Annotated in this window: 49 protein-coding genes and 1 other RNA gene (1 of these 50 running past the window's edge); 16 read left to right on the top strand and 34 right to left on the bottom strand. The window is 51.0% G+C overall.

Annotation, left to right across the window (positions count from 1 at the left end):
• The 6 genes from AC4BAN_RS00250 to AC4BAN_RS00225 all read left to right on the top strand — a co-directional run.
• Positions 1-756, top strand: partial view of a GAF domain-containing protein gene (locus tag AC4BAN_RS00250; protein WP_490562348.1) — the final stretch only. Its footprint begins 804 nt before the window's first position; 756 of the gene's 1,560 nt are visible here — the last part of the coding sequence; the start codon falls outside the window, past its left edge; its stop codon occupies positions 754-756.
• Positions 757-799: 43 nt separating this feature from the next.
• Positions 800-4,960, top strand: a complete 4,161-nt coding sequence (locus AC4BAN_RS00245; RefSeq protein ID WP_490562347.1) for a chemotaxis protein CheB — start codon at positions 800-802, stop codon at positions 4,958-4,960.
• A gap of 147 nt (positions 4,961-5,107) precedes the next feature.
• An RNA gene (gene ffs / locus AC4BAN_RS00240) (signal recognition particle sRNA small type) lies at positions 5,108-5,207 on the top strand.
• 97 nt (positions 5,208-5,304) lie between these two features.
• Positions 5,305-5,961, top strand: coding sequence for a fructose-6-phosphate aldolase (fsa, locus tag AC4BAN_RS00235; RefSeq protein WP_490562346.1), 657 nt, complete (start codon positions 5,305-5,307; stop codon positions 5,959-5,961).
• A 93-nt stretch (positions 5,962-6,054) separates the two neighbouring features.
• On the top strand, positions 6,055-6,258 hold the full coding sequence (locus AC4BAN_RS00230) for a fructose-6-phosphate aldolase (RefSeq protein WP_490562345.1): 204 nt from the start codon (positions 6,055-6,057) through the stop codon (positions 6,256-6,258).
• Between the two features lie 6 nt (positions 6,259-6,264).
• Complete coding sequence (locus AC4BAN_RS00225) at positions 6,265-6,975, top strand: cell division ATP-binding protein FtsE (RefSeq protein ID WP_490562344.1); 711 nt, start codon at positions 6,265-6,267, stop codon at positions 6,973-6,975.
• A gap of 22 nt (positions 6,976-6,997) precedes the next feature.
• Here the strand turns inward: AC4BAN_RS00225 and AC4BAN_RS00220 are convergent, their stop codons facing one another.
• A complete protein-coding gene (locus AC4BAN_RS00220) occupies positions 6,998-7,660 on the bottom strand; it encodes a hypothetical protein (protein WP_490562343.1) in 663 nt (220 codons plus the stop codon).
• 158 nt (positions 7,661-7,818) lie between these two features.
• On the opposite strand from AC4BAN_RS00220, the gene AC4BAN_RS00215 reads away from it, so the two are divergent.
• Complete coding sequence (locus AC4BAN_RS00215; RefSeq protein WP_490562342.1) at positions 7,819-8,955, top strand: DegT/DnrJ/EryC1/StrS family aminotransferase; 1,137 nt, start codon at positions 7,819-7,821, stop codon at positions 8,953-8,955.
• The gene (locus AC4BAN_RS00210) at positions 8,948-10,006 is read left to right on the top strand and encodes a Gfo/Idh/MocA family protein (RefSeq protein WP_490562341.1); all 1,059 of its coding nucleotides are present in this window, start codon (positions 8,948-8,950) and stop codon (positions 10,004-10,006) included. The genes AC4BAN_RS00215 and AC4BAN_RS00210 overlap by 8 nt, the downstream gene beginning before the upstream one ends.
• Here AC4BAN_RS00210 and AC4BAN_RS00205 read toward each other — a convergent pair.
• The 8 genes from AC4BAN_RS00205 to pseB form a co-directional block, all read right to left on the bottom strand.
• The gene (locus AC4BAN_RS00205) at positions 10,001-11,488 is read right to left on the bottom strand and encodes a lipopolysaccharide biosynthesis protein (RefSeq protein WP_490562340.1); all 1,488 of its coding nucleotides are present in this window, start codon (positions 11,486-11,488) and stop codon (positions 10,001-10,003) included. The two genes, AC4BAN_RS00210 and AC4BAN_RS00205, sit on opposite strands and share 6 nt — an antisense overlap.
• A 97-nt stretch (positions 11,489-11,585) precedes the next feature.
• Positions 11,586-12,974 carry a polysaccharide deacetylase family protein gene (locus AC4BAN_RS00200; protein WP_490562339.1) on the bottom strand — a complete coding sequence of 463 codons (1,389 nt, stop codon included), beginning with the start codon at positions 12,972-12,974 and terminating at the stop codon, positions 11,586-11,588.
• Between the two features lie 266 nt (positions 12,975-13,240).
• The gene (locus tag AC4BAN_RS00195; protein WP_490562338.1) at positions 13,241-14,521 is read right to left on the bottom strand and encodes a hypothetical protein; all 1,281 of its coding nucleotides are present in this window, start codon (positions 14,519-14,521) and stop codon (positions 13,241-13,243) included.
• 3 nt (positions 14,522-14,524) lie between these two features.
• Positions 14,525-15,568: a pseudaminic acid synthase gene (pseI, locus tag AC4BAN_RS00190; protein ID WP_490562337.1), complete on the bottom strand. Its 1,044-nt coding sequence runs from the start codon at positions 15,566-15,568 to the stop codon at positions 14,525-14,527.
• Between the two features lie 18 nt (positions 15,569-15,586).
• A complete protein-coding gene (gene pseG, locus AC4BAN_RS00185) occupies positions 15,587-17,092 on the bottom strand; it encodes a UDP-2,4-diacetamido-2,4,6-trideoxy-beta-L-altropyranose hydrolase (protein WP_490562336.1) in 1,506 nt (501 codons plus the stop codon).
• Positions 17,085-17,777: a pseudaminic acid cytidylyltransferase gene (gene pseF, locus AC4BAN_RS00180; RefSeq protein ID WP_490562335.1), complete on the bottom strand. Its 693-nt coding sequence runs from the start codon at positions 17,775-17,777 to the stop codon at positions 17,085-17,087. Before pseF ends, pseG begins: the two co-directional genes overlap by 8 nt.
• Positions 17,774-18,979 (bottom strand): UDP-4-amino-4,6-dideoxy-N-acetyl-beta-L-altrosamine transaminase, encoded by a 1,206-nt coding sequence (pseC, locus tag AC4BAN_RS00175; protein WP_490562334.1) that lies wholly within the window; start codon positions 18,977-18,979, stop codon positions 17,774-17,776. The genes pseF and pseC overlap by 4 nt, the downstream gene beginning before the upstream one ends.
• Positions 18,980-19,033: 54 nt before the next feature.
• Complete coding sequence (pseB, locus tag AC4BAN_RS00170; RefSeq protein WP_490562333.1) at positions 19,034-20,053, bottom strand: UDP-N-acetylglucosamine 4,6-dehydratase (inverting); 1,020 nt, start codon at positions 20,051-20,053, stop codon at positions 19,034-19,036.
• A 340-nt stretch (positions 20,054-20,393) separates the two neighbouring features.
• Here pseB and AC4BAN_RS00165 point away from each other — a divergent pair, with 340 nt between their 5' ends.
• Positions 20,394-21,500 carry a glycosyltransferase gene (locus AC4BAN_RS00165; protein ID WP_490562332.1) on the top strand — a complete coding sequence of 369 codons (1,107 nt, stop codon included), beginning with the start codon at positions 20,394-20,396 and terminating at the stop codon, positions 21,498-21,500.
• A gap of 8 nt (positions 21,501-21,508) precedes the next feature.
• On the opposite strand, the gene AC4BAN_RS00160 is transcribed toward AC4BAN_RS00165, so the two are convergent.
• Complete coding sequence (locus tag AC4BAN_RS00160; RefSeq protein WP_490562331.1) at positions 21,509-22,852, bottom strand: glycosyltransferase family 4 protein; 1,344 nt, start codon at positions 22,850-22,852, stop codon at positions 21,509-21,511.
• 208 nt (positions 22,853-23,060) lie between these two features.
• Between AC4BAN_RS00160 and ffh the strand changes: the two genes are divergently transcribed.
• The gene (ffh, locus tag AC4BAN_RS00155) at positions 23,061-24,395 is read left to right on the top strand and encodes a signal recognition particle protein (protein ID WP_490562330.1); all 1,335 of its coding nucleotides are present in this window, start codon (positions 23,061-23,063) and stop codon (positions 24,393-24,395) included.
• Positions 24,396-24,475: 80 nt separating this feature from the next.
• Here the strand turns inward: ffh and AC4BAN_RS00150 are convergent, their stop codons facing one another.
• From AC4BAN_RS00150 to AC4BAN_RS00130, 5 genes are all read right to left on the bottom strand, one after another.
• Positions 24,476-26,803 (bottom strand): response regulator, encoded by a 2,328-nt coding sequence (locus tag AC4BAN_RS00150; RefSeq protein WP_490562329.1) that lies wholly within the window; start codon positions 26,801-26,803, stop codon positions 24,476-24,478.
• Between the two features lie 81 nt (positions 26,804-26,884).
• A complete protein-coding gene (locus AC4BAN_RS00145; protein ID WP_490562328.1) occupies positions 26,885-27,298 on the bottom strand; it encodes a response regulator in 414 nt (137 codons plus the stop codon).
• 13 nt (positions 27,299-27,311) lie between these two features.
• Positions 27,312-28,019 (bottom strand): sensor histidine kinase, encoded by a 708-nt coding sequence (locus AC4BAN_RS00140; RefSeq protein ID WP_490562327.1) that lies wholly within the window; start codon positions 28,017-28,019, stop codon positions 27,312-27,314.
• 10 nt (positions 28,020-28,029) lie between these two features.
• A complete protein-coding gene (locus AC4BAN_RS00135) occupies positions 28,030-29,547 on the bottom strand; it encodes a sensor histidine kinase (protein WP_490562326.1) in 1,518 nt (505 codons plus the stop codon).
• Between the two features lie 114 nt (positions 29,548-29,661).
• Positions 29,662-30,132, bottom strand: a complete 471-nt coding sequence (locus AC4BAN_RS00130; RefSeq protein WP_490562325.1) for a nucleoside deaminase — start codon at positions 30,130-30,132, stop codon at positions 29,662-29,664.
• 363 nt (positions 30,133-30,495) lie between these two features.
• Between AC4BAN_RS00130 and AC4BAN_RS00125 the strand changes: the two genes are divergently transcribed.
• On the top strand, positions 30,496-31,104 hold the full coding sequence (locus tag AC4BAN_RS00125; RefSeq protein ID WP_490562324.1) for a hypothetical protein: 609 nt from the start codon (positions 30,496-30,498) through the stop codon (positions 31,102-31,104).
• Positions 31,105-31,120: 16 nt separating this feature from the next.
• On the opposite strand, the gene AC4BAN_RS00120 is transcribed toward AC4BAN_RS00125, so the two are convergent.
• From AC4BAN_RS00120 to egtB, 5 genes are all read right to left on the bottom strand, one after another.
• Positions 31,121-31,717: a hypothetical protein gene (locus tag AC4BAN_RS00120; RefSeq protein ID WP_490562323.1), complete on the bottom strand. Its 597-nt coding sequence runs from the start codon at positions 31,715-31,717 to the stop codon at positions 31,121-31,123.
• Between the two features lie 91 nt (positions 31,718-31,808).
• The gene (locus AC4BAN_RS00115; protein ID WP_490562322.1) at positions 31,809-32,723 is read right to left on the bottom strand and encodes a polysaccharide deacetylase family protein; all 915 of its coding nucleotides are present in this window, start codon (positions 32,721-32,723) and stop codon (positions 31,809-31,811) included.
• Positions 32,724-32,818: 95 nt separating this feature from the next.
• The gene (locus tag AC4BAN_RS00110) at positions 32,819-33,976 is read right to left on the bottom strand and encodes a pyridoxal phosphate-dependent aminotransferase (RefSeq protein ID WP_490562321.1); all 1,158 of its coding nucleotides are present in this window, start codon (positions 33,974-33,976) and stop codon (positions 32,819-32,821) included.
• Positions 33,977-34,078: 102 nt separating this feature from the next.
• Positions 34,079-35,086, bottom strand: a complete 1,008-nt coding sequence (gene egtD / locus AC4BAN_RS00105; RefSeq protein WP_490562320.1) for an L-histidine N(alpha)-methyltransferase — start codon at positions 35,084-35,086, stop codon at positions 34,079-34,081.
• A 4-nt stretch (positions 35,087-35,090) separates the two neighbouring features.
• On the bottom strand, positions 35,091-36,362 hold the full coding sequence (gene egtB, locus AC4BAN_RS00100; RefSeq protein WP_490562319.1) for an ergothioneine biosynthesis protein EgtB: 1,272 nt from the start codon (positions 36,360-36,362) through the stop codon (positions 35,091-35,093).
• 226 nt (positions 36,363-36,588) lie between these two features.
• On the opposite strand from egtB, the gene AC4BAN_RS00095 reads away from it, so the two are divergent.
• Both AC4BAN_RS00095 and AC4BAN_RS00090 read left to right on the top strand, forming a co-directional pair.
• Complete coding sequence (locus AC4BAN_RS00095; RefSeq protein ID WP_490562318.1) at positions 36,589-37,677, top strand: o-succinylbenzoate synthase; 1,089 nt, start codon at positions 36,589-36,591, stop codon at positions 37,675-37,677.
• Positions 37,678-37,729: 52 nt separating this feature from the next.
• On the top strand, positions 37,730-38,035 hold the full coding sequence (locus tag AC4BAN_RS00090; protein WP_490562317.1) for a ferritin family protein: 306 nt from the start codon (positions 37,730-37,732) through the stop codon (positions 38,033-38,035).
• On the opposite strand, the gene AC4BAN_RS00085 is transcribed toward AC4BAN_RS00090, so the two are convergent.
• The 3 genes from AC4BAN_RS00085 to AC4BAN_RS00075 form a co-directional block, all read right to left on the bottom strand.
• Positions 38,032-38,493 (bottom strand): DoxX family protein, encoded by a 462-nt coding sequence (locus tag AC4BAN_RS00085; RefSeq protein ID WP_490562316.1) that lies wholly within the window; start codon positions 38,491-38,493, stop codon positions 38,032-38,034. The two genes, AC4BAN_RS00090 and AC4BAN_RS00085, sit on opposite strands and share 4 nt — an antisense overlap.
• A gap of 71 nt (positions 38,494-38,564) precedes the next feature.
• Complete coding sequence (locus tag AC4BAN_RS00080) at positions 38,565-40,844, bottom strand: TonB-dependent receptor (RefSeq protein WP_490562315.1); 2,280 nt, start codon at positions 40,842-40,844, stop codon at positions 38,565-38,567.
• A 143-nt stretch (positions 40,845-40,987) separates the two neighbouring features.
• Positions 40,988-41,683: an SIR2 family NAD-dependent protein deacylase gene (locus AC4BAN_RS00075; RefSeq protein ID WP_490562314.1), complete on the bottom strand. Its 696-nt coding sequence runs from the start codon at positions 41,681-41,683 to the stop codon at positions 40,988-40,990.
• 214 nt (positions 41,684-41,897) lie between these two features.
• Between AC4BAN_RS00075 and AC4BAN_RS00070 the strand changes: the two genes are divergently transcribed.
• Positions 41,898-43,109 carry a pyridoxal phosphate-dependent aminotransferase gene (locus AC4BAN_RS00070; RefSeq protein WP_490562313.1) on the top strand — a complete coding sequence of 404 codons (1,212 nt, stop codon included), beginning with the start codon at positions 41,898-41,900 and terminating at the stop codon, positions 43,107-43,109.
• Positions 43,110-43,279: 170 nt separating this feature from the next.
• Here AC4BAN_RS00070 and AC4BAN_RS00065 read toward each other — a convergent pair whose 3' ends face one another.
• The 4 genes from AC4BAN_RS00065 to AC4BAN_RS00050 all read right to left on the bottom strand — a co-directional run bounded on the left by AC4BAN_RS00065 (position 43,280) and on the right by AC4BAN_RS00050 (position 49,159).
• Positions 43,280-45,109, bottom strand: coding sequence for a M2 family metallopeptidase (locus AC4BAN_RS00065; RefSeq protein WP_490562312.1), 1,830 nt, complete (start codon positions 45,107-45,109; stop codon positions 43,280-43,282).
• Positions 45,110-45,221: 112 nt separating this feature from the next.
• Positions 45,222-46,556, bottom strand: coding sequence for a DNA recombination protein RmuC (locus AC4BAN_RS00060; RefSeq protein WP_490562311.1), 1,335 nt, complete (start codon positions 46,554-46,556; stop codon positions 45,222-45,224).
• Positions 46,557-46,852: 296 nt separating this feature from the next.
• Positions 46,853-47,692: a histidine phosphatase family protein gene (locus AC4BAN_RS00055; RefSeq protein WP_490562310.1), complete on the bottom strand. Its 840-nt coding sequence runs from the start codon at positions 47,690-47,692 to the stop codon at positions 46,853-46,855.
• 84 nt (positions 47,693-47,776) lie between these two features.
• Entirely contained in the window at positions 47,777-49,159 is a 1,383-nt protein-coding gene (locus AC4BAN_RS00050) for a DEAD/DEAH box helicase (RefSeq protein ID WP_490562309.1), read from the bottom strand.
• 63 nt (positions 49,160-49,222) lie between these two features.
• Between AC4BAN_RS00050 and AC4BAN_RS00045 the strand changes: the two genes are divergently transcribed.
• Complete coding sequence (locus AC4BAN_RS00045; protein WP_490562308.1) at positions 49,223-50,353, top strand: AI-2E family transporter; 1,131 nt, start codon at positions 49,223-49,225, stop codon at positions 50,351-50,353.
• 58 nt (positions 50,354-50,411) lie between these two features.
• Here AC4BAN_RS00045 and AC4BAN_RS00040 read toward each other — a convergent pair whose 3' ends face one another.
• Positions 50,412-50,876 carry a hypothetical protein gene (locus tag AC4BAN_RS00040; RefSeq protein ID WP_490562307.1) on the bottom strand — a complete coding sequence of 155 codons (465 nt, stop codon included), beginning with the start codon at positions 50,874-50,876 and terminating at the stop codon, positions 50,412-50,414.
• Between the two features lie 98 nt (positions 50,877-50,974).
• A complete protein-coding gene (locus AC4BAN_RS00035; protein ID WP_490562306.1) occupies positions 50,975-53,749 on the bottom strand; it encodes an outer membrane beta-barrel protein in 2,775 nt (924 codons plus the stop codon).
• Between AC4BAN_RS00035 and AC4BAN_RS00030 the strand changes: the two genes are divergently transcribed.
• On the top strand, positions 53,748-53,948 hold the full coding sequence (locus AC4BAN_RS00030) for a hypothetical protein (RefSeq protein WP_490562305.1): 201 nt from the start codon (positions 53,748-53,750) through the stop codon (positions 53,946-53,948). The genes AC4BAN_RS00035 and AC4BAN_RS00030 overlap by 2 nt on opposite strands.
• Positions 53,949-54,283: 335 nt before the next feature.
• Here AC4BAN_RS00030 and AC4BAN_RS00025 read toward each other — a convergent pair whose 3' ends face one another.
• From AC4BAN_RS00025 to AC4BAN_RS00005, 5 genes are all read right to left on the bottom strand, one after another.
• Positions 54,284-54,775 carry a helix-turn-helix domain-containing protein gene (locus AC4BAN_RS00025; RefSeq protein ID WP_490562304.1) on the bottom strand — a complete coding sequence of 164 codons (492 nt, stop codon included), beginning with the start codon at positions 54,773-54,775 and terminating at the stop codon, positions 54,284-54,286.
• 41 nt (positions 54,776-54,816) lie between these two features.
• Complete coding sequence (locus AC4BAN_RS00020) at positions 54,817-55,143, bottom strand: hypothetical protein (RefSeq protein WP_490562303.1); 327 nt, start codon at positions 55,141-55,143, stop codon at positions 54,817-54,819.
• Between the two features lie 129 nt (positions 55,144-55,272).
• A complete protein-coding gene (locus AC4BAN_RS00015) occupies positions 55,273-56,121 on the bottom strand; it encodes a hypothetical protein (protein WP_490562302.1) in 849 nt (282 codons plus the stop codon).
• A gap of 28 nt (positions 56,122-56,149) precedes the next feature.
• Complete coding sequence (locus tag AC4BAN_RS00010; RefSeq protein WP_490562301.1) at positions 56,150-56,638, bottom strand: hypothetical protein; 489 nt, start codon at positions 56,636-56,638, stop codon at positions 56,150-56,152.
• Positions 56,638-57,411 carry a hypothetical protein gene (locus AC4BAN_RS00005; RefSeq protein WP_490562300.1) on the bottom strand — a complete coding sequence of 258 codons (774 nt, stop codon included), beginning with the start codon at positions 57,409-57,411 and terminating at the stop codon, positions 56,638-56,640. Before AC4BAN_RS00005 ends, AC4BAN_RS00010 begins: the two co-directional genes overlap by 1 nt.
• Between the last annotated feature and the right edge of the window lie 260 nt (positions 57,412-57,671).

Below are 57,671 nucleotides of genomic sequence, written 5' to 3'. Positions count from 1 at the left end.
TACCTGGCTAATATGCAGGTGATGGCCTCCATGTCTTATCCGCTTATTGTCGGGAACAAGCTTTGGGGCCTTATCTCCTTTCATCACCGCACGGCACGATTCCCAAGCTATGAACTGCGCTCCGCCCTGGAACTGCTGACAAGTATACTGTCTGTGCAGGTGGCTGGTAAAGAAACAGAAAAATCTATTCTACTGCGTTCAGACCTTAAGGATTTACATGCACGGCTCCTGGAGCAACTATACACCAATTCGAATGCACTGGAGGGGCTGCTTTCTGGAAACACCACCCTGCAAGACCTGTTGGCATTGTCGGGCACGGCCCTGGTTTTTGAAGGAAGCCTGACTACCAGCGGCGAAACCCCTGGCAAGCAGGAATTAAAGGAGCTGATTGCCTGGCTCAGACGCAAAAAAGTGGAAAAGGTGTATGCCACCGATAACCTGCCGGGAGAGTTTGCCCAGAGCAAAGATTACAAGCATGCAGCCAGTGGCCTGATAGTTTTACCGATCAATGCCGAGCAAGGGGAGTACTTGCTCGGTTTTAGGAAAGAGGTTGCCCATACCTTAAACTGGGGCGGTAACCCGAACCAGGCGATTCAAATGGAGCAGGACGGAAAAACATACCACCCTCGTAATTCTTTTGCCGTGTACAAGGAGCAGGTGCAGTTTACCTCGGCGCCCTGGCTGGCAGAAGAAATGGAAGCTGCTGAAGGCATACGAAGCGCCATACTTGAAAAGATTATTAAAGAAAGATATTAATAGCAAGGCTGCTACGGCACTGTCGCCTTGCATACGATAAAGTATGAATACCTCATCTACCCTGCATTCAGAAACACCTGTCGTCACAGACCATTACCTGGTGGGGATTGGTGCGTCGGCTGGTGGTCTGGAGGCCATCCACGAGTTATTCGATCACTTTCCGGACAACTCCAGTTTCTCGTTTGTGATCATACAGCACCTGTCGCCCGACCATAAGAGCCTGATGGCGGAACTGCTCTCGAAGCACACCGGCATGCAGGTGCAAGAGGCCGAGGATAAAATGCTGACCCGGCCCAATTGTGTGTATGTATTGCCCAGCGGCAAACAGCTTACCCTGCAGCACGGGCGTCTGCACCTGGCCGAAAAGGAGCGTAACCGGGAACCGAACTTTGCCATCGATGTTTTCTTTGAGTCGATGGCCAAAGACCTGGGCAAATACGCAATCGGCGTGGTGCTCTCGGGTACCGGAACAGACGGCACGCGGGGCATAAAAGCCATTAAAGCGGCGGGTGGCATGGTGATGGTGCAGAATCCTGAAAACGCCAAGTTCGACGGCATGCCCAGGAGCGCCATCCAAACGGGCGTGGTTGATTTTGTGCTCTCTCCGAGGTTAATGCCCAACGAGATAATAGCCTTTACCAGCCAGGTGCCCCTGTTACAACCCTTGTCAGATGATAAGGAGGAGGGTGACGAGGCTGTTGTGAAGCAGATTTTAGAATTGATCCGCAACCAAACCCATACTGACTTTAATCATTACAAAAGGGCAACTATCAGGCGGCGAATAAGCAAGCGCATGCAATTCCTGCAAGTCGAAACTTTAACGGATTACCTGACACTGCTGACAGATACGCCCTCCGAAATAATTCTTCTTTGCCAGGAGTTTTACATCAACGTTACCCAGTTTTTTAGGGATCAGGAGGCTTTCGCCACCCTTGAAGAAGACGTGATACCGAAGATCGTTGCCAGTAAACCGGATGGGGAAACCATAAAAGTATGGGTGGCGGCCTGCAGCACCGGGGAGGAAGTTTACTCCCTGGCCATCCTTTTTGTAGAGGCTTTCGAAAAAATGGGCCGGGAGCCTGCCCTCAAGCTGTTTGCCACAGACATTGATCAGGAGGCGATCACGAAAGCATCGAAAGGCATTTACCCGCTTTCAATCAGTAAGGATGTTTCAGCGGAGCGGCTGCAGCGTTTCTTCTTGCTTAAGAACGAGCAATACCTGATCAGCGAAGAAATCCGGAAAATGGTGGTGTTCGCACAGCACGACCTCCAAAAGGACCCGCCTTTCAGCCGCATCGACCTGATTACCTGCCGCAACATGCTCATTTACCTGAACACCGAGCTGCAGAACAAGGTGATGGCTATTTTCCCGTATGCCCTTAACCTGCACGGCTACCTGGTATTGGGGCCCAGCGAGCACATCGGCGATTTAAAGTCGTATTTTAACGAAGAGAACCGGAAGTGGAAGATCTACCGGAAGATAAAGGAGAGCACCGGTGTCCGCCATACCTATGGCATCACGGATTATACGCCGGTGCTTAACCAGAGAAGCAAGCGGGAATCGTCGCAGGTGTCGCACCTGGCCCGCTACAACGACGCGTTTATGGATGCCGTGGCCAGCGACTTTAAAGTTTCCGGTCTGTACGTGGACGAGAGTTTCCAGCTACTGCATGGCATTGGCGATATTAACCGGATCCTGAGCTTCCCTGATCTCAGGCTGCACTTTAACCTCCTGAAAATGGTGCCCGAGGAGTTAGCTGTAGCCCTGAGCGTGGGCGTACGGAAAGCCCTGAAGCAGAACCGCCAGGTGGTGGTGAAGCAGGTGGCGGTGAAAATCAAAAACAAGAGCCAGTTGCTGCACGTCTCCATCAAGCCGTTGGAGACAGAGAAAAGCCTGCCTCAGGTTATCCTGATCCTCATACAGGAAATGGGCCAACGCTCTCCGCTGCCAAAGTTAGCCGACCACGAAACCATCTCTGATCCGGATTATTACCAACAGCTTGCGGCTTTGGAGGTAGACCTGAACGAAGCCCGGGAGAGTCTACGGCTTACTGTGCAGGACTTAAGCACAGCCAACGAAGAGCTGCAGAGCTCTAACGAGGAACTTATGTCGAGCAACGAGGAACTGCAAAGCTCAAACGAGGAGATGCAATCGTTGAACGAGGAGCTGCATACCGTTAACTCGGAACACCAGCTAAAGATAAAGGAACTACAGGAGCTGAACGAGGACCTGGACAACTATATCCGTAGTTCCAATATCGGGCAGCTTTTCATCGATCATTTCCTGGATATCCGAAAGTTCACCCCGAATGTAAAAGAGCTCGTCAACATAATAGACAGCGACGTAGGCAGGCCCATTGCACACCTTTCCTACAACCTCAAGAATAAGAGCCTGCTCGAAGATATCCAGCGGGTAAACAACACGTCCGTAGAAGTGGAGGTAGAAGTAGAAACCAATGAGGGGAAATTTTACCTGGTGCGTATCATCCCGTATTTGAAGCAAAACGGGAACAAGGATGGCGTTGTGCTAAGTTTTGTGGATATATCCGCTTTAAAGGCTCTAACCAATGTGGTGCAGGGGGTGCTGGACAGTTCGCTTAGCAGCATCATGGCTTTTAAAGCAATTCGGGAGGCTGATGGTAAGATAAAAGACTTTTCATGGAACCTGTTGAATACCAAGGCCGAGGAGTTTATGGGCAAAACATCAGGGCAGTTGCAGCACAGCACCGTTTTGGGCGAGATGCCTTTTGTCAAGAAAAACGGACTCTTTAAGAAGTTCGCCGCTGTGGTGGAAACCCACCAGCCCTTGTATGTGGAGCAGTACCTGGAAGTCAACCAGAAAAAGGCATGGTACGAGATTGCGGCCGTGAAGATGGGCGATGGGCTAACGGTTACCATGGCCGACGTAACGGAGAAGAAAGTAGCAGAGGAAAAGATACTGGCAGCCTATGAGGAGCTGAAACAGGCAGAAGAAAAACTGATCGGGCTTAACAACGAGCTGGAGGCAAGGGTGACGGAGCGAACTACCGCACTTGCTGAAAGCGAAGAACGTTTCCGGCTGGTGTCTATGGCCACCAACGATGTGATCTGGGACTGGAACCTGGTAACCAATGAACTGTGGTGGAGCGATAACATAGAGGCTTTGCTGGGTTATGAAAAGCTGGAAATGCCATCGGGCTTCGGGAGCTGGACCGAACTCATACACCCCGATGACCGGGAGGCCACCGTTGCCAGCATCAACAAAGCTATCAACTATGGTCAGGAACAGTGGGCCGGGGAATGCCGGGTAAAAAAAGCAGACGGCTCATACGCCCATGTTGCTAACCGGGCCTATATCATGCACAATGAGTATCAAATACCCTACCGGGTGCTTGGGTCCTTTATTGACCTGACCGACCTGAAAACGACGCAGGAAAAGCTACAGAACACAAACGTGCACCTGCGCCGCGTGAACGCTGACCTGGACACTTTCGTTTACACGGCCTCCCATGACCTGAAAGCCCCCATTGCGAACATAGAAGGTTTGCTGCTACTGCTGGAAGACCAGATCCTGGCCATGGGCGAGGTGCCGGGCGAACCGACGCAACCCGTATTTGAGATGCTGAAAGATGCTATCAGCCGCTTTAAGAATGTAATCAAAGACCTGACGGACATTGCCAGGGTGCAGCGCGATGTGAACTATACCTCAGAGACAGTTGACCTGCAGGAAGTACTGGATAAAGTACAGGCTAGCATGCAGGACCAGCTTACAAAGGAACGGGCGAAAATAAACGTGGACTTTGCAGAAGCTGCGTATGTAAAGTTCTCTAAAAAGAACCTGTACAGTATTCTCTACAACCTGCTGACTAACGCTGTAAAATACAGATCACCGGAACGGGACCCCTGTATCAGCCTCAAGACGACGCGCACAGCAGATCATGTCATACTGACGGTCAAAGACAATGGGCTCGGTCTCAGTAAAGACAACCTATCTAAGGTATTTACCCTCTTCAAACGCTTCCACTCGCATGTAGATGGCACAGGCATGGGACTTTACATTGTAAAGCGGCAGATGAATAATGTGGGGGGTGATGTGCAGGTTGAAAGCGAGGAGAATAAGGGTTGCACCTTCACTTTAAACTTCCCCTTGAAGGAGGACGATGAAGACAAAACGCAGCTGCAGGAAGCAGGAGGCGAAGAGAACATGGAAAAAGCAGGGCACTAGGCACTTTTGCTATTTTTAAGCCACCAGCGATAACCCTAAACCCCTGACCTTGAACAAGCCGGTGTACAAACAGTTACAAGTTGTAACTAACAGCCCAATTTTATGCGCGCATTTGTTTGCAGCGGAATATTATTTGTGTACTTTTGTAACGGCAAATCGGCACGGCCAGCTCCTGCTGAACTCCCCCAGGACCGGAAGGTAGCAAGGGTAGGCGGTTGAGCGGCGCGATGTTCGGTTTGCCACTTTTTTCCCTCCGGGCTTTCACCCTTTTCTTATTTCTCCCTCATTCTTTCCCGTTTACAGATTAATGCATTAAATTTGTAGAGAACCTACAACCCAGCATTATGAAATTCTTTATCGATACAGCTAACCTGCAGGAAATTCAGGAAGCACACGACCTTGGTGTTTTGGATGGCGTTACCACAAACCCGTCTCTGATGGCAAAGGAAGGTATCACCGGCCACGATAACATTATTGCACACTACAAGAAGATCTGTGAGATTGTGGATGGCGATATCAGTGCCGAGGTAATTGCCACGGATTATGATGGCATGGTGCGTGAGGGAGAGTTCCTGGCCGAACTACACCCTAACATCGTGGTAAAGATCCCGATGATCCGGGATGGCATCAAGGCCATACGCTATTTCAGCGAGAAAGGCATCAAAACCAACTGTACCCTGGTGTTCTCCGCTGGCCAGGCTTTATTGGCTGCCAAAGCCGGCGCAACCTACGTTTCTCCGTTTGTGGGCCGTTTAGATGATGTTTCTACGGATGGTTTGCAGTTGATTGAGCAAATCGTTCATATATATGGCAACTACGGCTATCAGACACAGGTATTAGCCGCTTCGGTGCGCCACGTTATGCACCTGGTGCAGTGCGCAGAGATCGGGGCAGACGTGGTAACCTGTCCCCTGAAAGTGATCACCGGTCTTCTCAAGCATCCGCTTACCGATAGCGGGCTGGAGCAGTTCCTGGCTGATCACGCCAAAGGCAATAACTAGACTAAAATGGTGAGCAGCGTATGCTGAAATAAAATAGGGTTAATCTCCTCCTTTATTTCAGCATCGCTACTTTAGCATGCAAGATTTTAGGCTATGTATATCATTAAAGTAAAAGGCAAGGCAAAAATTCCGGATTACATCCAGCTCCGCGACGTGAATTTTGTGCTCATCGCCTATTTTAGAGCCGACCGGCCACTTAAGAACCTGGACCGTTACGGTTTAGACGGCAAGGAAGAGGCATTGGCCTCCCTGATAGAATCTCTTGAGTTCGGCAAGCTACAGAAACTTGAGATTTAAGCCCCTATGAATTTTTCCTCTTCTCCTGTGGTGTCCCTGCGCGAAGTCGCGGTTTACCAGGATGTGAACACGATCCTGAGCAACGTGAATTTCGATATCGAAAAAGGTGAGTTTGTTTACCTGGTAGGGCGCACCGGAAGCGGTAAAAGCTCGCTGCTGAAAATGCTGTACGCCGACCTGCCCTTGTTGTCGGGTACGGCCGCGGTAGCGGATTTTAAGTTAACCAGCCTCCCCCGCAAACAGGTGCCTTATCTGCGCCGCAAGATCGGCATCATTTTCCAGGATTTTCAACTGCTCTTTGATCGCTCTGTGGCTGAAAACCTGACATTTGTACTGAAGGCCACCGGTTGGAAGGATAAGTCAAAGATCAGGCAACGCATCTCGGAAGTGTTGATGCGGGTTGGCCTGGACGCCGCCGCCGGTAAATTGCCCCACCAGCTTTCTGGCGGTGAGCAGCAGCGCATTGTAATTGCACGAGCCCTGTTAAATGAGCCCGTGATCCTGTTTGCCGATGAGCCTACAGGCAACCTCGATCCGATGGTGGCCGACGGCATCATGAAGCTTTTCGAGGAGATCAACAACAGCGGAACCGCTATCCTGATGGCAACGCACAATTATGAGATCATAAACCGTTACCCGAAGCGGGTTCTGAAGTGTGAGCAAGGCAAGGTGCTGGATTCGCGGGTGGAGCAGTTCTCGCTAACCAATGGGTTCTAGCTAAGCCTATCTTTTAGAAGTTCTAGGCTACGCTATGCTGCGCGCGTAGGGATTTGTACCGTTGGGTGGCTTTTTCTATGGCATTTTTTGCGGAGGCGCTGAGTTCAGCCTCCAGCGTTCTTTTACGGTTGTTCAGGGCAATCCACCAACCCTCCACAAGCTCCCAGTCTCTTCCTTCTAACGCCGCAGCCTTAGTTTCCAGGTTTTGAACAAAGCGCTCGTATGTTGCAGGCAGGTCGCTGGCGGTTATGCTGCTCAGGTCGTCGCTGCTGATCTTGAGGCCCAGGAGCTCTCTGCGCAGTTTGTAACGCCGGCTTATGTCCTGGTATTTGGTCTTCTGCTTTTCGTAAGCCCGGTTATAGCGATCCTCCAACTTCTGAAAATCCTGCTGTTCCGCTTCGTTGTAAAGATCAATGTTCTGAACAACTTTGCGTTTGCGTTCGTCATACTGCTGCATCATCTCCGCCGACTCTTTTTCCCACATAGAGTTGTCTTCCTCGGCCTGGTGCATGGCGCGGAGTTCCACCTCCGAAAAATTCCTGTCAGCTTCTTGCTCCGTCTGTGTCACAAAGTCGCTGTATTCCTGGTAATTCTTATCTCTTTCCTGTTTTTCCTGCTGGTCGGAGCAGGAAACAGTTATACTTAGAAGCAGGAATGCAAGGAGGGCGCGAACAGAAATAACCATATGATATATTAGCTTTATTATTTTGCTAGTAACGCAGCCAGTGTACAAGGGTTACAAACCGGACGAACTGAACCCGTAAGCTACTTAATGTACAGTTTTGCTTGCCGGATAAATAAATGCTTTCATTATATTTGTTTGGTTTAAAGAAATGTACTTCCGTGGAAGATATTAAAATGGTGGATCTGAAGGCGCAGTATGGCATGTTAAAGCCTGAGTTGGATGCCGCCTTCAGTGCCGTAATGGAAAGCATGGAGTTCATTAACGGGCCCCAGGTGTCAGCTTTTGCCAGAAGTCTGGAGAGCTACCTGCAGGTGCAGCATGTTATACCCTGCGCCAACGGTACCGACGCCTTGCAAATAGCCCTGATGGCCCTGCGGTTACCTGCTGGTGCCGAAGTGATTGTGCCCTCCTTCAACTATGTTTCCGGGGCGGAGGTAGTAGCCCTTTTAGGTCTTAAACCTGTTTTTGCGGATGTACTGCCCACCACCTTTGCCCTCGACCCATCTTCAGTAGCACACCTGATCAACCCAAACACGGCAGCTATCATACCGGTGCACCTTTTCGGCCAATGTGCGCCCATGCAGCAACTCATGGCTTTGGCGAATGCGCATCAGCTCTGGGTGATTGAGGATAATGCCCAGGCACTGGGCGCTGTATATACCTACCCCGACGGGAAGCAGGCTAAGGGTGGCACCATTGGCCATATCGGGACGACTTCTTTCTTCCCCTCTAAACCGCTGGGGGGCATGGGGGATGGGGGCGCCGTATTTACCAACGACAGCAGCCTGGCCGCCAGCATTCAGAAAATAGCGAACCACGGACAATCAGAGAAGTATAAGTTCTCTACCATCGGCATAAACTCAAGGTTGGATACCTTACAGGCCGCTTTACTCGATGTAAAGATCAAGTATATTGAGGCATACAATGCGGCCAGGCAAGAGGTAGCGCGCGTTTACGACCAAACTTTCGCTGGTTCTCTGCATGTGCAAGCGCCTGTAAGGGCACCTTACAGCTCGCATGTGTATCATCAGTATACGCTTAAAGTTAGCCCAAAACAGCGCGACCCTTTGCAGCAATACCTCCGCGATAACCATATTCCAAGTATGGTGTATTACCCTACCCCGCTTCACCAGCAGGAAGCCTATGCCCAGTGCAACACCCAGGAGGAGGACCTTTCCGTGTCAGAGCTTTTAGCTGAAAGCGTGCTGTCGCTGCCCATGCACTCGGAGTTAAAGCAAGAGCAATTAGCCTATATTGGGGAGCATGTTTTAGCGTTTTTCGAGCAGTATGGTTAAAGCATACACAGGTAAGATCAGGTTCGCGATAGTTGGTTACGGGCAAATAGGCAAGCGCCATGCGCAGCTGCTGTGGCAAAACAAGGAAGCGGAGTTAGTTGCCTTAATCGACAACAGACCAGATTTTTTAACGGAATCGCCCGTATTTACCGATGTCCCCCGGTTTAAGGCGCTGGAAGATTTTCTTAATTCGTCGGTGCAGGCCGATGTGCTCTGTGTCTGTACCCCCAATTACCTGCACCACCCGCACGCGATCATGGGGCTGCAACACAACCTGCACGTGGTTTGCGAAAAGCCCATGGCCCTGCAGGTAAAGGATTGTGAGGAGATGATCTCGGTGGCAGCCACGTATGGCAAACATATTTTTTGTGTGATGCAAAACAGGTACAGCCCACCGGCTTTGTGGTTGAAGGATACCGTTCAAAATGGCGCTTTAGGGAAAATATACCACGTGCAGGTAAACTGTTTCTGGAACCGCGATGAGCGCTACTATTTGCCAGGCAATTGGCGCGGGACGCTGGAAAAGGATGGCGGCACCCTGTTTACCCAGTTCAGCCATTTTGTAGATATGCTTTACTGGCTTTTCGGAGATATCAGGAAGGTGAAAGGGCAATTCAAAAACCACAACCATAGCCATTTAACAGCTTTTGAGGATAGCGGTTACCTGCAGTTCGGGTTTAAAAGCGGTGGCTTCTGCACCTTTAATTATTCCACATCGGTACACTCGCAAAACCTGGAGAGCAGCCTGACTGTGATAGCCGAGCATGGCAGTGTGAAAATTGGTGGCCAATACATGAATGCCGTCGAATACTGCGACATCCAGAATTACGTGTTGCCAGAGTTACCCACCTGCCAGCCTGCAAACAATTACGGGCACTATTCAGGCAGTGCGGCCAACCATCAGTTCGTGTTCGCAAATGTAATCAGCACGCTGCGTGAGCAGGCTACGGCCACAACCAAGGCCCACGACGGGTTAAAAGTAGTGGAAATGATTACACGCATCTACCAGTTGAAGGCTAAGAAAAAGCTTCCAACGGGCCAGTTATTATAGGTTTAAACCCGTCAAGCGCTGTACCGCCTTTCTGAGCCAATCATTCAGCTGCGGGTACACCTGCAGGCCCAGGGTAAGGCTGCCGTACAAAAGCACAATGAGCAGTGAGCGCACCGCAATATCCAAATACACGTTACCCAGGTAGGGCAGCAGGTAAGAGAGGCCCAGAGCCAGCCCGGCGATGCCGGTTATAGCAAGGGCGCCCCAGGTAAAAGGCTGGATTTGGAAAACCCAGCGCACAAAGAACAGGCGGGTCAGGTTCATGAAAACCAAGGACAGCATAGAGGCAAAGGCAGCGCCCTCGATGCCATAGCGCGGGATAAAATACCAGTTCGTCCAGACAGTCAGGCCCGCCAGCACCACATTAAAACCCAGGTCCCATCTATATTTCTCAGAGGTGGCCAGTATGGCGCCGTTCAGGCTGGTTGCCAGGTCCACGAGGCGGGCCAGGGCCAAAAACAGCACCACATACTTTCCGCTGCGGTAACTCTCCGGCATAAAATCGTACAGGTTATCAATGTTGGCCCAGATACCGATAAAGAGCAGCAGTCCCACAATCAGGTTCACCATGGTCACGTTGGTGTACAGCTGTTTCATTCCAGGTAAGTCTTTCTCTTTCCAAAAGTCCGCCACCTGCGGGAGCGCGATTTTAAGCATAGACCTGCCAGGAACCAGAATGGCGCTGGTCATAAAAAAGGCCGTGGTATAGATGCCGTTGTCCGATAAACTGTAAGATGAGATCATCACCTGGTCTACCGTTGTGATAATGGTAGTGGAGATGTTGCCCAGGAAAGTAAAGAAGCCGTAGTAAAACAGTTCCCTGATCGGGATGATGCTTAGCACGGCCAGCGAGGGCTTCACAAAAAGCTGCTTCAGCCACATGATGTAGAGCACCAGCACCAAGGCACCGAGCGAATTGATGATGATATACAGCAGCACGAATGTCTGAAAATCCATCACGTTAAACGCATACACGCTAATCAGCACCGTGGTGAGGATGCGCAGCAGGAAATCCTGCACAAACGAGGAAACGATGGTTTTGTAGAGCGAGCGCAGGTATGCGGTGAACATGTTGAAGAGCAACGCAAACAGCGAGAGGGGAATCAGGTAGTAATAGTAGTCTAGTATAAGCGGGGAGTTCTCGATGTAATAGTTTACTACCAGGGGCTTAAACAGCAAAAAGAGTGCGGTGCTCAGGATAAAGCCAAGCAAGGGAACTGAAATAAGCAGAAACAGAAAGCCATTGTGCTCCTTGTCCTTGTTTCGGAAATAAGGGAAATAGCGCACGCTCATGTTCACGAATCCCAGGGCCGAGAACTGCGCATACATCACCGAGATGGAAAGGAGCAGTCGGGTAAGGCCTACCTCAGAGGGATTCAGGAAATTCGGGAACAGGATCACCGTGTTCACATACCCGATCAAGATGCCGGCATACGAGATCACATTGTTCCAGATACCTTCCCGCTGTAGAATTTTACTCATGCGCTTTTGATGCTGCCCGCAAGTAAGCTAAAAGTTTAGAGTAAAGGATTAAAAATTTACGATATAGTGTAAATACATGGCAGCAGCAAGCCAGCGATCAAGGCTGTGCTTTATGCTTCACCAGTTCGGTTGCCTCGGAGCAAGTCATAAAGCGGGTGCCCTCCTCGTTTAGGTGGGCAAGTATCTGCTCGAGTAACTCGCGCCAACTCGGGGCGCCTTTTTGGGTCGGAAACTCGGAGAAGGCAGAGAAATTCTCGTTGTGCCACAGCAGGGTAAACAAACCGTTAAACTTCTTGATCTCATGGATCAGAGGCAAGATTGTGGCCATGGCCTCGCCAGACTCCAGGTGCATGTAACTGATGTTGTAGAGCGAAGTATCCATCAGGTGCAGCGGCAATTCCAGGCAGCTACTTGCTTTGCTTGTGTTAAAGTCGAAAGGGAAAAAAGGATGGCAGAAGGAGTTTCGAAAGCCCAGGTGTTCAGCAAAGCCCAGCGTGGAATCGTATTCCAGTTTGCTCTGCTGCAATACCTGCTCCGTTTTTTCGGGTTGGTAACAAAGGTAGTGGAAGCGGTTGCCCTTTACCGGAACAGGCAGCTTCCGGCTGTCAGCCTTTAGCTGTACCAGGTCGTTGGAGGTGCCAAAGCTGCCGTGCAGGCCCACCTCATGCTGTGTTGCGGCCACTCTCAGAATCAACTGCTGGTACGCGGTTTTGGCAAGGTCGTAGTCAGCGTTGGGGTAGCCGTTGTACCGCTGATCGCTTGGCAGAAAGAACAGCGTGAGTTTCGCCCCAAACTTCTCTGCCACCCGCATCACCTCAGGCAGGTTATTCCAGGCGTCTTTTCCAACGGCCTTTCTTACCAGTAGCGAGAGCAGTCCTTTTACATTGCCTGCCACTAACTGTTGCTTTCCCGCTGCCCGCCAGGCGCTCTGCAGGCGGTCCACGTCGCAGGTCAGGCAACTGGCAAACCCGGCTTCGCCCCAAAGGCTATGGCTCAGGTCCACCTGGTGCACCTGCTCGATCACATCGCGCAGCATGTCAAAATAATAGTTGACGACAGGTTTCATGACAAAGCCATACTTCGCCTGCATGCTGGCCTTGTATGTATAGCGCCCGAACTTATCCCGCTCCGGGCCATAATGCTCCTGCCATCCACTCAGCAAGTAAAAGGCCGATGCTATGATATCGTAGTTGATGCTGGCCGAGCCATCCGTGTGGAAGGTGACCAGTTCCTGTTCGTTGTCAGCGTCAAAGAAGAAGGGAAGGCGCTCGCCCTTCCAGGTGCGCCAAACGATCTGTTGCGGCCGGGGACGCTTCTGCTCAAAAAAGCCCCCCTCATATTTTGCGATCCGCACACGGCTTTGATGCACCACGTCCTCCCGTGTACTGTAGTGCAGGCTGAAATTTCGCGCTTTCGGATAAACCAGGTAAAAATGCTGTAGAATATAATCGAGTTGATACAAAGCTGTTTTATAAAACCGAGCCAACTTTTTGATGTTTGTTGAGAACGGCTACTTTTTAAATGATGAATGCATTAACCGGCTGGTTTGCCCCAGGGCAGACCAGCCGTCGTCATAACGCTTACTTAGGCAATTAGATTTTCCTCAGTGGTTAAAAATTTCAGTATAAAGTCATTTTCTGCACTTAGGCCGAATGATGTCAGAGTGTAATGGTAGCTTATCGAAGATGTGTTGACCCATGACCCACATTCCGTTGGTTGAAGAGAGTTTCGATACAACATGAGCTATCAAAACTATGCGAAAGATGCAAACTGCTTGATATACCCTAGTGCCAGTTCACTACTTTTTCCATCGTATTCTGTTCCGATGGTTGCATTATAATAACTGGCCCGAAGATATACATCGGGTTTGTCGAGTAGTCTTTCTCTTAGCATAGATTGTAACTTCGGATAATTGTCGGCAGCCTCCACAAGACCATGCCTGATAAACCCGTAGTAGTCTGCTAATGATTCGTGCGGATTCATGTTAAAAAAAACTGACCAGACATTTAGCAAAACAGCTTCCAGGTGTATGCCTGAGGTACCGCTGACCAATACATCTATACTTTGAAGGAACTCAAAAGAGGATTCCTGGCTACCTTTTGAGATCAGGATGTTAGCCCGCTTAGGTAGAAGTTTCTCAAAATTTCGGGTGTCGCGGGGGTGAGGTCTAAGTATAAATGTGCACGCAGGGAAATCCTGTGACAGGTTATGAAGTAGTTGCTCAACAGCATCGGTGGCATCCAGCTGATTACAGGCTATGCCAACATGGCTGATTGTTTTATGCTGATTTCGAAGTGGGGCAAAGCTGTCGGCCTTTGGCATGCCCACCAATTCCACGCGGCCAGCTATCGGGCCGCACAACTTGTACTTATCCAGGGCATCCTGTCCTTCCAATAAGTTTAGATCAAAGGATAGTGGTGGAAATATAGGGCTTACGCTGGCGTGCTGCAGGTAAATAGTCTTGATGCCCAGTTTTTTTGCTGCTAAGAGCATGGCCCGGGCATCGGCATTGTGATCGTTGGAAAATACAACAGCTTTAGGTTTATACCGCTTCAACTTCTGCAAGTAAACCTCATAAAAGCCAATGGCATCAAACAACAAGTCCGGAAAACGACGGGTGCTTTTTGGCTGATACTTTATAAACTGAAGGTATAAAGGGGCAAGCTTAAAATAATAAAGAATTTTGCGGCGCAGCGATACCCGTTCAACGGCTGCATTGTATCTGCCGATCTCTTTGCTTTGGCCAGCAACAAACAAGGCATCGGGTAAGCTTTCCTGTAGAAAGTTTAAACTATCCACGTTGTTTTGGCTGACCACATAAAGCCATACTTTCCCCTGCAGGGCCTCCGGGTTCTCAACCCTTTTAAAGAGATTCCCAAAGAGACGTATGACAGTATAACCAGCCATTTTCAGCAGCCGCATATACAGGCGGTTTGGTGATACAGCGTTTTTAGCACTTTCAGGCAGCTTGTAAAAACCTACTGAGAAATGCAGATACAGCATATCACGATAGAGGGCGTACCAGTCCTTCATGTGTTACACCAGGTCCCAGGTAAGGGGCGTTCCGGCCTTGATGTCCTGCCGGGCGGCTTTGCCCAGCAGCTGCTCGTAGTGCTTGGGCGCCAGCCCCAGTCCGGGGCGGATGACACGGATGTTCTCTTTTGTCAGCGCCTCTCCGGCCGCGATGTCCCGGGCCGCATAGACTGACCTTTTAAAGAGGCGGCTCTTCTCCTCTGCCTTCTGCACCCCGTACTGCACGCGGCCTAGCGCCTGCCAGGCCCGCCCGGACTCTGTCACCAGCGCCTGCAGCTCTGCAGGTTCCAGTGAGAAGGCGGAGTCCACGCCTCCGTCAGCCCGGAGCAGTGTGAAGTGCTTCTCCAGGACCGTCGCGCCCAGGGCCACGGCGGCCACGGCGGCACCCAGACCCATGGTGTGGTCCGAGAGACCCACCTGCACCCCGAACAGCTCGCGCATGTGGGGGATGGTCCGGAGGTTGGTGTTCTCCGGGGTGGCCGGGTAAGTGCTGGTGCACTTTAAAAGTACAAGCTCTCTGCACCCCGCCCCGCGCAGCACCTTCACAGCCTCATCGAGCTCTGAAAGTGTGGCGGCCCCCGTGCTCATGATCACCGGTTTGCCCGTGGCAGCTACCTTGCGCAGCAGCGGGTGGTCGGTGTTCTCGAAGGAGGCGATCTTGTACACCGGCGCCCCGAGCTCCTCCAAAAAATCCACCGCCGACTCATCGAAGGGGGAGGAGAAGGCGATCATGCCCCGCTCCCTGGCCCGCTCGAAGAGCGGCTGGTGCCAATCCCAGGGGGTGTAGGCTTCTTTGTAGAGGTCATGCAGCTCACGGCCCTGCCACAGCGAGCCCTCATCGGCGATGGTAAAGGCGCCTGGCAGGGTCATGGTGTCGGCCGTGTAGGTCTGCAGCTTGAGGGCGTCCGCGCCGGCGTCGGCGGCCGCGTCCACGATCTGCAGTGCCCGCTCCAGCGACTGGTTGTGGTTGCCCGACACCTCGGCGATGATGAAGGGTCTGTGCGATGGGCCGACCAGGCGGCCGGCGATGTTAATATCGTTGATCATTTTTTTTCTCTCTCTAACTTACTGTTTCTGGGGCTCCTTCAAAATAAAGCAATACGCCTTGGGATATTGTGGGTCCGGCATGCCGCGGCTGAAGCCCGCTTTCTCAAATGCCCTGACGGAGGCCTGGTTCTCTTTCTGTACCAGTCCCTCCACCAGCCTCACCTCAGGCCGGTGCCGCAATAATGCGGCCACGCCCTTTTGTAGCACCACGTGCCCCAGGCCCCGGCCCCGGAAGGCAGGGCCAATCAGGTAACTCAGGGTCGCCTTCCCGTTCTCCAGCTCGAAGCGGATATGGGCCAGGGGCACCCCGTTGGCCTCAGCAATAAACAGCTTTGCACGTTCATCTTCCAGCTTAGACTTCAGCCAGCGGGTGTGGCTCTCGAGCAGGATCGGGTTCGGGTTGAAAGATTGCTTGCGCACCTCCGGGTCGTTGGCCCAGCCGAAGAGCAGCAGCAGGTCTTCAGGGGTTACCTCGCGGACTTTAACACTACTTTTCAGCGCCAGTCCCTGGAACACCTCCCGTAGCCGCTCGTCTGACTTTCCGTCAAAGAACTGGCGCTGCAAGCCCACTGCTTGCTGATAAGAAGCGGCCAAATTCCGGCTTGGCTCTTGGGGCAGCCTGTCATACGCTTTGGCCAGGCCCGTGCTGGTCAGGAAACGATATAGCCCCGCCTGGTTCTGGGCTGTCTGCAGCACGAAGAGCAGGCCGCCCACCGCGGCGTACTCGTAGGCCACGCCACTTGCCGAAGTGATGGCCACGGCGCAGCTTCTCATGAGCCGGCACATGGCTTCTGCGTCCAGGTTCTGGTGGAGCCTGTAGGCGGGTTTGTCCCGAATCCACTCCTGTAGCGCAGGCAGGTGCCGGTAAGCGCTCCCTACCACCAGCTCCACCTTGCAAGCCTTGTCGCTGGTTTCCAGGTTCTGGGCAATCTGCAGCGTGCGGTTCTGCGGGTCGGCCCCGCCCAGGTTCAGGAAAACGCGCGTTTCCCCTGCCGGAAGCGGCCTGTGCTCCCTGGCCGCCTGCAGGAAGGGGGGGCGCAGCAGCGCATACTGCGGCCCCAGCAGCAGCCGGGTGTACGGCGCCGTCTCGTACACGTCAGCGTCCATGCCTCCGGCTTGGTTGAGCACCGCATCCGCCACGAAGGGAAACGCGTGGATGTCATCTATAAAAAGCAGGGAACAGCCTTTGCCTTTGATCTTATGCTGGTAGGCCGTGCCGAAGTGGTAGCCGTCGAGCACCACCAGCACGTCCGGGGCGATGTAGGCGTCCAGCTCATGCAGGAATCTCTCCTCGTCGGGCGTGCAGGCAGGGAGCGTGATCACGCCGTCGCAGATGCCCTTGAGCTGCTCCAGCAGCTCCGGGATGGGGGATTGGATGGCGAACACGCACTCGAAGTCATGGCGCAGCATCTGCGCCAGGGCCAGTGAGCGCACCACGTGCCCCAGCCCGATGCGGCCGTTGCCGTCGGCGCGGAAGAGGATGCGCTGCCGCTGGTCGCCCTTATGTGGAAATGTCTCAGTCAAGTCTGTGCACTAGTTTATACTTTAGCTCGGCCAGTTGCCAGTCCGTCTCGGAGTCGATGTCCTGCACCTGCAGCTCACTGCGCTCCAGGGCCCCCGACCTGTCGGCGAACAGCTTGCCGCTCTCCAGGAAACGACCTACCCGGAACCAATAGAACTGGCCGGCATCGTGATAGGCCGCCGGCAGGTCCTGAGAGCGGCTCTCCAGGTGCTCGGGCCAGTTCATGCGCACCCGGCCATCCTCCAGCTTCAGGCTGCGCCAGATGGGGTAGGAGTACCTGACCACCGGGAAAACGGAGTCCAAGTCGCCGGCCGTGAGCTTGCCATAGGCTTCTGACAGCACCGTGCCCGTCACAAAGGGGGCAGTGGGGTAGAGGCAGCAGGCACACTCAAATGTCCTGCCTTGGGCAGCATAATTTTGCAGCACCTCACGCAGCACGGCCGCCGTGGTGGCAAAATCGTCAGCGGTTCCCTGTGAACGGAAAAAGGGCACTTGCGCCCCGTAGTGCCGGGCCACCTCAGCAATTTCCACATCGTCCGTGGAGACCATCACCTCCTCGAACAGCCCAGACTGCAGGGCCGCCTCGATGGAGTAGGCAAGAATAGGCCTGCCCAGGAAGTTTTTGATGTTCTTGCGCGGGATGCGCTTGCTGCCCCCGCGGGCCGGTATGATGGCGATGCTTTTCACGCGCCCACGAACTCCTTCACCTTCCCGATCACAAACTCCTGCTCCTCCTGCGTGAGCGTGGGGTACATCGGCAGGCTCAGGCAGCCGGCGTAGTAATGCTCCGCTTCAGGAAAATCTCCTTTCCTGTAGCCCAGTCCCCGGTAGTAGGGCATCTGGTGGGCCGGGATGTAGTGCACCTGCGCAAAGATTTGGTGCTCCCGCAAAAAGTCGTAGAGCCCTTTGCGGTCCTGTACCCGGATCACGTAGAGGTGGTAGGCGTGGCCTGTCTCATCGTCCGTACCCAGCGCGGCGGGTGTTGTCTTGAGCAGCCCGATCCCTTTCATGCTCTCAAAGGCCTTGTCGTACACCCGGGCGATTCCCCTGCGGCGGGCCAGGCCGGCTTCGGCCCTGTTGAGCTGCGAGAGGCCCAGTGCGCAGAGCATGTCGGGAATGCGGTAGTTGTAGCCCAGCTCCTGCATCTCCATGTACCAGCCGCCGTGCTGCTCCTCCATTTCCTGCGGGTCGCGCGTGATGCCGTGGGTGCGCAGCCTCAGCAGCTCTTTGTAGAGCCGCTCGTCGTTGGTGGTCACCATGCCGCCCTCGCCCGTGGCGATGTGCTTGACGGGGTGGAAGGAGAAGATAGCTAGGTCGGCAAACTTGCCGTTGCCGCAGTGCTGCTTCTCGCCCTGGCTGTCAATAAAATAGCCGCCGGGGGCGTGGCAGGCATCCTCGATGATCCACAGGCCGTGCTCATCGGCCAGCTCCCGGAAAGCCTCCAGGTTCACCGGGTTGCCGGCGAAGTCCACGGGGATCAGGCCTGCGTAATAGCCCCTGGGCTTGCTCTCCAGCAGCTGTCGCACCTTGCCGATGTCCAGCAGGGCCGTTTCGGGATCAACATCGCTGAAGGCAACCTCACCGCCGCAGTAGCGCACGCAGTTGGCCGAGGCCACGAAGGTGATGGGGGTGGTGATCACCCGGCTCCCCTCGCTCACGCCCAGGGCCAGCGTGCACAGGTGCAGGGCGGCCGTGCCGTTGGCGCAGGCCACGGCGTAGCGGGCGCCCACGTAGTCGGCAAAGGCCCGCTCGAACTCGCCCACCCGCGGGCCCTGCGTCAGGAAGTCCGACTGCAAAGTTTCCACCACCGCCGCAATGTCCGACTCCGTGATGTTCTGCCTGCCGTAGGGGATGGGCTTTCGGTTACTGGTTTCTGTATGCTGGTTCACGCGTTAATATCTTTAAACCTGAATATCTTTTAACCTTTTCTTAAAGTATGCAGCTTAAACGGTAAAATTTGGGTCTACATGCTCGCGAATCTGCTCCCTTAGCTGTTTTACGGAGAGCCACTCGGTATTGGTGCCGGAGTTGTACTTGAACCCGAGTGGTGTCATTTTACCCTTGTGCGCTTTCATAAAATCCTCGGGCGTCCAGAGTGGGGTGGATGGCAGAATTACGTAGTATTTATCCAGTTCTACTGTATTCAAAGAGTCTGTCTCGGTGATCATCTCCTCATGCAGCTTCTCTCCCGGGCGGATGCCTACAATCTCCTGCTCACAGTCAGGACCGATGGCCTCGGCCACATCGGTGATCCGGTAAGAGGGTATTTTCGGAACGAAGATCTCGCCGCCCCAATGATGCTCCAGCGCATGGAAAACCAGTTCCACACCTTCCTCCAGCGAAATATTGAAACGGGTCATGTCCGGGTGCGTGATCGGAAGCACTCCCTCTGTGCGTTTTTTCAGAAAGAAGGGCACCACGGAGCCCCGCGAGCCGATCACGTTGCCATAGCGCACCACCGAGAAACGGATATCGCGCTTTCCTTTCATGTTATTCGCTGCAACAAAAAGCTTGTCAGAGCACAACTTTGTGGCACCGTACAGGTTGATGGGTGCAGCTGCTTTGTCCGTGGATAGGGCCACTACCTCTTTCACACCGCAGTCAAGGGCTGCATTGATCACGTTCTCAGCACCAAGGATATTGGTCTTAATGCATTCCATGGGGTTGTATTCAGCGGCAGGCACCTGTTTCAGGGCGGCGGCGTGCACAATAATGTCTATTCCCTCGCAGGCGCGCTTAAAGCGATCCCCATCCCGCACATCGCCTATAAAGTAGCGGATGGAGTTATACTTGCTGTGGGGGAAAAGCTGCGACATCTCAAACTGCTTGAGTTCATCGCGGGAGTAAATCACCACGCGCTTCACGTCAGGGAAACGGGCATACACCATTTCCACGAATTTTTTACCAAACGAGCCGGTGCCGCCCGTAATCAAGATAGCCTTGTTGTTCAGGTCTAATGCCATTCTGAAATTTTATCCATTTTGATGACAGGTGCATTGCTTCACCCATTCTGTTGCAATTTAGTTTTTTTCGCCACAAGATGCAGCCCGGATTGTGGAAGACTTTTTTATGGTCAAACGGAAGATACCTGCATTGGCTTCTATTTAGTATGTTTCACCAATGCTACCGAACCCGGGGTAAGAGGTCTTGTGTAAGGTAAGTTTTTATAATAAAGGAGGATAATACGTTATGGAACCATTAAAACGGCCCCTGCATACAGGCAGCAAGGATTTTAATACGTAACTTATACCCCAAACAAAGTGGCACCCTGGCAGAGACTGTTCAGGTTATAGAGGTTTTAGTGTGAAACATATTCATATCATTGCTTTTGACATTCCCTACCCGGCCAATTATGGAGGTGTGATTGATGTTTTCTACAAGCTGAAAGCCCTGCACGAGCTGGGAATCAGCATTCATCTGCATTGCTTTGAATATGGAAGGGAGCGTACCTCCGCGCTTGCAGCGCACTGTACCACCGTAACCTATTATAAAAGAGAAACGCACCCCCGGCACCTCCTGAGCCTACAACCATACATTGTAACCTCCCGCACAGGAGCGGAACTGCTTAAGAATTTGCTGCTGGACAGGCACCCGATCCTGTTCGAGGGGCTGCATACGACTTTGTTGCTGACCGACAGACGACTAAATGAGCGCCTTAAATTTGTGCGCACGCACAACATAGAGCATAATTACTACTGGAATTTATGTAAGGCGGAATCTAACCTTTTTAAAAAGGCGTTTTTTGCACTGGAGGCTGTTAAGTTAAAAAAATATGAAAAAGTGCTGCAGGCAGCAGACCATATCTTCCCCATCTCGTTAAGTGAGCGGTCCTATTTTCAGCGTTACGGCACCACCACTTACCTGCCTGCCTTTTATTCCGAGTTACGCACGCTAAACCTTCCTGCAAGAGGGCAGGGTGTTTTGTACCATGGCAACCTTTCTGTCAGCGAGAATATCAGGGCAGTACATTATTTAATAGAGCATGTGTTCAGCAAAATAGCGCTGCCCGTACTGATTGCCGGTAAAAACCCCGGGCCGGGATTATTAAAAAAAGTAGCCCTGCATCAAAACATACAGGTAATAGCTAACCCATCAGACGAGGAAATGGCTGCTTACATCGCCAATGCGCAAATAAATGTGCTGATAACTTTCCAGGCAACGGGCATTAAACTGAAGCTGATCAATGCCCTGATGCAGGGCAGGCACTGTGTCGTGAATAACAGCATGGTGGCCAATTCCGGTTTAGAACACCTGTGTCGCGTAGCCAGCACACCGGATCAAATGATCGAAGCGATCACTGAACTATACAAGGTGCCGTTTAGTGAGCAGGCTAACGAGCAAAGGCAACAAGCGCTTGGCCATTTGTACACAAACCGGGAGAGTGCCCAAAAAATTGCGCAGCTGCTGTAAGGTTTAACTCAGCTTGTCGCTTTCGCGTGTTTTGCTACCAGTTCCTTGATCACCTCCGCTAATTTGCCGGTCAGTTCCTGCCTGGAAAAACGCGAGTGGTTGATGTACGGCAGGTCGAGGCTGGGGTTGATTTTCCAGGATTTGCTGAGCTGCGTCATGTGGTCCAGCATCAGGTCGTAGGCGGTATAATGGAACAGGCGCCCGGCGCCGCACTCGTCAATGATCCGATCGGCATCGGAATGCACCGGGCCCAGGCAAATGATGGGTTTGTTTGAGGCCAGGTACTCGAAGAGTTTTCCGGGCACGTTGGCAAACAGGGCTTCCACATCAGCAATGGCCAGCAACAGCACTGTGCTCTCCATCAGGTACTTTATCGCCTCCTCGTGCGGCACATACGGCACATACTCCGTAATTCCCAAAACCCCCGCTTTCTCAATCCGCTGCTTTACACCCTCCGATACCTTACCGACAAAACGAAGTTTATACTTTATATCATTATGCACGGATAACAGGTGGGCCAGCACTTTCAGAAAAACATCTATGTTATAGCTTTCGGTGATGGTGCCGGTGTAGGTAATCAGGAACGTGTCGGAGGGAGGGTTGGAAGGCAGACGGAAATCATCCGCGTCGTACCCGTTCGGGATTACGTGGATCTTGTCAGCATCAAGGTGGAGGGGCTTGTTCAGGAACAGGCGCTTGGTGTCATCGCTGGTAACCAGTATGGCATCGGCCTGCTGCAGCACCTGCAGTTCATACCTAGCGTCGAGGCGCTTGGCCAGGGTGGTGTGGTAGAGCTGATCGTAGTAATGAATGTTGGTCCAGGGGTCGCGGAGGTCGGCTACCCAGGGCAGGTTATACTTTTTCTTCAGCTTCAGGCCGATCAGTTGTGTGGAGTGCGGCGGACTTGTGGTGAGGATGGCTTTAAACGTGTCGCCTTTCAACAGCTCGGTTGCTTTTTTAATGGCGTGTTTGTTCCAGCCCACGCGGGCATCGGGGATAAAAAGGTTGCCGCGCACAAACTTGAAGACTTTATCGAGCAGGGACTCCTTGGACTGCTGGTTGGCAAAGCCGCTATAGGGGATCTCCTTTTTACCTGATAGTTTTTTGTAATACTCAAAGGGCTCAGAGGTTGCCGTGCGGTATACAGTCAGCCCATTTGGCACTTCTTTGGAAAAGGTGGGATCGAGCAGGGCATAGGAAGCCTGCTTTTCGTCCACGGTGAGCACAGTGGGCTGTACCCCGAACTGCGGCAGGTATTTACAGAACTTGAGTCCGCGCTGCACGCCCGGCCCCCCGGAGGGTGGCCAGTAATAAGATATGTATAAGAGGTCGGTTGTATCCGTTTTTTCCAAAGTGCGCAGGTATTTCGTTCAAATCAAATATAAAGCTTTTCTTACGTTATGCAGCCAATGCTGTTTAAATGATGATGCGCGGTGAGCCTGAAATCAGTCAAGGAATTTCAGGGGGTGGACATCTGTTTGCAGGAAAGCAAAAAGCACGTATCCTATTCGTAAATCAAAAGTATATTCCTTATTTTTGTAGGTAAATCCAGAGAAAGCGATGTTTGATAATTTAAGTAACAAATTAGAACAGGCCTTTAAGACCCTTAAAGGCCAGGGAAGCATTACAGAGATCAACGTTGCGCAAACAATCAAAGAGGTACGCCGTGCCCTGGTTGATGCCGACGTTAACTATAAAGTTGCCAAAACTGTTACCGATAAGGTAAAAGAAGAGGCATTAGGCCGCGATGTGCTTCTGGCTGTTTCGCCGGGGCAGTTGATGGTGAAGATCATGCACGAAGAGCTCACCGAGCTGATGGGTGGCGAGAAGCAGGAGATAAACCTAAAGGGCGATCCGGCGATTATCCTGATCGCAGGCTTGCAGGGCTCGGGTAAAACAACCTTTACCGGTAAACTGGCGCACCATGTTAAAAAGCAGGGCCGCAACGTGTTGGTGGCTGCCTGCGACGTGTACCGGCCGGCTGCGATCAATCAGCTACAGGTGCTGGCAGAGCAGGTGGGTGTAGAGGCCTATACAGAACTGGATAACAAGAACCCGGTGCAGATTGCCCTCAATGCTATCGCCCACGCTAAAAAAACCAATAAGAAAGTAGTTATCATTGACACCGCCGGCCGCCTGGCCGTAGACGAGGCAATGATGAAGGAAATAGCCGAGATTAAGGCTGCCGTGAAGCCCACCGAGACCCTGTTCGTGGTGGATTCCATGACAGGCCAGGATGCGGTGAATACAGCCAAGACCTTTAACGAGCGCATTAACTTCGACGGCGTGGTGCTGACCAAGCTGGATGGTGACTCGCGTGGTGGCGCGGCCCTTTCTATCCGTGCGGTAGTAGAGAAGCCCATCAAGTTTATATCGACTGGCGAGAAAATGGAGGCGCTGGACCTGTTCTACCCGGATCGTATGGCGCAGCGTATCCTGGGCATGGGCGACGTGATCTCCCTGGTTGAGCGTGCGCAGCAGGCCTTCGACGAAGACGAGGCGAAGCGGATCAACAAAAAGATCCGCAAGAACCAGTTCAACTTCGACGACTTCCTGACACAGCTGGAGCAGATCAAGAAAATGGGTGACATCAAAGACCTGGTGGGCATGATCCCGGGTGTTGGCAAGGCCCTGAAGGATGTGGAGATTGACGACAATGCCTTCAAGCCAATCGAGGCGATCATAAAATCGATGACACCGGCGGAGCGCGAAAACCCCGACATGATCAGCGGCAGCCGCCGGGCCCGCATTGCCAAAGGCAGCGGTACGGACGTACAGCAGGTGAATAACCTGATGAAGCAGTTTAACGACATGCGCAAAATGATGCGCTCGATGAACAAAATGTCTGGAAAACGCGGCGGCCTGAGCAACCTGGCTAACATGATGAAGCGCTAGAACGAACAACACACAAAAATGAAAAGGGGCCATACTTTTTAAAGTATGGCCCCTTTTCATTTTTAGTAATCAAGTAGGTGCTAGAGCTGTGCTTTCTGGTAGGCTCCCTTTAACAGGGCCACGGTTTCGGTTCCTTGAAACAGGATGTGCTTTGCTAATTGCTGAAGCTGAGCCAAGTCGGGAACCTGAATGGCACACAGCATTTCCTGAATACTGGCTTGCAAAGGTTGGGCTGCTATTACAGTGATGCTATCATAAAACTCCGCCAAGTGGTGCTTTAGGTTTACGAGGTCCCCGGTTTCTGTCAGATCATATAAGCTTTTAATGGATTCAGGGATGCTTTCGATATACATAGACAGAATTTCGCCCATGAAAGCAGTGTTCGTGCCAGCCATTTGCTCCAGCGTTTTCAAGTCTACAGTGGCGGCTTCCTGCCTGTAATTACTAGTTAAAGTATAGATGGTTTGAAAGAGTGTTCCCTGTTCAAAGGGTTTCGACACATAGGCGTCTGCCCCGGCGGCGAGACATTTTGCCACTTCCTCTTCAGAAGCATGCGCTGTGAGCGCGATAATGGGTATTTGCGCGTTATCGTTACCGGATGCCCTGATCCTTTTAATGGCCTCAAACCCGTCCATCTCCGGCATTTGCATGTCCATCAGAACCAGGTCGTAAGGAACAACCTGGAATTGATTTAGTGCCTCCACACCGTTGAAAACAATATCCAAATTGAGTTGCCAGTTAGCCAGAACGGTTTTGATCAGGAGTTGGTTAATCTCGTTGTCCTCGGCTAGCAGCACATTTAAACCTTTCAGGCTGGCTGTGGGTAACGCTGGCGTAGCAGACAGAGTTTCTTTGGTCGTTTCTGCCGGTTCAATTTTTATGATCCTCCGGAAAGGCAATGAAAACGTGAAGGCACTGCCTACCATCAGCTGACTTCGAACGGAAAGGTTGCCGCCCTGCATCTCAATAATATTTTTAGAAATGGTCAAACCCAGCCCGGTACCGCCGTACTTTCGGGTAGTGTCATTACTGCCTTGGTTAAAGCTTTCGAATACAGTGTTTAACTTTTCCGGGGCAATACCAATGCCTGTGTCCTCTACTGTAAATTCAATGAAAATTTCCTGCTCCTGTTCTCTGAGCAAAGTTGCCGACACCTTTATTTCCCCGTTTTCAGTAAATTTTGCAGCGTTCCCGATCAGGTTCAGAAAAACCTGGCGAAGTCGCAAAGGGTCGCCCAGTATTTTGCCTGGAATACGTGGATCGAGCATGGCCGACAGGATATTGCCGCGCTCACTTGCCTTGGATTCCATCAGTTCCACCACATCGTTAATCTGTTCCTCCAAGCTAAAGCCCACTTCCTCGAAGGTGAATTGGTGTGCCGTCATTTTAGAGAAATCCAGCAGGTCGTTGATGATGTGCATCAGGTTATCCGCCGATTTCTGAATGGCGCCGAGGTATTTCTGTTGTTCGGAACCCAGGTTTGTTTTTTGCAGCACATGGGTTAAGCCAATAATGCCATTCATGGGGGTTCGGATTTCATGGCTGATGTTGGCCAGAAACTGCTCTTTTACCCGTACAGAATTCTCGGCAATATCTTTTGCCTTTACCAGTTCCTGTTCATTTTTGATTCGGTCGGTAATATCAATGGCAAAGCCGGTAACACCTTTTACCTCGTCTTTCTCACCGCGCAAAGGCATGTAATATGACTTAAAATAGTAGCCATTCGACTCATCTACTGACTGTACTACTTCCCCCTTCAGCGCTTTCTGAAAGCGGGCCAGTATGCGGGGCATTCTATAAAAAACCTCCTGAATGGACTTCCCGATGATCGTAACCGGGTCGACGCCTATCCGCTCGTAAGCCATCCCACGGGCAAACTGAAAAACGCCGTCATGATTCACATTCCAGAAAGCCATCGGGGAATTGGAAATAACCAGGTCAAGTTGATTCTGTGTGTAGCGGAGTTTCTCCTCCGCGCGCTGGCGCTCGTCCTTTGCCTCCTTCAGGCGGAGCGCATTGCGTATGCTGTGGGAAACGCCTTCTGGGGTCAGCAGACTTTTAGGAATGTAGTCGGCGGCACCTAAACGGATGGCCTGGGCTGCAATGCGTTCATCGCCATGAGAGGTCACAATCAGGACGGGGGCCTGCACATGGATCCTGTCCAGTTCAGCCATGAGTTCCAGTCCATCCATGTCGGGTAGCTTAAAATCTACGAAAATGCAATCAAACGTTTTTTCCTGCAGCAGTTGCAGTCCCTCCCTGGCTGTTTTAGCCGTGCATACGGTTGCTTTCAGATTCGATTTCTGTAGAGAACGCCGGATGGTCATCTGGTCTACTTCGTCGTCGTCTATGATCAGGATCAGAAGATCTTTGGCTGATTTTTCCGCAATATCTATATAAGTGGGCACGATCAATCTTTCATGTAGGCGCTGCTAGCGCCTGTTAAACATCATCAGATCAAGTCGGTTTTCAGAGGAGAGGCAGGAGGCTTAAGGACGTTCGCACAGTTTCCAGTAACTGTCGAGGGTTGCTACCGAGGAAATGAATTTCTCGAAAGACAGCGGCTTGAGGATGTAACCGGCCACGTTAAAATTATAAGCGTTAATCTTATCGCTGTCCTCGTTGGAGGTGGTCATTACGAAAACGCTGGCACTTTTGAAGCGGTCATCAGCCCGCAGCTCTTTCAGAAACTCAATGCCGTTCATCTTGGGCATGTTCAGGTCCAGAATGATGATGTGTGGGAAAGGCACCAGCTCTGTGCGAAGCATATCCAGGGCCTCTAAGCCGTTACGGGCTATAAAAAGGGGGTTTTTAATACTGTTCTTCTTAAATGCGCGCTGCACATTCATAACATCAACCTCATCGTCTTCAACAAGGAGGACATTTACCAATTTTTCAGTCATTTAAATAATTCAGTTAAATAGATTTAGGCCATGTAAAACGTATGGTAAGTCCATTTCCAAGGTGATTGGATTCAGCGCGTATCGTTCCTCCTGCAAAATTCACAATTTTTTTCGCAATAGCTAACCCAGCACCTTTGGTATCAACGGTATCTTTTGGGGAAACCGTGTAAAATAATTTAAAGATCTTCTCCAAAGCCTCCTCTGGAACGCCAACCCCGTTGTCGGTCACCTCAAATTCATACAGGTCATTTTCCGTTTCTGTGCAGCTGACCAGTACTTCTGCCGGTGTTTTGTCGCTGAAGGCGCTAACGTTGGCAAACAGGATATCAAAAACCTGCTTTAGTTTGGCAGCATAAGTATGAAACACGGGTAAGGGGGTCGGGAGCTGTAAATCCAGTTGGCCGTCAAAGGGAATTGCAACCTGCTGCACCATCGCTTTCACATCGGCAGGGGCTGTTTCAGTGTGGTGCCTTGATACGCGCGAGTAGGTGAGCAAGGCCTCGATCATACCTTCCATGCGCTTTGCCCTGCTGCGGAGAAGAAGCATGTTGTGCTGCACGTCTTCCGATATTTCATCGCCCAGATCCTCCTCTATCCAACTCGATAGGTTTGTAATGGCGCGTACCGGTGCTTTCAGATCATGGGACACGATGTAGGCAAACTCCTCCATGTCGTTCTGTAACTCTGCTACCTGTTGCTTGTAATGCTGCGTAGATTCCATTTTTCTTTGCTTAAGCGCTATAGGCTACCTGCTGTATACTTTCCGAGGACGGAATAGCTTCTGAATAGGGCCAGAAAAAGATAAAGCTGGTGCCAAGCCCTGCTTCTGACTCAATGCGTATGTTGCCGCCGGTTTCCTCCAATATCTTTTTAACAATGGCCAGCCCGATGCCCGTGCTTTCCCGGGTGTCGCGTGCTTCCATGGTCTGAAAAATACCAAATACTTTCTGATGATATTCCTTCGGTATGCCCGGCCCGTTGTCTTTTACCCTAAACTCGAATCCTCCGACCACGGCCTTGCATCCTATGTTAATAACAGGCTCTGGTTTGTCGTTATACTTAATGGCATTGCCGATCAGGTTGGTGAGCACCTGTTGCAACAGTATTTTCTCGGTGGTGATCTCAGGCAAGCTTCGGCTGGTATGCACGGTTACCTGTTTCCCAGGCGAAAGGGAATCAAGGATTTCATTAACCAATTGTGCTGTGGAGAAAGTGGTTTTAGGTATGTCATTTCTGCCGATGCGCGAGTAATCCAGTATGCCATTGATCAGGTTTTCCATCCGGAAAACACGGCCTCGCATTAACTGTAAGTTTCGCTGCACATCAGGGTCCAGGTCCGGCAGGTCTTCCTCAATCCACTCGGCCAGGCTGAAGATTGCACGCAAAGGCGCCTTCAGGTCGTGCGACACCACATAGGCAAACTGGTCCAGCGCTTTGTTCGTTTTCTGAAGTGTGGCAAAACTATCGTCCAAGCGCTTTGCCATTACGTTCAGCGAGTGGGAAACCTGGCTGATCTCGTCGTTTTTAAGATCTATGAGTTGGGTGTCGAAGTGCCCTAACGCGACTGCATCAGCCATTTTAACGATCTCCTTTAATCGCACCCTGATAGCTTTCGCCAGAAAATACACGACAATTATGCCGATCACCACACATATCGTGGTGAGAATAATGGCCAACTTATCGGTAAAACGGGTGCTGCGCTGCAGGGTCGAGTAGCTGTTGTCCCGGCTGATCTGCTCTGCTGTCCGGAACGCGATGAACTGTTGCCGGATGCTGTCCATCATTTTCTTACCGGCCCCTGTCCGTATCTTGTTAATCCTGAAGTCCTCGAAGGCAGCCACCTGATCAGGTGATTTAAGGGCGGCCTTTTGTAAGGCAATAGCCGGTTCGGCAAAAGTGGTTTGCCATCTGTGATAGGTCGAGTCGATGGCCTGAATGCGGCTGACTTGCGCCTGGTCGCTCACGAGGGTTAACATCTCTGCTCTTAAAAGCCCGTATGTCTTGATTCCGTTTTCGTAGGGAGCCAGAAAGTTCTCGTCATCGGAGATCTGGAAGCCCCTTAAACCGGTCTGTGTCTCAATGATCGCCTTCTCTGTGCTTTCAGCCAGGCGCATGGTCTCGGCGGCACGGAGTGCCTGCTTAATGTCTGAGGCTACATTCTCGGACTGCTCCAGGTACGAAATCGTAACGAAGACAAAAACCAGTAGTATAGACCCGAACGCGAGGTAAATCCTGGGTAAAAGTTTCATGGGGAGTTTAACTGGAAAGCGCGAAAAAACGCGGTGTTGCTGTTTTAAAGAAAACCACGGTTATTATTTGTGCAATATACAGTGGCGTATTTTCTGCAGCAAAAGGAATGCGCCCTAAATTATATTATTTTCCAGCACCTGCCAGGCCTTTAAGGCGTCTATGGCCTTGCTGTCCGGTATTTGTTGCATCGGGATAAGCCGTTCAGAAGTCGGGCGTTGAATTTCCTGGTAGAGCATGGCATCTTCGAAACCTGCTGCTGCAGCATCGTAACGGGTGTTTGCATAGTATACTTTGCTCAGTTTGGCCCAATAGATGGCCCCCAGGCACATGGGGCAGGGCTCGCAACTGGAATACAGCTCACAGCCTTCCAACTGAACTGTCTTAAGTGTAGCACAGGCCGCTCGAATGGCCATTATTTCAGCGTGGGCTGTCGGGTCCATGGAATGGGGCACCTGGTTAAAACCTCGGGCAATAATCTCGCCCCGGAACACGATCACTGCACCAAAAGGCCCCCCGAATCCTTCCGTCATTTTGATGATTGAAAGCAGCACCGCTTCGCGCATAAACAGGGCTTTATTTTCCATGTGGTACTTTTATGTAGCCTATACGGTTTCCCGTACCGGTTTGTAACACTGTGTGGGCCTTAATATGGAGGGGCAATAATGGCTGGAAACAAAAATATAGCCTACACTACACTTGTGCCCTCTCCGGCATACTCGTAGTATAGGCTATTACGGTTTTATATCAAATCCAGTTGAAGGGTGAAAGTAGGGTGGCAGGTTTATGTATGCAAACTATTTACATACAATTACATACGCTGGTTTGCCTGCTTAGTTCTTTTTTCTGGGAATTTACGCGCTGGCTTGTTTATGCTGGCCAGTTTGCATTAAATATCTAATTTTTAAAGCGCACGTATCTATGCCTATACAAACCAAACGCATGACACTATGAAAAAGAATACAACGCTATGGCTAAGCTTACTGTTTTTGCTGACCCTGCTGGGCGCATGCTCGGGCATGAAGGAAGCCGAATCCGGTATGGAGGATGAGTTAGCCGATTTTAGAAGCTGGGTAAATAACACCACATCCAGCATTGCGAATAAAACAGAAGCGGACTGGAAACAGGCTAAGCAGGATTTTAGCCAGCGCACCAGCGAACTGGATCAGAAACAGAACAATTTTTCGGCTGAGGTAAAACAGGAGTATCAGCAGTTGAAGCAAAAATTCAATGACGCTGACAAAGAGTACATGCACCACAACAGCCAGGGTATGGAGAGTGAGTGGGAGCGTAACCTGTTGGGGCGTTGGGCCGATATGGCCACGATAAACGAGAACAACGTACGCGACGCCTACATTACCTTTATGGAAAACGTGCGGGCCCAAAAAAGCAATTGGAACGACCATGACTGGGAAATGGCCAAGATGGTGATGAACAACCTGAACCAGCGCAAAAGTGAGATCACCGGGAATATCCCCACCGATACCGAGGTAAAGATAAAAGCACTGCAGATGGAGTTCAGAACCCTGGAAACAGGCGCAGACGTTGGCGATAACTAGTTAGACCCATTGGGGGTTACACAATAACCCGTCCTTCCCGGGCATCGCCGTACAGGACAGACAGCCCCTGCAGGTGCCGGTACCCGCTGAGCCAGGCAAGGAGGCTATCGAACTGATGCCAGTTGGCTGGCGCCTGATGCAAGGGAAATGAAAGAAGGCTTTGCAGTGCCGCTGTAAAAACAGGGAGCGCAGCAAGGCCTTTTTTGTACCCCGCTAAACCAGAAAACTGCAGTGTAACCAACTGCCTGGGGTATGTTTCCAGCACGGCCACGCCTTGGTCATCCAGGTTGGCCCGCAACCTGATTGCACGCGCCGTCAGGCCGCCGATAAAAAGCGGCGACATAGCTTGTAACTCTCTGTCGCAGGAGCGGTAGAAATAATCGGCATCAGATGAGTAGGCTCCCTGCGCGTATACCCTGGGAAGGGTGAGTGGGGCATCCATAAAAAGCACCGCAGGCCTAAAAGTTACAACCAGGTGCTGTAGCCAGGCATCCGCATCCTGCCCACGCTTGCTTTGCAATACTCGTAATTTGCCCCCCTCTAAAAATGCTACAGCAGTGGTTCCAGCCAGCTTAGCTCCATAATCTACGCCGAGGTGTCGGGTTGTATCCATATGATGCGTGCTAAGTGTAATTTTTCCTTACCGTTATACCCATACGTATAGTACTCCTGTACAAAGGCATTTTCCCAACTACAATAACAATCTAATCAAAGCTGCCTACCATATTCTGGTATAGCCGTTCGGAGTCCCAGTACCCGCTTGCTATGATGCGCCGAACAGTGAAGAGCGGATTCTGTGCATCCTGTTTGGCGGCTAATTGGAATGCGCCTGTAACCCCCCTACTTTTTAACTCCGGCACTGCCTCCTGGTTCCAAAGGCCAAACGGAAAGGCGAAGTAGGTAACGGGTTTCCCGGTGATTTCTTCCAGGACCAGTTTGGGCTTCTCTACCTGGGTTACCCAATCGTTGCCGGTGAATTTTTTTACGTTATGATGATCCCAGGTATGGCTGCCGATGGCGTGGCCCTTCTCCGACAGGTCTTTTATTTGTTCGCGGGTCATGTAGCGGGGCCTGTTCAGGGAGACAGTCATCACAAAAAAGACACCCTTAAAGCCATACTTTTCCAGCACCGGCAGGGCATTAGTGTATTGGTCCAGGTTGGTGTCGTCGAAGGTGAGCATCACGGGTTTTTCGGGAAGGGGGGCACCGGTGGTCAGGTAAGCCATCAATTGATCGGGCAGGATGGTGTGGTATCCGCTGTCTGCCAGTATTTTAAGCTGTTGCTCAAAGCGATCGGTCGGAACAATGTAGTCTTTTGCCTGCTTAGAGTCTCCTGTGCGCCAGTCGCGTATCTGGTGGTAGCATAAAATGGGCACCTGTGGCCTGGCCAGCACCGTTTCGGCAGAGGCGTTCAGGTTGATCAGGGGCTCTGCGGGCAATGTAGCAACGGCCACACCTGCAGAGGCAACGAACTGTACCGTAGTGGAGTCCGGTAAATGCATAGGTGATTCGGCTGTCAGCGCATCCTCCTGGCGGGGGCCGCTTTCACAGGATGAAAAAAGGAGAGTAGCCAGCAATAAGCCGGCACCAAGTATACGGCGGGTAAAGAGAAAATTCATGTATCGAAATTATAGGCGTCAATATACCTATTTATACTGACGTGATGGGGCTATGGAGGCTACAATTTTAACCTTTAGCCTGCTGTATGTTCTTATCAACGAAGTGACGCCAACGCCGCCTTCAATCGTTGGAGCGCCTCCTGCAATTTGTCGCTCTCTATGGCAAACGACATGCGGGCATGGCCGGGGGAGTCAAATAGCGCGCCATCCGCCAGTTCCAGGCTATACTGCTCCCGTAAGTAGCGGAAAAGATCGGTACCGGAGGCAATTGTTTCACCCTGCGGTGTGGTGCGCTGCAAATAATGGCTGAAATCAGGGAAGAAATAGTAGGCCCCGTCCGGCACGGTATAGCGCAACTGCGGGATCGCTTTGAAAGCTGCCACCACCAGGCTACGGTTGTGGCTGAGCACCTGCAGCATGGGTTTAAGCGCTTCCTGCCGCACTGCCAGGGTGGCTTGGGCTGCATCCTGCATAAAAACGCTTACACCTGAATAAGTGATTCCCTGAAACTCGGCGCAGCTTTGTACCAGTTCCTTCGGGCCCAGCAGGTAACCGATGCGCCAGCCGGACATGGCAAAGTTTTTAGAAAAGCCATTTACAACGATTGTTCGTTCTGTTTTCGCCCCTTGGCAGGAAAGGATAGAAGTAAAAGGCTCACTGTAAGTAATAGCGTCGTAAATTTCATCTGACAGCAGGTATAGGTTGGGGAATTCCCTCACCACCTCGAGCAGTGCCTCCAGCTCCGGCTTACCATAGCATTTGCCGGTCGGGTTACCCGGGTTGGTGAGTACTACTATACGACTGCGGCTGTTCAAAGATTTTCGCAGCATCTCCGGAGTAAGTTTGTAGCCGTCTTTCTGGTGGGTCTGCAAGGGCTTGAGCATGCCGCAGCTATACTTCATCAGTTGCTGGAAGCCGAACCAGGCTGGGGTAGGCACCACCACCTCGTCGCCTTGCCGCAGCAGGTTGGTAAACAAGTTAAAAAGTGCCTGTTTGCTACCAGGGGTAATAAGCACCTGCTCCGGGTCGAGTTGTACTCCATCGGCTTTATACCTGTCGCAAATTGCCTGTCGGAGTCCTAAAGTGCCCTCCGTAGGACCATAAAACGTTTTGCCGTCTTGCAAAGCAGTGATGGCTGCGGTGGTAGCTTCTTCGGGACTTCTAAAATAACTGGCACCGGAGGCCAGGGAGATATATTCCATGGATAAAAGACTTGGCGACTTAGACAGACGCTTGTTTACAATCCGGTTCAAAAATTTCGTAGCGTAGTATAACCCATTCGCGCGAGGCGGACATACGGTTAAATCGCAATTTATAAAGACTTTTGGTAATGTATACCTTAAATGTTGTTGCGACTAAGGCAATGTGAAGAGCACATCCGCAAAGTTTTTCTGGTTATCGTAGAAAACAGTTTCTACTTCCAGGCCGCACTGTTGGCCCATTTCCCGAATCTGCTCAAGGGAGTACTTGTGTGAGTTTTCGGTGTGAATGGCTTCCCAGGCATCAAAATGGAAGGTGCGCCCGGTGTCACGGATATACACTTCCTGCTCTTTCTGACTGATTAGGAAACTGCGCATCACGCCTTCCAGGGGGTTATACATGGCATAATGCCGGAACTGGTCTACATCAAAATTGCCCCCAAGCTCACGGTTGATCCTGCGCAGCAGGTTGAGGTTAAACTCAGCGGTTACACCGGCCGCGTCGTCGTAGGCATGTAGGATGGTGTCGGGGTCTTTGCGCAGGTCTATGCCCATGAACAGCTTGTCTCCCTTGCTCAGGTAGCTGCGAATAGTCTGCAGAAAAACCAGACCATCGTGTGCTTCGAAATTACCAATGTTAGAGCCCAGGAACAGCAGTACCTTTCGTTCTGATTTGTGCGCCTGTAGCCATTGCAGGGCCTGAAAGTATTCTCCCACCACGGCCTGCACATTTACAGCGGGCAGTTCTTCCTGCAGGCTATCGGCTAACTGCGCCATGGCATCTCCCGAAATGTCGATGGGCACATAATCAAAGCTACTTTTTTGCCTGGCCAGCTCGCGTAACAGCACCTTTGTTTTCAGGGCATCCCCGGCTCCCAGGTCTATCATATGGAAAAAACCCTCCTGAGAGAACTGTCGCGCCATGTCCGCCCTGTTATCGTTCAGTACCTCGAACTCGGCACGGGTAAGGTAGTACTCAGGTAAATCCATGATCTGCTGAAAAAGCTGGCTTCCCCGTCCGTCATAGAAATAGCGAGAGGGCAAGTGCTTTTGTTTGCGGCTAAGGCCTTCTGCCACATCGCTGGCAAAGGCGGCGGTATCGTTGCTGCCGTCTTGTTTGCGGCTCAGATCTATCATGGGTGCTAGGGTAGAATTTAAATCCATAAGTTTATTTGTTTGCCAGCCGAATACCAGTGTACTGCCAGCGTTTATCAGGGTGAAAAAAGTTACGGTAAGTGGTGCGTATGTGGCTTTGTGAGGTAGCACAGGAACCGCCGCGCAGCACCATCTGGCTGATCATGAACTTGCCATTGTACTCGCCAATGGCGCCGGGCGCCTTTGTAAAGCCAGGGTAGGGGTGATAGGCACTGTAGGTCCATTCCCACACATCGCCGTACAGTTGCTGCAGCCCTTCACAGCCAGGCTGGGCAGGGCGGGGCTCCAGGCGCTCGCTCTCCACAAAATTTCCCTCCTGTGGCGGATAGGCCTGCGCCGCGGCCTCCCATTCAAACTCAGTCAGCAGGCGCTTGCCGGCCCAATTGGCATAGGCGTCGGCTTCATAAAAACTGATATGGGTCACCGGCTCGTTCAGGTTTACCGGTTGCAGGCCGTGCATGGTGTACCGGTGCCATTCGCCATCCTGTTGCATCCAGTAAAGCGGCGCCTCCAGCTGCTGGCTGTTCACCAGGGCATAGCCTTCATCGAGCCAGTGCCTGAAATCCGTGTAGCCGCCGTCCTGCATAAACTCCAGGTACTCGCCGTTGGTCACCAGGCGGTTCATCACCTGAAAATCGTCGAGCCATACTTCATGTACGCCGAGTTCATTGTCAAAACAGAAATCCTGCCCCCTGTACCCAATTTTATACTTCCCGCCGGGTACCTCCAGAAAAGTTGCTTTCACTGCTTCTGGCTGCGCTGCCTCCTGCGTGAGTTCCTTATACACCGGAAGCAATGGGTTGGTGCTCAGGATATACTTGATGTCGGTGAGCAAAAGCTCCTGGTGCTGCTGCTCATGCTGCAAACCCAACTGCAGAATGGGCAAAGCCTCGGCAGCCAGCGCTTCGTCGAGGTTGTGCAGCAGCTTGCTGATGTGCTCATCCACGTGCTGGCGGTAGGAATAAATATCACGCAGGGGCGGACGGGTGAGAGTGCTGCGCTGGTCGCGCTGTACGCGGCTGCCAACACTGTTATAATAGGAGTTGAAAAGGTAACTGTACTGCGTATGGTATTCCTGATAGCCGGGTAAGTATTTTTTCAATACAAACGTTTCGAAAAACCAGCTCGTATGCGCCATGTGCCACTTGGGCGGACTGACATCCACAATGGGCTGCACCACGGTATCCTCCGGTTCGAGTGGCTGGCAAATGAGCTCCGTACGGGAGCGGATGCGCTCGTATTGCTGAAGCGCAGCTTGTGTGGAGGAGGCGGTGAGGGTGCTCATAAATGTTTCGTAGTTAAAAATGCCGTAAAAGCCCTATTGAAAAGAACAGGTTAATCAGGTAAAGGTTCAGAAATCAGAAGCAGCAATAAGTAAATGTTCCAAAAGTAAGGTACGCCGTTGCAGCTACCATGTACTTCCATAGACTGCCCAGGGTTATTCTTAGTAGTTCATTTACGTCAGAATTAGCCATAATGGTTTATCTTGCCACAAAACCAGCAGTCGTTCTATGCATTTAAAACTTAGTTATACTTCCCATACCCTACATTTCAATTTTGCGGCACGTACCTCACGCGGCGCTATTGCAAAGCATAAGGTATTTTATATCAGCGTTTTTAGCGAAGATGCGCCTTCTCTTTCCGGTATAGGGGAGTGCGCTCCGCTGGCTGGCCTTAGCCTGGATGCCCGTCCGGATTTGGAGGAAAAAATAAAAGCGACAGTGCTGGCGGTAAACTCAGGACAGATTCGCCTGCACCTCTCCCAAAAATTGCCGGAGACCCTCGCTTTGGATGAATGGCCAGCCCTTTATTTCGCAATGGAAACCGCGTTGCTTGATCTGGAGAACGGCGGCAGGCGACAGGTGTATGTAAACTCCTTCAGCGTGGGTGAAGTGGGTATACCGATCAATGGCCTGATTTGGATGGGCGAGCTACCGTTCATGCAAAAGCAGATTGAAACGAAGCTGCAAGAGGGCTATACTTGCCTGAAACTGAAAATTGGCAGCCTCGATTTTGCACAGGAGCTCAAGATCCTGCAAGGGATTCGGGAAGTGGCAGGGGCCGATTGCCTCACCGTACGCGTAGACGCCAATGGTGCATTTACACCAAAGGATGCCTACAAAAAGCTGGAACGCCTGGCCAGATACGGCCTGCACTCGATTGAACAACCCATCCGGCAAGGGCAAACAGCGGAAATGGCTCAACTTTGTGCCTACAGTCCTGTGCCCATCGCGTTGGATGAGGAGTTGATTGGCATACGGGGCACAAAAGCCAAAGAGGACCTGCTGGAAGCGATCAAGCCGCAGTACATCATCCTGAAGCCAACCCTGGTCGGAGGCCTTGGGGCCAGTGCAGAATGGATAGCAATGGCAGAGGCGCGCGACATCGGCTGGTGGCTTACTTCTGCCCTGGAATCAAACATTGGCCTGAATGCTATTGCGCAGTTTACTGCCGGTTATGATGTTACCATGCCGCAGGGGTTAGGCACAGGCCAGCTTTACCGAAATAACATCCCTTCGCCGCTTACCATCAGGCAGGGGGCGCTATGGTATAACCCGGCGCAGCAATGGGAGACGGAGCTGACGAATTCCAAGTTTTAAATAACCAATCCGGGGCAGGGGGCGTTAGGTTAACAAACTAAATTTAAAACTTATGCCAACCGAACAATATCACGAACCACCCCAGGAACTTTCTCAGGAGACCCGCACTTTTGTCCGCATGATCACGTCTGTAATTGAGGAGGCAGAAGCCATTAGCTGGTACGAGCAGCGTATTTCCGTAGAGCAGGACAAAGAGGCCAAAGCCATTATGCAGAATGCCCAGGAAGAAGAGTTTAAGCACTTTGGAATGGACCTGGAGTTTCTGCTGCGCAAGAAGCCGACCTGGCGCAAAATGATGCAAACCATTCTTTTCACTAAAGGGAGCATCGTGGACAAAGGGGAGAAGGCAGAGGACTAAAACGTCCTTTCCTGCCCAACCATTTCCTTGTCTACGCTCAGGTAGCCTCCGCCTCCCACTATCAAGGCCCAGGCCATACCAATTATGAGCAGGTGGTACTCAAAGCCTTCGCCGGCCTGGTTACCGCCCCAGTTCATAAAGAACCCATTGGGCAAGTGTACCGCTAATACGATGCCCACGAAAAGGCAGAGGACGCAGAACGCCCAGATGCGTGTCCAGAGGCCGGCAATAAGACAAAGGGAGCCTATAAACTCGATAATGATCACGAGCCAGGCAAGCACACCGGGCAAGCCTGACATTTGCTCAAACCCGCTAATGAAACCAGAAGGGCCACTACCCCCAAACCATCCGAGTAGTTTCTGGGCCCCGTGCGGAAAAAGCACCAGGCCCAGGAATACGCGGACAATGGTGAGGCTCCAGGTGGCGGGCGTTACGAGTAGTCTGTATTTGTAATCCATAGTTTTTTACTAAATTGAAGATCACTTGCTACTACGCAGGAATGTACAAATAGGATTATAATTGGTATGCTTTACATCAGGCCGAATTTCAACCCTACAAAGAAAGTGCGAGGCCGGGCAGGGCCATATACGTAGTTGCTGTCGCGTGTTTTGCCTGTGTCGAAATCAGTTTGGTAGGCATTAAACATGTTCTGCACACCTGCGCTCAATTGCAAATCTTTTTGCACACTACTGAGTGTAAACCTATAGGCCAGCTTCAGGTTGTTTTCTACAAAAACCGGTGACACAACCACTGCATCCTCCACCACACCGGGAGCCCCGCCATAGTGTGGCACCAGCATAGCGCCCGTAACCACCCCCGACAAGGCAGCCGTAAACCTGTTTTGCGGGAACAGCGACAGCACATAATAACCGTAAACGTTTGGCGTGCGCAGAAAGGCCCGTCTGCCAGGCAGCTGTACAGACCAGGCTACCGGGGCATTATATAAAGATCGCTGAAAGGTGATGCCCGACTCCACCTGAAAGACTTGCGAGTAGTTGATGCGGCCCTCCAAAGTGATTCCTTGCACAAGTGCATCTCCGCCATTCTTCCGCAACAGCTGCTGGTTACCCTGCGCATCGGTACCCAGTTGCTCCAGCACAAAAGCATCCTGTAAGCGGGTATAAAAGCCATCCAGGGTGAAACCAAAGATCAGGGCTTCACTAGCCTTATTGAAATCGATAGAGGCGTTTGCGCTGTTTGATGTTTCCTCGCGCAGGGTTGGGTCTACCTGAATCAGGGAAATTCCGCCTGAAGCGAAAGCAATGTGCAGATCCGTTTCAAAGGCCTGAGGCGGCTTAAAGCCACGCGCATAGGAAGCCCTGAACTGCGTGGTGGTGCCCAGCTTGTAAACGGCACTGATGCGCGGCGTGAAAACCAGGCCCGCTACGCTGCCGTGACGATTTGCCCGCACCCCCGATAACACGGTGATCTGGGGCGTAACATCCCAGTCGCTTTGCAGGAACAAGCCGCTCAGGTTTGTCTCCTGGTCCACCAGAAAATCGTATGCCGTTATTTCATCAAAAATAGACTCATAAACATGTTCGACCCCAGCTGTCAGGGTGTTTTTGCCTCCCAGAAGCTCATGCACGGTATAATTATATTGGAAGCCGGCCTGCAGGGTATAATTGCGGGTCTGACCCCAGCCATCGGCTTGGTCAATGCCCGTGTAGTGCGTGCGATTCGTGCTTTGGGCAGCACCGTAAAAAGTATAGGAGGCTACGCCGTCCTTTAATTGATGGTCGTAGTTTACACCGCCCACCAGAATGTCATGTAGCCTGTACTCCGACTGATCTGCCTGGTCGGCAGGTTTATCCAGTTTGTTGCCCCCGTGTCGCAACTCATGAATGCTCCAGCCGTTTACCTCCAGCCGATCTTGGGTGGAGGGTTTGAAAAAAGTGTTAAAGCCGAACGAATTGTTGTTCAGTTTAGACAATTCAGTAAAACCGTCCGCATTTGCGTCGTAGCCCTCCCTGTTGCGGAATGAGCCGAAGATGGAAATCCCCGCAGTTTGCTCCTCGTTCACGGTGTTCACATTGGCATTGACAAAGTGATCCCATGCAGTGTTGGCGGTCACTGATGAGGTAGAGGAAAGGGTATAGGAGCTCTCGGAGGGTTCTTTGGTGATGATGTTCACGGTACCTGCAATGGCACTGGAACCATACAGCACCGAGCCCCCGCCGCGCACCACTTCCACCCGGTCGATCATATTTGTTGGGATTTGCTCCAGGCCATACAAACTCATCAGAGAGGTAAAAACCGGTCTGCTGTTCACTAATATCTGGGAGTAGGAGCCGCCAAGCCCGTTCATGCGCAGCTGGGTATAGTTGCAGGTCTGGCAGTCGGTTTCCATACGCAGGCCAGGTTGAAAGCACAAGCCCTCGGATAAGGTGTTGGATTGCGTGAGACCAAAGGTCTTGCTGTCAAGCACATTTACCGCCACCGGACTCTCCAGACGCCTGCGATTGGTACGGGTGCCCGTTACAACTACCTCGTTTAGGGTGGCGCTTGACTCCTGCAGGGCAACATGCAGTACCGTTTCTTTCCCTTCCAGCACCTCTATTGTTTGTTCAAAAGGTTTGAACCCAATAGCAGATACTAGCAGCTGGTACATACCAGGTGCCACATCCGGCAATCTGTAATACCCCTGCTCATTTGTAGGAGCACCCCATTTAGTGCCTTTTAATACGACTGTGGCAAAAGGTATATCCTTATGGCCGCCTTTTACCTGGCCTGTTACAGAACCTGTGTGCGCCGATACCTGAAAAGATGTTATTTGTAAAAGAGAGCAGAGTAAAATTATTTTAAACATATCTTTATTATTTTTTGCGTAAGTATAGTAATAGCATTAGCTACGCAAAATTATTAATTTAGATATGTCTAAAAAAAATTAATTTGCTTTTAATTGTTTGAATGATCTTTTAATCAAGCTAAACAGATTTTACTTCCTATAATTTAATGATAGCGGCTCCGCAGCAAGTCTTTAATCTTGACCATGCCTGTGCTGGCTTTTTCCTCATACACATGCAGGTTGGGGCGCTTGCGCATGGGGGGCAATTTCGGGTCCACTACAATAATAGGTACCTGGTCCGGTACAAAATCCACCAGTCCGGCAGCCGGGTAAACAGCCAGGGAGGTGCCTACCACCAGGAAAATATCCGCCAGCAGTGTCTCTTCTATGGCCTGCTCCATCAGGGGCACCGCTTCCCCAAACCACACGATGTTGGGCCTGAGTTGTGCGCCTTGTGCGCAGGTGTCACCTAGTTTAAGCTCCCAGCCTTCCAGGGGGTAGATCAGCTTGGGGTCTGTCGTGCTGCGGCACTCGAACAGTTTGCCGTGCAGGTGCAGCACACTCGTGCTGCCGGCGCGCTCATGCAGATCATCCACGTTTTGGGTGATGATGTGCACCTTGAAGTCCTGTTCCAACTCGGCCAGAGCCTTATGCGCCGCATTCGGCGTTACGGCCAAAGCGTTTTTGCGGCGTTCGTTGTAAAAATTGAGCACCAGCTCCGGATCTTTGCGCCAGCCTTCCAACGATGCCACTGCCATCACGTCATGCCCTTCCCAAAGCCCGTCCGCATCGCGGAACGTAGCCAAGCCGCTCTCGGCGCTAATTCCAGCCCCCGTTAAAACTACCAGTCTTTTTTTCATATTAATTTCCAGATATTTAGCTGTGTACGGTTCAAGGTTAAGGTTTAGCCTGTATTTGTTATTTATCCATGCGGGTAGAATTGTAACAAACAAGCCAGGTTTTTCAAGTACATTAATACAATACGAACAGAGGGTTGCAACCTGTCTCGTAAAATAGTGTTTGCCGCTGGTGCTGCCTATGCGCCTTAGTGGTATATTCGCTAAAATTTTGAATATGATAACAAAAAGCAATCGCCTGCAGCACGTTTCCTACGACTTATGCGGTCCTTTATACGAAAAAGCAAAGGAGCTGGAAGCGGAGGGGCATCGGGTGACCAAGCTGAACATCGGCAACCCGGCACCTTTTGGCTTTCAGGCTCCGGATGCTGTGCTCCAACACTACCAGGATAAGTTACGCGAGGCACAGGGCTATTCAGACCACAAGGGGATTCTGAGTGCCCGTGAGGCCGTGAAACGCTATTACACCAAAATGGGGGTTGCCGATGTGAGCACCGAGGATGTTTTTCTGGGCAATGGCGTGAGCGACCTGATCTTGCATGCGGTGCAGGGCTTGCTGAACCCGGGCGATGAAGTGCTGGTGCCTGCACCCGATTATCCCCTCTGGACAGCGGCAGTTAGGTTTGCCGGAGGCAAGGCCGTGCATTACCGCTGCGACGAGCAGGCAGACTGGTTTCCGGACGTGGCCGATATCAGGCGCAATCTCAGCAGCCGTACCCGGGCCATCGTCATCATCAACCCCAATAACCCCACAGGTGCCGTGTATTCCAAAGAACTTTTGCATGAGCTGGTGCAGTTGGCGGAGGAGCGGCAGCTGGTGGTTTTCTCGGATGAGATCTATGATAAGATCCTCTACGACGGGGTTCCGTTTACCTCCACAGCCACATTATCGGATGCCATACTTTGCGTTACCTTCGGCGGCCTATCTAAAAATTACCTGGCGGCAGGTTTTAGGGCAGGCTGGATGTTGGTGAGCGGGGCAAAGAAGCTCGGCCAGGATTACATCGGAGGCCTGAACACCATGGCCAGTCTGCGGGTGTGCAGCAACGTGCCCGCCCAGCATGCCATTGAGGTGGCCCTGGAAGGAGAGCAGACCATTTATGACAACACCCAGCCCACTGGCCGGCTTGGGCGGCAACGCGAAATCAGCTACGACATGCTGACTTCCATTCCGGGAATCAGCTGCGTTAAACCGAAGGGCGCCTTTTACCTGTTCCCCAAGATCGATACCAAGCAGTTTAACATACACAGCGATCAGCAGTTTGCGCTGGACCTGCTAGCAGAAAAACATGTGCTGCTTGTGCCAGGCTCAGGCTTTAACTACCCTGCCCAGGACCATTTCAGATTGGTTTACCTGCCGGAGCTACCCGAGCTTACCCAGACCATGGATAAGTTGGCTGGCTTCCTGAGCCACTATTGGCAGCGGTAATAAGTCTTAAAGTTTATGCCTTAAAGCGGCGCTCGTAAAAGGTTGCATGCCAGCCATTTTCGAAGCTGTAGCTAAACAAAATAACAAGGCCGCAACGGGAAACCGTTGCGGCCTTGCTGTTACTTGAAATTCCTGGTTGGGTTTAACCCGCCGGCCCGATACTTAAAAGCTTACAAAGTATACTTGCGTCCTTTGTTCTGCTCTTTCAGGTACTCCATAAGCGGCTGAAAGTAGTCTACCATGGCGCGTGCACTTAACTCCTCGCCGGTGTTGTCTTTCAGCACCTTGCGCCAGTCAGCTGACGAACCAGGGTACATGATGTCGCGCAGGAATTTGCCCACTTCCTTGTTGCCATAATAGTTGGTGGCATGGGGGTCCTGGTGCAGTATGTTTTTGGCTATATGATCGTGCAGCTGAAACAGGATCACGTAACTCATGGCATAGTCGTAATACTGGGCGGCATCGTCGTTGATGTGCGTTTTGGTGGCTGGGTCCAGGTAGTTCTCGCCGCGGTTAGCAGGGGGCACTATGCCCTGGTATTTTTTAGCCAGTTCCCACCAGCGCTTGTTCAACTGGTCAGCTGGCAGGTTGTTGGCATAAAAATCATTCTCCCACTCGCTCATCACTCCGGATGAGAAAGGGATGAACACCACATAGCTCAGGGCTTCCTTCAACAGGGTCTGCACCTCGTCAGTCTGTGCGTCCTTGTCGATCAGGTTTAGCTCCGTCAGGAATGGTTTCTGCATGGCCGCGAGTCCCATCAGGCTGCCAATGGCCTCGTGGTAGGCGCGGTTAGCGCCCTCACGCAACAGTACCGGCACATCGGGGTTGGTGTAGGTCATGTAATAATAGATGTGGCCCAGCTCGTGGTGCGAGGTCTCGTACCATTCTGAGTTCGGTTCCACACTCATCAAGCTGCGCACATCCTTGTCCAGGTCCATGTGCCAGGCAGAGGCGTGGTTGTTCTTTTTATAGCCCGCGTTTGCCGGTAAAGGGTACAGGCTCGATTTTTCGTAAAAGGTCTGCGGCAGGCTCGGGAAACCCAGGCTGGTGTAAAACCGCTCACCCTGCTTCACGATCCACTCGGCGCCTTTGGGTTTCAGGGCGGCATCCAGGTCAATACCCTCCACGTCCACCATCGAGCTCCAGTCCTGGCCCCAGCGGTTCGGCAACCAGTGGGCAGGCAGGTAATCGGGCACCTGCTTCACGCCGTACTTTTTGGCCAGTTCGTAACGTGCGTAGGTATGCAGCTCGCGGTACAGGGGGCGCAGCTCCTCGTTTATCTGCTTCATCAATTCCAGCATCTCAGGGCGTGTCATGCCGTAGTCTGATGCCTGGTACGTGAAGTAATCGTCATAGCCAAGGCTTTGCACGGTTTGGTTGCGCAGGTCGCGGAGGTTCAGCAAGCCCTTTTTCAATCCGGGGCCTACTGCTTTGCTGGCCTCCCAGGCATCCAGGCGCTTTTTGAGGTTGTTCTCTGACTTCAGGATGTTGTCGATGTCGTTGGTGCTCACCGATTTTTCATAAATGCGGTAATCGAAACCATAGAGCTTCTCGGTTTGCTCTGTTTCAGCTTTGATGCGTGCCTTAACCACGTCCGGAATGATCTGCGGGTTGTTGGCGCCGGCGTAAAGTATAGCATCAAACTGCTTAACCTGCAACGGCGTCAGCTGGTCCTTTTTCTCCAGCATGGCTTTGGCTGTGTTGATGTTCTCGGTGCTTCCTGTAAACGCGGCGAAGGACTCATTCGCCCGGCGGGTAGCCACGGCATTGGTGGAGTCGCCTTCCACTATTTTGGTGTTGGAAGCCCATTCTGCCTCTGCGGACTTGGTGTAGAGGTTCTGGTAAGTGGTGGAGTACTGATCGAGAAAGTTCTGGGCTTCCTGTTGCACAGCCGACATTTCAGCGGTCTGCTCCATGCCTGCCGTCTCGGTTTTCTGGGTAGAGCAGGAAGTAAAGACCAGCGCGGCGAAAAGGCCGGGAAGGATAATTTTTTTCATGGGTTGGGTTTAGGGTTATTTTAAACATGCACTCGTTACTTTAGCACTAGTACGCAGCCGTAGTAAAAAGGTAATTCGTATTGGAAGGGCACGCAACCATACTTCAGATCAGTTAATCCTTCTGTTGCAATTCCTCCGTCGCTTTCGCCTCCTGCAGCAGGTGCTCGTCCAGGTGCTTGCTGGACTTTGCACCCAGTTCGCGCAGCAGCTCCACCTTGCGTACCAGGTTGCCTTTTCCCTCCGTCAGCTTGTTCATGGCAGCATGGTAGGATGTCTGGCTGCTCTCGAGGTGTTTGCCGATGGTTTTCAGATCATCTACAAAGCCTACAAACTTGTCGTACAGTTTGCCGCTTTCTTCAGCGATCTTCAGCACATTGCGTTTCTGGTCCTCCTGGCGCCACACACCCGCCACAGTGCGCAGTGTTGCCAACAGGGTGGAGGTGGTCACCAAAACGATGTTGCGGTCGAAGGCATCGGTAAACAGGTCGTGGTCATGCTGCACGGCCAGGTTAAAAGCGGGCTCCAGGGGCACGTACATCAGCACGAAATCCGGTGAGTTGAGGCCCGTCAGGCGGTGGTAGTTCTTCTTTCCTAAATCATTGTAATGGGTGCGCACCGAGGCAATGTGGCCGCGCAGGTATACTTCCTGCTGCAGGTCGTCCTCACAACTGCAGTAGGCCTCATACGCCACCAGCGACATTTTGGAGTCGATGATCAGGTGCTTGCCATCGGGCAGGCGCACGATCACATCCGGACGATATACTTGTTTCTCCTCATTCTGGCGTACCTCTTCGCGCACATAATGCACGCCCTTGCGAAGGCCTGACTTTTCGAGCAGGCTTTCCAGCAGGTACTCGCCCCAGTTGCCCTGTGTCTTGCTTTCTCCTTTCAGGGCGCGGGTCAGGTTAACGGCATCCTGGCTCATTTGCTGGTTTAAGGAGGCTAGCTGCGTGATCTGCTCTTTAAGTGAGGCACTGTCTTTCAGTGTTTTCTCATAGGTCTGGTCTACTTTGTTCTCAAACTCCTTTATCCGTTCCTTCAACGGGGACAGGATGCGTTCCAGGTTCTCGGAGGAGGCTTTGTTAAAATGCTCGGCATTGGTCATGAGCACCTGGTTGGAAATGCTCTGGAACTGTTGCAGAAATTTGTCTCGAAGCAGGTCCAGTTCTTTGGCCTGCTCCTGTAGGCGTATTTTCAGGTGTTCGTAATCGGTCTCGGTTTTGGTGAGGGCATTGGTCAGCTCCAGGGTTTCGGTTTGGGCTTCGCGCAACAGCTCTTTCAGATGAATCAACTCCTCCGTTTTTAGCCTGGCCTGCCCCTCCAGGACACCCTGGGTTACCGCGGCCTGGTTGGCAGTGTGCTGCAAGGTGCTCATTCTCCCTTTTAGTGCCAGAAAGGCCACAACAACACCTCCCAAAAATGCGGCTATACCTACCATTATCTCCATGTAGTAAAGGTATAAGATTTTAGCATGCAGCGCTATGTTTTTGCTAATGAAATTAGCTTAAATGGTTGGAAGAGCTGTATGCAGATGGGAGGAGGCACTTAAAAACAGCAACTGCCCCTCTGGCATCAGGTCAGTTGAAGGCCAGAGGGGCAATTGCTATAGGGCATTTCAGGCTCGGAAAGCCCTGTTTAGGAACGTTTTTTTGCTAGAAATGATAGATACGCATGTTTTGAGGGAGTAAAGGAAAGAATGCCAAACCGTTGCTTGAACTAGGTTAGCGTCCCTTAAAAATTGGCTTACTGGCCGGCATGCAGCGCCATCTGGATGGTCTCCTGCTTTGGTTGCTCATCAATTTTCACCAGGATCGTCGTTCCAAAATATCCGCTGCCGCCATCGCGCACCACGCGCCAGCCCATGGCAACGAGGTCGTCTTTGATGTAGCGGTTCAGAAAACCGTGGGCGACCAATACGGCTTTTGGGTTTTCTTCGGTGGCTTTTGCTAAACGCCTGGCTGCGCTCTGGGCGCGGGCCTTGGCAGCGGCGAAGGTTTCTATTCCCTCGCGGTCAAAGCCGAGTATCCATTTAATGCGGGCTGTGGCAGTCCAGAGTTTGATGGGCAGGCGCATTTTAAGGGCTCGTTTGCCCAGCGTGTTCTCAAATTCCCTGAACTCAGGCGAAACTGTGATCAGACTGTCTTCGCCAAACAGGTAGTTGGCCGTGGCACGGGCACGGTTTAAAGAGCTGCAGAAGATTGCTACCTCGTCCGGGTTCTCGACAGTCAGGAAAGGCTTATCGGGCCGCACGATACCCACACTGTCATAATCCTTTAAGAACTGACGGGCCTCATCGAACGTGAACTTGCCGTTCTTATTTAATTGAGGTTCTCCGTGGCGCACCAAAGCGATCTGGCGCAGGTTGGCATAATTTTCAACCACCTGATCCTCGGGTTGGATAAAGCGGGTATTTTGTGCCACAGGCACTCCGTTCACGCTAACAAAATCAGCATGCGCGTTTAAATCCCGATACTTTGCTTCAATGTTTTCAATGGCCTGGTGCGAAGGTTTGTGTTCTTGCGCACTGGCAGGTAAAATGGCTATGAAGGCGCAAAATAAGGTCGTCAGATACATTTTTCTCATACCCTGTCAACCTGAATCCTAAAAGTATGGTTCCTGAATATTTGATAAAATTGTTTTAAAAAGGGATTTTTTTAGTGCAAATGCTTAGTCCTTTACCAAGGTGACCTTGTACTTGCGGCCTTTTATCTTGCCACCGCTTAGCTGCTGTGCAATGTCCTGACTTTGAGTTTCCGGCACGGCCACAAAGCTCATGCGGTCCTGTATCTCTATTTTACCGATTTCCCCGGCTTTCAGTCCTGCCTCCGCAATCAGGGCACCTACTATATCGCGGGCACTGAGCTTCTCTTTTCTGCCACCGTTAATGTGCAGTGTGGCAAAAGCAACGCCAGCCGTAGTGTTTTTTGCAGCAGGCTTGTTGTGTAAGGAGCTGGCCTGCAGCCATTCATCCATGCCCACCTGTTCCCAGTCCTGCAGTTTTTCCTCGTCGCGGGTAGAGAGGAGTGTGTACACGGTGCCATTTTTTCCGGCCCGGCCGGTACGCCCGCTGCGGTGCAGGTAGGCAGCAGCATCAAATGGAAGCTCGTAATGGATGATGTTTTGCAGGGCGGCGATGTCCAGGCCACGTGCCGCCACATCTGTGGCTACCAACACCTGGGTAGTCTTGTTCCGGAAAAGCGTCATGGCCTTGTCGCGATCGGGCTGCTCCATGCCGCCATGCAGTGCTTTAACTGAAATCCCCTGCTCCAGCAGCATGCTTGCCAACTCATCGGCGGCAAGGCGTGTGTTGGTGAACACCACGGTGCCAGCTGAATCTATACTTTTGAGCAAACTGATCACGACCTCTTTGCGACTGCCATGCTCCACTTTAATGCCCACCAGCTTCACCTGGTCCGGAATGGCCTGCGCAGAGGCCTTCACAAACTGTGGGTTTTTCAGCGAGTTGGAGATCAGCTCGTGTACGTCGGCGGGCATGGTGGCGGAGAAAAGTATGGTTTGGCGTTTGGCGGGCAGGTAGCCCATTACTTTGTCTATCTCTTCCTCAAACCCCATCTCCAGCAGCTTGTCCGCCTCGTCCAGCACCAGTAGTTTTACCTGGCTCAGGTCCAGGGTTCTGCGGTTCAGGTGATCTGTGAGGCGCCCTGGGGTGGCGACCAAAACCTGCGGTGGGTGGGCTAGCGAGGCCCGTTCCTGTGAGAAGGCATGTCCGCCGTAAAAAGCGCTTATCTTCAGGTTGTTCAGGTGCCTGGCAAACTGTTTCAGTTCCTGACGTACCTGCACGGCCAGCTCGCGGGTAGGCACCAGCACGAGGGCCTGTACCTGCTGCAGATCGGTGTTCACCTGTTGCAACAGTGGCAGCCCGAAGGCAGCGGTCTTCCCGCTGCCTGTCTCCGCCTGGCCAGCCACATCGTGCCCCTGCAGCAATAACGGAATCGCACTTTCCTGAATTGGGGTTGGAATGGTATACTTCAGTTCCTGCAGACTGAGCAGCAGGGCAGAGGATAAGTGCAGGTCTTCGAACGTAGCCATAGAAATAGGGGATTTATGGCAAAGGTAGGGCTTTAAAACGCAAAGTATAAAACTTAAATGGCCATGGCCGCGGTACTAAGGGGTATGGGGAAATCTTTTAAGACCTTACAAAAGTTAACATTCGGCCTATTGCTGGGTATTTTGCTCGTGTATGTGCTCGTGGCGGCGCGGGAATTCCTATACCCGATTTTTATGGCGGTGCTTTTTGCCTACCTACTCTACCCCCTGGCAAGCAAGCTGGAGAGTTGGGGCGTTACCCGAATCCTGGCGAATTTAATTACCATTATCCTGGCCATGGCGGTGTTTGTGGGCGCTATCATCCTGCTCTATAAGCAACTTGTTGTTTTCATCGGCGATTTTCCGGGATTGCAGGAGAAAGCGCTCAGCAACCTGGATCGCCTGCAACTAACCCTTGAACAAAAATTCGGGGAAGGCAGCCCGGAGGATGAACACTGGCTGAGGGCGCAAGTAGTGGATGCCCTGGAGCTAAGCGGAAATTTTCTGCGAAATTTGCTGATGGCCACGACCGATACCCTGGTAAAGTTCGGCCTAATGCCTGTCTATATTTTCCTGGCACTTTATTACCGAAACAAGTTTAAAAACTTTATCCTGCGACAAATCCCCTCCTACAATCTTCCAAAGGCGGAGCAAATGATCCGTGAAGTGTCGCATGTAACCAAACGGTATATGGGGGGCGTGGTGCTGGTCATTCTAATCCTGTGCGTGCTCAATACCACAGGTTTGCTTCTAATAGGTGTGGAGTACGCTATTTTATTGGGCATTCTCTCCGCCTTGATGAATTTCATCCCTTACTTTGGTACTTTGATCGGGGGAGCAATCCCTTTACTGTATACGTTTGCCATACAGGGAGACATACACAAATCTCTGGGCGTACTGGGCTTTTTCCTGCTAGTACAGTTTACCGAGAACAACATCCTCACCCCGAACATTACGGGAGGGAAAGTGAATATCAACCCGCTTTTTACAATTCTGAGTATCATTGTTGGCGGTATGATCTGGGGATTGCCCGGCATGTTCGTGGCAATCCCGTACCTGGGTATATTTAAGATTTATTGCGACCACGAGCCAAGCTTAAGTGGCTGGGCCTATTTACTGGGAACCGAGGGCACGGAGGAACATGCGCTTACCCTAAGCAAATTAAAGCGGGTATTTGGCTTTCGGGACAAGGGGTAAGCCGATTTTAAAAATGCAACACCACATGCAAGAGCACCAACGTTGCTGCACGATCGATCTAACCGGCGGCCGTTGCAGCCGGTGTTCCGTTAATCTCCGGGTGGTTAATCTCACCACCGGACGTGCCCACCTGACGGGCAACAAAAAGGGAGAGTCCGCCAACCAAAAGGGTTACGATTAGCAATGCCTTCTTATAAGCCATGTTCTTGATATCAGCGATCAGGGCAAGCAAAGCCAACACACCTACAGCCTCTATCAGCCAGATATACAGTTCTGCTTTCTCTTCGTGTTCGTGAATCAGGTCGTGGCTCACGCCATCCATGTGCTCTACAATCTCCTCTGCGCCTTCGCCGGTCATAAAAGTGGGAATCGCCACCAGTGCGCTTGCGATCAACAGCACGAGCGCTACGCGGGCTGTGTCCCGGTTCTTTAAAAGCAGACCGGCGATCAGAAGCAGTACGCCGATCAGGCTGCCAACGATAGGGAAATGGTTCAGGGTGATGTGTAAATGCGCTTCGTTCATGTCGCTTTAAGGTATGTTACTTTTATGGGGTAAATATCTCCAGGAAGTATATTAAAAGCAAATTATAAGCGCTGTTGGTTTAGATGCTGGCTGACAATTTAATGGCCGCGGCCACCCCATTCGCGCTTCAGGTTATCCATGGCTGGGGCTGTACCTCCGTTAAACTTGCGGATGTTGTAGCTGAATGTGAGCATAAAGTACCGCTGCAATACCGTAGACTGTACGTCTTCGATGTAATCAGAAGCGACGTTCCGCTGTATGCTCACGTTCTGTTTCAAGAGGTCGTTCACGCTCAGGCTGATCTCACCCTGCTGATTCTTAAAAAGCTTTTTCCCGATACTCATGTTCCAGAGCAGGTAGCTGTTGTCGACGCCGGAAGATAAACCGGAGTTGAACTGATGATTAAGCTCGGTGCGGTAAACCAGGCCCTTCCATAAGATCCAGCTGAGGCGCACATCAGTGCTTTGCGTAAAATAATTGTTGTTCTGGTTTACCTGCAGCGTATTTTCTATAATGTTATAGTTTGCGTTGGTAGACACATTAAAGTCCACTTTTTCGCTGATGTTGCTGCTGATGTTCAGCCCGGCCCCAAAATTCAGGTTGTTGGCATAGTTCACCTGCTCATCTATCATACCCGGTATTCTGGAGTAGCCGGCAAAGCCGCGCAGGTTAATGTTGGAGCGTACAATAGTCAGGGGCTGCCCATAGCTCAAGAAGGAGCGCACGTTCCAGTATCCATCCATGTTCACCGGGCGGGAAAGGCGGGCACCTGGCTGGATGGTGTAACCGCCAGTATATGCTTCCGGAGCGCCGTTGGTGTACACACTGTTAGCGATGTAGTTCTGGGTAAGGGTACCAAACACGCCCACAAAGAACACCTTGTTGGTTTCCGGGTCGAAGCTTCTGTAACGCAGGTTCATGCGGTTCTGGAAATCCTGGTTCAGGTTAGGATTACCCACTTTCGGTTGCAGCGGATTAGCGATATCCAGAACATCCTGCAGTTGCTCCACCGAAGGCTCGTTGGTGTTGGTCCGGTAACTTACATTCAGGTTCTGGGTGTTGGAGAACTTGTACTCATACTCTGCGGAAGGGAGCAGATTGGAAAAGCTCCTTTCCAGCGCATACGGTTTCGGGAACTCACTGTCGCTTTGCAGGGTAGCGTACTGGTACCGGACGTTGGCCTGCAGCCTGATTTTATCGGTACGGTACTGGTAGCTTGGGCCGACACTTTGTGTGATATAGTCGCTTTTAAAGGTGTTGCTCAGCAAGGTGTTAAAATCGGAGTAAGTGCCGGCGCTCTCCACAAAGTCATACGTTCTTTTATCAGCATCATTGCTGCGGTTGTTGATGTTATACTCTAACTGCAAACGCGAAAATTCACCTAGCTTCTGGGAGTAATCCAGGTTGCCTTCCCAGGAAGTGTTCTCCCTGTTTAGATTGATCAGCTGATCCCGTTTGATGTCCTTTTCCGGGTCCTTGAAATTCTCCGTGTTTTCCACCAGGTATGTTTCACCTTCCGTACGGCTGTAGCTCGTGTTAAAATTAGTGGTCAGGATACGGCCTGAATCACCGAAGCGGTGCGAGTATAGGATGTTGTTACTAAAATTCAAGGTGTTATTGTCCACCAGGTTACGGTTCACGGATGCAGAAAGGGGGCCACCGTTGCTGGTGGTACTGGCTTCGCGCGTGGTAAAGGAGTTATTGTTCAGGATAGATAGCGCGGGGGTGATCAGTAACCTGTTGTTGGCATCGATGTTATACTGTAGCCGGAAGTTAAACCGATGGCTTTCGTTGGTGTCATTGTTCCGGCTGTTCTCTGTGTACTGCAGTCCTTCGGTGTTTCCGATGTAGTCGCGGAAACGGAACTGGTTGTTCACAATATCACGGTCAGAATAACTGTAGCTTCCGCTTACTTCCATCTTTTTGCCCCACATGTCGTTGTAGTTCACCCCGAAGGTGTTGGTGTTGATGATGCCGTTCGGGGAGCCGCCGCCCCAGCCTCTCCGGCCTCTCATGCCTCCTCCTGGTGTTTCGCCAATAGAAAAGTCGAACATGTTGATGTTGTTGGTCAGGCCGCTCACCGTGATTTTTCTGCTGTTGTTAAAGTAATTCAAAACAGCGCCGACCATGTAGCGGTCATCGGTGCCGTATCCGGCAGATACTTTGCCTACGTATCCCTGGCGCGCTTCTTTTTTGGTTCTGAAGTTCAGGGTCTTGATCTTGTTGCCATCATCGAAGCCGCTGAAGGCCGCGCGGTCGCTTTGGCCGTCGAACACTTCCACACTCTCGATCATGTCAGCTGAAAGGTTGCGCACGGCAGAGTTCACATCTTCGCCTACTACGCGCTTGCCGTCAATCATCACCTGTTTTACATCTTCGCCCTGTGCCTGTATCTTGCCGTCCTGCAAGGTGATGCCGGGCATCTTTGTCACCAGGTCTTCAGCACTGGCATCCTTAGTTGTTTTAAAGGCTTTGGAATTGAACTGGGTGGTGTCGCCTTTCTGCTCGCCGAGTGGGGCACGGCCAACTATCTGTACCTCCTTAATGGCAGTAGACCCGTCTGAGAGCTGTAGACTACCCAATTGCACGGGGGCTCCTTGCACCAGAAAGGTTTTAGAGAATTTCTGGAAACCGATGTAGTTCACTTCTACGGTATACTGGCCATTGGCTACCCGCTCAAAGCGGAACAGGCCGTTCGCATCGGTTACCGATGCTGTTTTAGAGGCATTGGTCGCATTGATCAGCACCACGTTGGCGCCGGGCAAGGCCGTTTTATCACTGCTGCTCAGAATAGCGCCGGATACGGTAAATGTTTGTGCATAAACCTGTCCGAACCCTGAAAGAAGTAGCAGGAGGAGTATTAATTTCTTCATGAAGTATAAGAATAGAAAAATATACGCGTGTGGTTGTTTTGACTCAAAGTTTGCACAATGGTTTAATGAACCCGGCAAAATATGTGTGGTGTGTTTTGGAGCAGATGCTAAGCAATTGTTTTTCAACACCAAAGGTAATGCAGAAACTTTACGTCCTGTTTCAGGTTACCTTCACAAGCTAAAAGCATTAACAACATAGCGACGTGAGAGCAAAATATATTTTTACTGGCTGGTGCTTTGCGATGCAACTAAATTTTATTCAAAAGAGTCTATATAGTAGCTGGTAATATAATCGGCAAAACGAAATTGCATATTAGGCAAAACCAAATTGCTCAAAATTTAACACGTGTTATTATTCGCTTAGTTCTTTAATCAGTTTTTAAACATACTTTAAAACATTAAAAAAGCCCTCACATTAGAGGGCTTTTTCTTTAAAAATATTCGCCAAAACACTGTTTTTATTACTATAAACAGTAGGCAAAGTCAGCAATATTTTGTATCTTTAATAGATGAAAGTCAGGTAGTAACGCTATTTTATTCGGCTTCTTCCTGCATGTATTCCCTTACATCTCTATTCAATTCATACGTCATAAAGTAGTAGAAGAATGCAGCCTTCTGAAACTTTGTCAAACTCCTGTTGCCAGACAGCAACTCTGACAATGTAGCCTTATCAATACCCATCTGCTTTTCCAGGTCTTTTCTGCTAATCTTAAACTCTGCCATTCGCTCATTCACCCAATGATGGTCATACTGGCTTAAATCAGGGCTATAGGTGAGCGCAACGTAGTGAATCTTATACTTGTTATCCAAAGGGGCAAACAAGGCTCCTGCACGGCCTACAAGCTGCGATTGATTCAACATGAAGTTGTTCTTTAGTTCGGCCTGCTCCACGCGCACACGGAGCTTATTATCGGCAAATTCAAGTATATCTACCTTTATTCCGGCAAAGGCCAATAGCTTATCTCTGGATAACCTTATTTGATCCTGAATAGACTTATCAACGGGTAACAGTTCTAAGTTTCTCATGAGTATATAGTTAAGGGAGGGGCTTTCACCCCTCCTTTGTTTTACAATTTGATTTCTTCTAAGTTGGTCAGGTCGAAGATTGCTATTTGCTTGTTTTCGATTCCGAATTCTATTGCTGCTTTTCTGTTTTTGAAGACTTTGCAGCTATCAAAGTAGTACTGCTGATTTTCTGAATTTAACCAGCCTCCGATGATACCTTCGTGCTGTGCTGCGTGATTTAACACACTTTGAAGCCCATCTAAACCGAAGCAATTTTGAGTTTCTTTGTAAGCGACTACGAAGCCGTATTTTACAAAAGAATTTGTTCTGAGGTTGAACGTGAAGCCGTAAGGGTTTTCCTTAGCGATTTGAAGAATTGTGTTTAACATACTTAGATTTTTTATGCCTCTCGGCGGTGATTGATTACTTATACAAAGTTAGTTAAAAGTTCGTATGATGCAAACTTTTAACTAACTAAAAGCAATATAAAAGCCTTCATTTTGTGAAGGCTTTTTATGTTAGGCTGCTTTAAAGTACATGCCATCAAATGAAATGTGGTAATCTGTATTTTGAGAGCTAAATTCATTGTAATCTACACTTAAATGAACATCCCCGTTTACGTCAATCCAGATATTTGCTTTCTGCCAAGTGCCTGTAAATCCATAGAAGCTAACCTTTGCTGCTGGCCTGTATTCAGCTGGTAGTGTAAAAATCACCGTTCCATTTACAGCATCAATTTCAGCTTTTCTGAGTACAGTTAACCCGGATAAATGCACAAAGCCCAAAGTGTCTTTAAAGTATTGCGCTGGTGCATAGGTAATGTAATCTTCGCCAATAGTAGAAGCAGGAGCTGTTTTAGCAGGCTGCTCAGCATCAGCTTTGCCACTAATAGCATCTAACAAACCATCAATTTCATCTGCTGTGTGTTCGTGTGCTGAAGCTAACAGGACACTAAAGGCTTCAGCATTTGCTAAATCTATTCCTCCAACTGTACCAGGTGCAGCCAACTTTAACCTACGGATAGCTAACACATCGTGGAACTCCAGGTTACTGAATGGCACAGCACCCCCATTCTCATATACCTGCTCCACTATCCAAACAGGAGTACCAGGTGAATTAACCACGCCTTCCAGCACTTCGAAAACCTCACCGTTATGATAAGCCCATCCAGCTGTGTTGGTATGCTGCGAAGCGGATGAGGCAATGGTGCATCCTGTGAGGTACACGACTTGCTTCCTCCCTTTGTTTACTGCCTCAACTGTAGCAGCAATTGATTCTCTTAAACCTAACTGTAAGTGATCCAGTGAACGTTTTCCAAACGGCTGACCCTTACCTGGTGCAATGTTATTTGTAAGTACTTGTTTCATCTTATTCTTTGGCTAAAATTAAATCCTGTTAATATGGCTGAATGGAGTAAGTACTGCCATACAGCTTTTTGCTATTGATTACTGCGCTCATCTCTGCCTGATCAAACTCCAAAGCAGCCGGGACCAAAACAACAAAATTCACATCTGAAGGCACCATATCAGCATCTTCATACATGTAAGGTCCTTTCCCCTCTGCCTCATCATAAATATCAAATGCCTCTTCTGTATAGCCTTCATCGAACATAAAGAAAGCTTCCTGCACTGGTGTGTTATGCCTGATCCAGATACCGGGTTGTCCTTGATTAAACCTGTCATTAAGCAGCCATTCCAGGCTGATCACCTGCCCCGTAATGCTTACCTCTTTTCTCCTGGAAAGATGAAAGCTCCCAAACTGCTCATATAAACCACGGAGCGGTGTGATCAATGCGTGCAGGAATGCTATCATTCTGCTTTTCCTCAAAGCAGGGGGCAAAAGCTGATGAATGAATTTCCGGAAGTCTACCGTATAAATCTTCATTATTCTGGCAGGTAAGTTATTGAGTTGAACAAAGGCACATCCGGATCAATGATGGCATATCCTGCCAGTGGAAAATACACACGCTCCACTGTAGCGAATGCAGTACTCGCTGCAGCTCTGGCTTCAACAGCACCCAACCTTACATCCCGCACGCCTGCCACAGACTGTACAGCATCCTGTAAAGCAATAAGCCTGATCTGTCCGTTAAAGTCGAGGCTTTTAAGGTACTTCTGAATTGCCGCTTCCACTTGTGACCTTACATTAGGTAAAGCATAGATAGGGTCATAGTAAACTGTGAGCGGCAACCTGATCAGGTCGGCATCAGCACTCATTGCCCTTAGGTTTGAGCCTGCTGTTCTAATCTTATCCAAAAACCCCTGAAAAGATGTAAGCTGTTCACCTGTTAGAGCGGCCAGTGATCCATTCACTAAGGCTGCGACTTTCACCAATGCAGTACCGCCTGTTGCCTGAACTGCTGCAGCTGCTACAATTTGCTTGGCAGGGTCAATTACAGGATAAGCGTATTTGAAGGTTTTAGGATCAAAACTAAGGTTATCACCATACTGGAACTTCTTTGCTTCTGCAGCCAGCCAACGATCTGTACCAGGAATAGCATTCTCAATAATAGAATCAACCTCCTTCTTAAATTCAGCCCACATTGCCTCTTGCAACCACATACAAGCAGCTACCACAAAGGCGAACAATCTGTAAATGGCTGTTTTGGATGGACTATTCAAGCCAGCCAAGTCAGGCTCTGTCGTATAGTCATCCATTATGCTTTGGTGTAGCTCTTTTATCCTAGCCTTTGCCTCTAGTAGCTGACTGAATATGTCGTTTATCGTTCTTAGTGTCATGAGTTATAAGTTTAAACTTGCTATCGCATTTAAACAATCAGTTTCTGTCCAGGTTGCAGTGCAAGGAAATTCGTACACCCTGTTTTCGTATGCAATGGTGATCATAGCCTTCTGCTCCTTCCAGTCATAACTCACAGCCACAATGCTGGTATCAATATTTTGTTCTTTCCATTGCTCAA

This window comes from Pontibacter sp. GD13 (assembly GCF_058216355.1).
The sequence above is the reverse complement of the archived record's forward strand: the minus strand, read 5'-3'. Positions and strand labels throughout refer to the sequence as shown.

Coding starts and splice junctions, on each gene's coding strand:
- AC4BAN_RS00245 (WP_490562347.1), top strand. CDS start 800: ATGAATACCTCATCTACCCTGCATTCAGAAACACCTGTCGTCACAGAC.
- fsa (WP_490562346.1), top strand. CDS start 5,305: ATGAAATTCTTTATCGATACAGCTAACCTGCAGGAAATTCAGGAAGCA.
- AC4BAN_RS00230 (WP_490562345.1), top strand. CDS start 6,055: ATGTATATCATTAAAGTAAAAGGCAAGGCAAAAATTCCGGATTACATC.
- AC4BAN_RS00225 (WP_490562344.1), top strand. CDS start 6,265: ATGAATTTTTCCTCTTCTCCTGTGGTGTCCCTGCGCGAAGTCGCGGTT.
- AC4BAN_RS00220 (WP_490562343.1), bottom strand. CDS start 7,660: ATGGTTATTTCTGTTCGCGCCCTCCTTGCATTCCTGCTTCTAAGTATA.
- AC4BAN_RS00210 (WP_490562341.1), top strand. CDS start 8,948: ATGGTTAAAGCATACACAGGTAAGATCAGGTTCGCGATAGTTGGTTAC.
- AC4BAN_RS00205 (WP_490562340.1), bottom strand. CDS start 11,488: ATGAGTAAAATTCTACAGCGGGAAGGTATCTGGAACAATGTGATCTCG.
- AC4BAN_RS00195 (WP_490562338.1), bottom strand. CDS start 14,521: ATGAAGGACTGGTACGCCCTCTATCGTGATATGCTGTATCTGCATTTC.
- pseI (WP_490562337.1), bottom strand. CDS start 15,568: ATGATCAACGATATTAACATCGCCGGCCGCCTGGTCGGCCCATCGCAC.
- pseB (WP_490562333.1), bottom strand. CDS start 20,053: ATGGCATTAGACCTGAACAACAAGGCTATCTTGATTACGGGCGGCACC.
- ffh (WP_490562330.1), top strand. CDS start 23,061: ATGTTTGATAATTTAAGTAACAAATTAGAACAGGCCTTTAAGACCCTT.
- AC4BAN_RS00145 (WP_490562328.1), bottom strand. CDS start 27,298: ATGACTGAAAAATTGGTAAATGTCCTCCTTGTTGAAGACGATGAGGTT.
- AC4BAN_RS00140 (WP_490562327.1), bottom strand. CDS start 28,019: ATGGAATCTACGCAGCATTACAAGCAACAGGTAGCAGAGTTACAGAAC.
- AC4BAN_RS00135 (WP_490562326.1), bottom strand. CDS start 29,547: ATGAAACTTTTACCCAGGATTTACCTCGCGTTCGGGTCTATACTACTG.
- AC4BAN_RS00130 (WP_490562325.1), bottom strand. CDS start 30,132: ATGGAAAATAAAGCCCTGTTTATGCGCGAAGCGGTGCTGCTTTCAATC.
- AC4BAN_RS00125 (WP_490562324.1), top strand. CDS start 30,496: ATGAAAAAGAATACAACGCTATGGCTAAGCTTACTGTTTTTGCTGACC.
- AC4BAN_RS00120 (WP_490562323.1), bottom strand. CDS start 31,717: ATGGATACAACCCGACACCTCGGCGTAGATTATGGAGCTAAGCTGGCT.
- AC4BAN_RS00115 (WP_490562322.1), bottom strand. CDS start 32,723: ATGAATTTTCTCTTTACCCGCCGTATACTTGGTGCCGGCTTATTGCTG.
- egtD (WP_490562320.1), bottom strand. CDS start 35,086: ATGGATTTAAATTCTACCCTAGCACCCATGATAGATCTGAGCCGCAAA.
- egtB (WP_490562319.1), bottom strand. CDS start 36,362: ATGAGCACCCTCACCGCCTCCTCCACACAAGCTGCGCTTCAGCAATAC.
- AC4BAN_RS00095 (WP_490562318.1), top strand. CDS start 36,589: ATGCATTTAAAACTTAGTTATACTTCCCATACCCTACATTTCAATTTT.
- AC4BAN_RS00090 (WP_490562317.1), top strand. CDS start 37,730: ATGCCAACCGAACAATATCACGAACCACCCCAGGAACTTTCTCAGGAG.
- AC4BAN_RS00085 (WP_490562316.1), bottom strand. CDS start 38,493: ATGGATTACAAATACAGACTACTCGTAACGCCCGCCACCTGGAGCCTC.
- AC4BAN_RS00080 (WP_490562315.1), bottom strand. CDS start 40,844: ATGTTTAAAATAATTTTACTCTGCTCTCTTTTACAAATAACATCTTTT.
- AC4BAN_RS00075 (WP_490562314.1), bottom strand. CDS start 41,683: ATGAAAAAAAGACTGGTAGTTTTAACGGGGGCTGGAATTAGCGCCGAG.
- AC4BAN_RS00070 (WP_490562313.1), top strand. CDS start 41,898: ATGATAACAAAAAGCAATCGCCTGCAGCACGTTTCCTACGACTTATGC.
- AC4BAN_RS00065 (WP_490562312.1), bottom strand. CDS start 45,109: ATGAAAAAAATTATCCTTCCCGGCCTTTTCGCCGCGCTGGTCTTTACT.
- AC4BAN_RS00060 (WP_490562311.1), bottom strand. CDS start 46,556: ATGGAGATAATGGTAGGTATAGCCGCATTTTTGGGAGGTGTTGTTGTG.
- AC4BAN_RS00055 (WP_490562310.1), bottom strand. CDS start 47,692: ATGAGAAAAATGTATCTGACGACCTTATTTTGCGCCTTCATAGCCATT.
- AC4BAN_RS00050 (WP_490562309.1), bottom strand. CDS start 49,159: ATGGCTACGTTCGAAGACCTGCACTTATCCTCTGCCCTGCTGCTCAGT.
- AC4BAN_RS00045 (WP_490562308.1), top strand. CDS start 49,223: ATGGCCGCGGTACTAAGGGGTATGGGGAAATCTTTTAAGACCTTACAA.
- AC4BAN_RS00040 (WP_490562307.1), bottom strand. CDS start 50,876: ATGAACGAAGCGCATTTACACATCACCCTGAACCATTTCCCTATCGTT.
- AC4BAN_RS00030 (WP_490562305.1), top strand. CDS start 53,748: ATGAAGTATAAGAATAGAAAAATATACGCGTGTGGTTGTTTTGACTCA.
- AC4BAN_RS00035 (WP_490562306.1), bottom strand. CDS start 53,749: ATGAAGAAATTAATACTCCTCCTGCTACTTCTTTCAGGGTTCGGACAG.
- AC4BAN_RS00025 (WP_490562304.1), bottom strand. CDS start 54,775: ATGAGAAACTTAGAACTGTTACCCGTTGATAAGTCTATTCAGGATCAA.
- AC4BAN_RS00020 (WP_490562303.1), bottom strand. CDS start 55,143: ATGTTAAACACAATTCTTCAAATCGCTAAGGAAAACCCTTACGGCTTC.
- AC4BAN_RS00015 (WP_490562302.1), bottom strand. CDS start 56,121: ATGAAACAAGTACTTACAAATAACATTGCACCAGGTAAGGGTCAGCCG.
- AC4BAN_RS00010 (WP_490562301.1), bottom strand. CDS start 56,638: ATGAAGATTTATACGGTAGACTTCCGGAAATTCATTCATCAGCTTTTG.
- AC4BAN_RS00005 (WP_490562300.1), bottom strand. CDS start 57,411: ATGGATGACTATACGACAGAGCCTGACTTGGCTGGCTTGAATAGTCCA.